Origin of the sequence: Streptomyces sp. Je 1-79 (assembly GCF_025195125.1) — a bacterium.
Lineage (GTDB): Bacteria > Actinomycetota > Actinomycetes > Streptomycetales > Streptomycetaceae > Streptomyces.
Map to the genome: position 1 here is coordinate 1 of NZ_JAMGSL010000006.1, position 45,788 is coordinate 45,788.

At 70.9% G+C, this 45,788-nt stretch carries 34 protein-coding genes; 16 read left to right on the top strand and 18 right to left on the bottom strand.

What is annotated here, in order from left to right; genetic code table 11:
• Nucleotides 1-290 precede the first annotated feature (290 nt).
• The 3 genes from M5362_RS12990 to thyX form a co-directional block, all read right to left on the bottom strand.
• Nucleotides 291-1,976, bottom strand: coding sequence for a ribonuclease J (locus M5362_RS12990; RefSeq protein WP_260227650.1), 1,686 nt, complete (start codon nt 1,974-1,976; stop codon nt 291-293).
• 120 nt (nt 1,977-2,096) lie between these two features.
• Entirely contained in the window at nt 2,097-2,996 is a 900-nt protein-coding gene (gene dapA, locus M5362_RS12995) for a 4-hydroxy-tetrahydrodipicolinate synthase (protein WP_260227651.1), read from the bottom strand.
• 178 nt (nt 2,997-3,174) lie between these two features.
• Nucleotides 3,175-3,924, bottom strand: a complete 750-nt coding sequence (gene thyX / locus M5362_RS13000) for an FAD-dependent thymidylate synthase (RefSeq protein ID WP_260227652.1) — start codon at nt 3,922-3,924, stop codon at nt 3,175-3,177.
• Between the two features lie 190 nt (nt 3,925-4,114).
• Between thyX and M5362_RS13005 the strand changes: the two genes are divergently transcribed.
• Nucleotides 4,115-4,354: a hypothetical protein gene (locus M5362_RS13005; protein WP_260227653.1), complete on the top strand. Its 240-nt coding sequence runs from the start codon at nt 4,115-4,117 to the stop codon at nt 4,352-4,354.
• Nucleotides 4,355-4,448: 94 nt separating this feature from the next.
• On the top strand, nt 4,449-5,009 hold the full coding sequence (locus M5362_RS13010) for a hypothetical protein (RefSeq protein WP_260227654.1): 561 nt from the start codon (nt 4,449-4,451) through the stop codon (nt 5,007-5,009).
• A 31-nt stretch (nt 5,010-5,040) separates the two neighbouring features.
• Here the strand turns inward: M5362_RS13010 and M5362_RS13015 are convergent, their stop codons facing one another.
• The 6 genes from M5362_RS13015 to eccD form a co-directional block, all read right to left on the bottom strand.
• A complete protein-coding gene (locus tag M5362_RS13015) occupies nt 5,041-5,493 on the bottom strand; it encodes a hypothetical protein (RefSeq protein ID WP_260227655.1) in 453 nt (150 codons plus the stop codon).
• Between the two features lie 5 nt (nt 5,494-5,498).
• Nucleotides 5,499-6,251: a 4-hydroxy-tetrahydrodipicolinate reductase gene (gene dapB / locus M5362_RS13020; RefSeq protein WP_260227656.1), complete on the bottom strand. Its 753-nt coding sequence runs from the start codon at nt 6,249-6,251 to the stop codon at nt 5,499-5,501.
• Nucleotides 6,252-6,275: 24 nt separating this feature from the next.
• Nucleotides 6,276-7,655, bottom strand: coding sequence for a pitrilysin family protein (locus M5362_RS13025; RefSeq protein WP_260227657.1), 1,380 nt, complete (start codon nt 7,653-7,655; stop codon nt 6,276-6,278).
• Entirely contained in the window at nt 7,652-9,871 is a 2,220-nt protein-coding gene (locus M5362_RS13030) for a polyribonucleotide nucleotidyltransferase (protein ID WP_260227658.1), read from the bottom strand. The genes M5362_RS13025 and M5362_RS13030 overlap by 4 nt, the downstream gene beginning before the upstream one ends.
• A 279-nt stretch (nt 9,872-10,150) precedes the next feature.
• Entirely contained in the window at nt 10,151-10,441 is a 291-nt protein-coding gene (gene rpsO, locus M5362_RS13035; RefSeq protein WP_147979976.1) for a 30S ribosomal protein S15, read from the bottom strand.
• Nucleotides 10,442-10,623: 182 nt separating this feature from the next.
• The gene (eccD, locus tag M5362_RS13040; RefSeq protein ID WP_260227659.1) at nt 10,624-12,123 is read right to left on the bottom strand and encodes a type VII secretion integral membrane protein EccD; all 1,500 of its coding nucleotides are present in this window, start codon (nt 12,121-12,123) and stop codon (nt 10,624-10,626) included.
• A gap of 267 nt (nt 12,124-12,390) precedes the next feature.
• Between eccD and eccCa the strand changes: the two genes are divergently transcribed.
• The 5 genes from eccCa to M5362_RS13065 all read left to right on the top strand — a co-directional run bounded on the left by eccCa (nt 12,391) and on the right by M5362_RS13065 (nt 20,781).
• On the top strand, nt 12,391-16,356 hold the full coding sequence (gene eccCa, locus M5362_RS13045) for a type VII secretion protein EccCa (protein ID WP_260227660.1): 3,966 nt from the start codon (nt 12,391-12,393) through the stop codon (nt 16,354-16,356).
• Nucleotides 16,357-16,451: 95 nt separating this feature from the next.
• On the top strand, nt 16,452-17,162 hold the full coding sequence (locus tag M5362_RS13050; RefSeq protein ID WP_260227661.1) for a hypothetical protein: 711 nt from the start codon (nt 16,452-16,454) through the stop codon (nt 17,160-17,162).
• A 190-nt stretch (nt 17,163-17,352) separates the two neighbouring features.
• On the top strand, nt 17,353-17,859 hold the full coding sequence (locus tag M5362_RS13055) for a hypothetical protein (protein WP_260227662.1): 507 nt from the start codon (nt 17,353-17,355) through the stop codon (nt 17,857-17,859).
• A gap of 11 nt (nt 17,860-17,870) precedes the next feature.
• On the top strand, nt 17,871-20,129 hold the full coding sequence (locus M5362_RS13060; RefSeq protein ID WP_260227663.1) for a DUF6571 family protein: 2,259 nt from the start codon (nt 17,871-17,873) through the stop codon (nt 20,127-20,129).
• 124 nt (nt 20,130-20,253) lie between these two features.
• Nucleotides 20,254-20,781, top strand: a complete 528-nt coding sequence (locus M5362_RS13065; RefSeq protein ID WP_260227664.1) for a hypothetical protein — start codon at nt 20,254-20,256, stop codon at nt 20,779-20,781.
• 480 nt (nt 20,782-21,261) lie between these two features.
• On the opposite strand, the gene M5362_RS13070 is transcribed toward M5362_RS13065, so the two are convergent.
• From M5362_RS13070 to eccB, 7 genes are all read right to left on the bottom strand, one after another.
• Nucleotides 21,262-21,561 carry a WXG100 family type VII secretion target gene (locus M5362_RS13070; RefSeq protein ID WP_260227665.1) on the bottom strand — a complete coding sequence of 100 codons (300 nt, stop codon included), beginning with the start codon at nt 21,559-21,561 and terminating at the stop codon, nt 21,262-21,264.
• 53 nt (nt 21,562-21,614) lie between these two features.
• The gene (locus tag M5362_RS13075) at nt 21,615-21,977 is read right to left on the bottom strand and encodes a WXG100 family type VII secretion target (RefSeq protein WP_260227666.1); all 363 of its coding nucleotides are present in this window, start codon (nt 21,975-21,977) and stop codon (nt 21,615-21,617) included.
• Nucleotides 21,978-22,086: 109 nt separating this feature from the next.
• Complete coding sequence (locus M5362_RS13080) at nt 22,087-23,355, bottom strand: S8 family serine peptidase (RefSeq protein ID WP_260227667.1); 1,269 nt, start codon at nt 23,353-23,355, stop codon at nt 22,087-22,089.
• A gap of 37 nt (nt 23,356-23,392) precedes the next feature.
• The gene (locus M5362_RS13085; RefSeq protein WP_260227668.1) at nt 23,393-25,159 is read right to left on the bottom strand and encodes a hypothetical protein; all 1,767 of its coding nucleotides are present in this window, start codon (nt 25,157-25,159) and stop codon (nt 23,393-23,395) included.
• A gap of 6 nt (nt 25,160-25,165) precedes the next feature.
• Entirely contained in the window at nt 25,166-25,612 is a 447-nt protein-coding gene (locus M5362_RS13090; protein WP_260227669.1) for a hypothetical protein, read from the bottom strand.
• Between the two features lie 235 nt (nt 25,613-25,847).
• A complete protein-coding gene (gene mycP, locus M5362_RS13095) occupies nt 25,848-27,110 on the bottom strand; it encodes a type VII secretion-associated serine protease mycosin (RefSeq protein ID WP_374214457.1) in 1,263 nt (420 codons plus the stop codon).
• A 13-nt stretch (nt 27,111-27,123) separates the two neighbouring features.
• Nucleotides 27,124-28,647: a type VII secretion protein EccB gene (eccB, locus tag M5362_RS13100; protein WP_260227670.1), complete on the bottom strand. Its 1,524-nt coding sequence runs from the start codon at nt 28,645-28,647 to the stop codon at nt 27,124-27,126.
• 181 nt (nt 28,648-28,828) lie between these two features.
• Here eccB and eccE point away from each other — a divergent pair, with 181 nt between their 5' ends.
• The 9 genes from eccE (at nt 28,829) to M5362_RS13145 (ending at nt 40,795) form a co-directional block, all read left to right on the top strand.
• Nucleotides 28,829-30,175: a type VII secretion protein EccE gene (eccE, locus tag M5362_RS13105; RefSeq protein ID WP_260227671.1), complete on the top strand. Its 1,347-nt coding sequence runs from the start codon at nt 28,829-28,831 to the stop codon at nt 30,173-30,175.
• Nucleotides 30,176-30,240: 65 nt separating this feature from the next.
• Complete coding sequence (locus tag M5362_RS13110) at nt 30,241-30,891, top strand: hypothetical protein (protein WP_260227672.1); 651 nt, start codon at nt 30,241-30,243, stop codon at nt 30,889-30,891.
• Nucleotides 30,892-31,038: 147 nt separating this feature from the next.
• Entirely contained in the window at nt 31,039-31,272 is a 234-nt protein-coding gene (locus M5362_RS13115; protein ID WP_260227673.1) for a DUF397 domain-containing protein, read from the top strand.
• Between the two features lie 357 nt (nt 31,273-31,629).
• The gene (locus M5362_RS13120) at nt 31,630-34,725 is read left to right on the top strand and encodes an SCO5717 family growth-regulating ATPase (protein WP_260227674.1); all 3,096 of its coding nucleotides are present in this window, start codon (nt 31,630-31,632) and stop codon (nt 34,723-34,725) included.
• 178 nt (nt 34,726-34,903) lie between these two features.
• Nucleotides 34,904-36,760, top strand: a complete 1,857-nt coding sequence (locus M5362_RS13125; RefSeq protein WP_260227675.1) for an ABC transporter substrate-binding protein — start codon at nt 34,904-34,906, stop codon at nt 36,758-36,760.
• A 12-nt stretch (nt 36,761-36,772) separates the two neighbouring features.
• Complete coding sequence (locus M5362_RS13130; protein WP_374214458.1) at nt 36,773-37,834, top strand: ABC transporter permease; 1,062 nt, start codon at nt 36,773-36,775, stop codon at nt 37,832-37,834.
• Nucleotides 37,831-38,730: an ABC transporter permease gene (locus tag M5362_RS13135; protein WP_260227676.1), complete on the top strand. Its 900-nt coding sequence runs from the start codon at nt 37,831-37,833 to the stop codon at nt 38,728-38,730. The genes M5362_RS13130 and M5362_RS13135 overlap by 4 nt, the downstream gene beginning before the upstream one ends.
• Nucleotides 38,727-39,692: an ABC transporter ATP-binding protein gene (locus M5362_RS13140; protein ID WP_260227677.1), complete on the top strand. Its 966-nt coding sequence runs from the start codon at nt 38,727-38,729 to the stop codon at nt 39,690-39,692. The genes M5362_RS13135 and M5362_RS13140 overlap by 4 nt, the downstream gene beginning before the upstream one ends.
• The gene (locus M5362_RS13145; RefSeq protein WP_374214459.1) at nt 39,689-40,795 is read left to right on the top strand and encodes an ABC transporter ATP-binding protein; all 1,107 of its coding nucleotides are present in this window, start codon (nt 39,689-39,691) and stop codon (nt 40,793-40,795) included. The genes M5362_RS13140 and M5362_RS13145 overlap by 4 nt, the downstream gene beginning before the upstream one ends.
• A 72-nt stretch (nt 40,796-40,867) precedes the next feature.
• On the opposite strand, the gene M5362_RS13150 is transcribed toward M5362_RS13145, so the two are convergent.
• Both M5362_RS13150 and M5362_RS13155 read right to left on the bottom strand, forming a co-directional pair.
• Complete coding sequence (locus tag M5362_RS13150; protein ID WP_260227678.1) at nt 40,868-41,824, bottom strand: bifunctional riboflavin kinase/FAD synthetase; 957 nt, start codon at nt 41,822-41,824, stop codon at nt 40,868-40,870.
• A gap of 31 nt (nt 41,825-41,855) precedes the next feature.
• Nucleotides 41,856-45,578 (bottom strand): serine protease, encoded by a 3,723-nt coding sequence (locus M5362_RS13155; RefSeq protein WP_260227679.1) that lies wholly within the window; start codon nt 45,576-45,578, stop codon nt 41,856-41,858.
• Nucleotides 45,579-45,788 lie beyond the last annotated feature (210 nt).

Here is a 45,788-nt window from a genome sequence, read left to right on the forward strand (position 1 = left end):
TCCCTTCGGTCTTGCGTTTCCGACTCTATCAGATCTTTCCGATCCGATTTCCTCGGTGCTTTCCGGCTTCTCGGTTTTCCCGATCCGCTTTCCGGCGTTGATCCGACTTTATCAGAAGTTCTGAGTCGGATTTCCCGCCCTGCCGGTCATCCGTCCGGACACACGAAGGTGCCGGGGTTTCCCTTGCTGGCGGAGCCGTAAACGTACTGGAGCGGGGCGCCCCGATGCAAATCGAGGCGCCCCGCTCTCAGTTGGCGCTGGTCAGGCCGGGGCCCGAGTCAGTCCGTCCGTCAGACCTCCACGACCACCGGGAGGATCATCGGGCGCCGGCGGTAGGTGTCCGAGACCCACTTGCCGACCGACCGGCGGATCAGCTGCTGGAGCTGGTGGGGCTCGACGACGCCGTCCTGGGCCGACTTGTTCAGGGCCTGCTCGACCTTCGGGATCACGGCGTCGAACGCCGAGTCCTCGATGCCGGAGCCACGGGCGTGGATGTTCGGCCCGCTGACGATCTTTCCGGTCGAGGCGTCGACGACGACGAAGACCGAGATGATGCCCTCGTCGCCCAGGATCCGGCGGTCCTTCAGGTGGGTCTCGGTGACGTCGCCGACCGAGAGGCCGTCGACGTAGACGTAACCCGCCTGGACCTTGCCCACGATCCTGGCCTTGCCGTCGACCAGGTCGACCACGACGCCGTCCTCGGCGATGACGATGTGGTCCTTGGGGACGCCCGTCATCGCGCCGAGCTCGGCGTTGGCCCGCAGGTGGCGCCATTCGCCGTGGACCGGCATCAGGTTCTTCGGCTTGCAGATGTTGTAGAAGTACAGCAGCTCGCCGGCCGAGGCGTGGCCCGAGACGTGGACCTTGGCGTTGCCCTTGTGGACGACGTTGGCGCCCCAGCGGGTCAGGCCGTTGATCACGCGGTAGACCGCGTTCTCGTTGCCCGGGATGAGCGACGACGCCAGGATCACGGTGTCGCCCTGGACGATCCGGATCTGGTGGTCGCGGTTGGCCATCCGGGACAGCGCGGCCATGGGCTCGCCCTGGGAGCCCGTACAGACCAGCACGACCTCGTCGTCCGGGAGGTCGTCGAGGGTCTTCACGTCCACGACCAGGCCGGCCGGGACGCGGAGGTAGCCCAGGTCGCGCGCGATGCCCATGTTGCGGACCATCGAGCGGCCGACGAAGGCCACGCGGCGGCCGTACTCGTGCGCCGCGTCGAGGATCTGCTGGATGCGGTGCACGTGGCTGGCGAAGCTGGCCACGATGATGCGCTTCGGGGCGTTGGCGAAGACGTTCCGGAGGACATTGGAGATGTCCTTCTCCGGCGGGACGAAGCCCGGGACCTCGGCGTTCGTCGAGTCGGACAGCAGGAGGTCGATGCCCTCCTCGCTGAGCCGCGCGAAGGCGTGGAGGTCGGTGAGCCGGCCGTCCATCGGGAGCTGGTCCATCTTGAAGTCGCCGGTGGCGACGGCCATGCCCGCGGGGGTGCGGATGGCGACCGCGAGCGCGTCCGGGATGGAGTGGTTGACCGCGATGAACTCGCAGTCGAAGGGGCCCAGGTTCTCCCGGTCGCCCTCCGACACCTCAAGGGTGTACGGACGGATCCGGTGCTCCTGCAGCTTCGCCTCGATCAGGGCGAGGGTCAGCTTGGAGCCGATGAGCGGGATGTCCGGCTTGAGCCGGAGCAGGTAGGGGACGGCGCCGATGTGGTCCTCGTGGCCGTGCGTGAGCACGATCCCCTCGACCTCGTCGAGACGGTCCTTGATGATGGTGAAATCGGGCAGGATCAGGTCGATGCCCGGCTGCTCCTCCTCGGGGAAGAGGACGCCGCAGTCGACGATCAGCAGCCGGCCTTCGTACTCGAAGACCGTCATGTTGCGGCCGATCTCACCCAGCCCACCGAGCGGGATGACGCGCAGGCCGCCCTTGGGCAGCTTCGGCGGGGCGCCGAGTTCAGGATGCGGATGACTCAAAAGACTCTCCTCACCACACGCGCCACGTACCGCTTGGGCACGTGGCGCGCATGACATTCGTGCACTTGCTGTTGTCAGTCGATCGTTCGTCGATCGGATATTCAGTTGTGAAGTCTGTAGTTACAGCTCTACCCCGCCGGCGGCGAGATCGACCGTGAGCTGGGCGGTCTCCTCCGGCGAGAGCTCCACGAGGGGCAGGCGCAGGGGGCCGGCCGGCAGGCCCTGGAGGGCCAGCGCGGCCTTGGTGGTCATGACGCCCTGCGTGCGGAACATGCCCGTGTAGATCGGGAGGAGCCGCTGGTGGATCTCGGTGGCCTTCTGCACCTCACCGTTCAGGTGGGCGTCGAGGAGGGCGCGGAGCTCGGGGGTCACGACGTGGCCGACGACGGAGACGAAGCCGCAGGCGCCCACGGAGAGCAGCGGCAGGTTGAGCATGTCGTCGCCGGAGTACCAGGCCAGGCCCGAACGGGCGATGGCCCAGCTGGCGCGGCCGAGGTCGCCCTTGGCGTCCTTGTTGGCGACGATCCGGGGGTGCTCGGCGAGCCGGACGAGCGTCTCGGTGTCGATGGGGACACCGCTGCGGCCCGGGATGTCGTAGAGCATGACCGGAAGGCCGGTCGCGTCGGCGATGGCCGAGAAGTGCCGGTACAGACCCTCTTGCGGGGGCTTGTTGTAGTACGGCGTGACGGCGAGCAGGCCGTGGGCGCCGTCGCGCTCCGCGGTGCGGGCCAGCTCGATGGAGTGGTGGGTGTCGTTGGTGCCGATGCCGGCGACGACGTGGGCGCGGTCGCCGACCGCCTCCAGTACCGCCCGTACCAGCTCCGATTTCTCCGCGTCGCTGGTGGTCGGGGACTCGCCGGTGGTGCCGTTGATGACGAGGCCGTCGTTGCCCGCGTCCACCAGATGGGCGGCGAGTCGCTGGGCACCGTCGAGGTCGAGTGCGCCGTCAGCCGTGAAGGGCGTGACCATGGCGGTGAGGACCCTCCCGAAGGGGGTCTGCGGAGTGGAGATCGGAGCCATGGGTAACACGCTACTCGCTGCTCATCGCCCGGTGTCCCCTCGGGGGACGTGAGAAAGGGAGCCCGGCACTGCCTGCTCGGGGGTTCAAGCAGTGCCGGGTCCGTTTGATCAGCCTAGATGAACTTCGTGAAACGTCGCAATACGGACACTTCGCGTGACGTGGTCGTACATCTGTGCTTTATGGGGCCACACGGCCGTTCTTGTTGAACGCGGCATAGGTCAGCGGCATGAGCCCGGCCCAGTGCTGCTCCATCTTCTCGCCGACCATCTCGATCTCCCGCTGCGGGAAGGACGGCACCTTGGCCAGCTCGTGCTGGGTGCGCAGACCGAGGAAGTGCATCAGCGAGCGTGCGTTGCACGTGGCATACATCGAGGAGAAGAGCCCGACGGGCAGGACCGAGCGGGCGACCTCACGGGCGACACCGGCGGCGAGCATCTCCTGGTACGCCGCGTACGCCTGGAGGTACGAGTCCTCCATGACCCGGCCGGTCAGCTCCTGCTGGGCCTCGGTGCCCTCGACGAAGACGTACTTGCCGGGGCGGCCCTCCTGCACGAGCTTCCGGGAGGCGTCCGGAACGTAGAAGACCGGCTCCAGGTTCCTGTAGCGGCCCGATTCCTCGTTGTACGACCAGCCGACGCGGTGACGCATGAACTCGCGGAACACGAAGATCGGGGCGCTGATGAAGAAGGTCATCGAGTTGTGCTCGAAGGGGCTGCCGTGCCGGTCCCGCATCAGGTAGTTGATGAGCCCCTTGGACCGCTCCGGGTCCTTCTGCAGCTCGTCGAGCGACTGCTCACCCGCGGTGGAGACGCGGGCCGCCCACAGCACGTCCGAGTCGGCGGCGCTGTGCTTCACCAGCTCGACGGTCACATCGCTGCGGAAGCTGGGCTTGAGGTCTGCCGCGTCTGCTGAGGGGGTGTCGGTCACCGGCGGGGTCCTTCCAAAGTGCGTCGCTCGGGCGGCGCCCACTCTACGGGGAGCCACTGACACCGAGCCCCTGCACCCGTCCGTGGGGGTTTCTTTGGTCAATTCGGGGAAATCGGGCACCGAACGATGACTTTGGTCGTCTGTATCCGTGACACCCCGCACCACACGAACCCCAAGGAGAGTGCCCCTGATGCTCCGCCGGCGAGAGGCCGTCCCGTTCGCATTCGTCGCCGAGGCCGACCGCTTCCGCAGTAACGTCACTCCGCCGCCCAGGGAGCGCCTCAGCGTCTCCGAGGTCGCGGGCCGTACCCTGGTCGGGCTGACCGTCGTGGCCGGTCTCGTCGGGTCGTTGCTCTTCGGGATGCCGTCCCTGGAGTCGGGTGCGTCCCAGGGCCACCGGCAGCAGTCCGAAGCCTCCGACGGTCGCTGAGCAGTTCGGCCCCCTGAGGTGGCCTGGTCGAGACCACCTGGGTAGCCTCACCGGGCACAGCCCCTTCGAGCGTGCTTGTGAGTGAGGATCAGTCGTGCCCCTGCCCTTCCTGACGGCCGACCGCGCTTTTGACGCGACCGACGACGTCGCCCTGCCGTTCGACGACCACGACCAGTGGCGTCGCCCCTACCGGCCCGGCCCCTGGCGCGTGGGGGCGGCGGCGCTCGCGCTGCTGCTCGCCTCGTTCGTGCTGTTCGCCGCGGTGATCATCACGGCCGCCGGGGCGATGGGGGGTGCCACCGTCACGTTCGGTCTGGCGGCCCTGATCATCGTCGCGGCGGTGCGGATGCTACGGGTGGGCACCTGGGTGAGCCGTCACGGCCTGCGCCGGGTCGGCTTCCTCTCCACCACCACCGTGGCGTGGAACCGGGTCACTCAGGTGCGTACGGCGCAGCAGCCCGTGCGGTGGCTGGGGCTTCCCCGCACGGTGCAGGGCCAGGCGCTGATCCTCGTACGGCAGGGTGGTGAGCCGGTCACCCTGCTCACCGACCACAATGCCGACTTCCTGTCGCGCATCGAGGCGTTCGACCGCGCGGCCGACACCGTCGAGGCGTGGAACGCCGAGTACGGCGTCGTGGTGACGGCCGCGCGCTGACGCCCGGGCCCCGACTCCTACGCGCCGACTCCTACGCGCTGACCGGGCGCCCCGCGTGCAGGGCGATCGCCCGCTGCATCGCCTTGCGGGCGCGCGGGGTGTCCCGGGCGTCGTGGTAGGCGACCGCGAGCCGGAACCAGCAGCGCCAGTCGTCCGGGGAGTCCTCGGTCTCGGCGCGCCGCTGCGCGAAGACCTCGTCGGCCGACTCCCGGTCGATCCGGCCGCCGGCCGTGCGCTTCAACTCGTCCACCGGCAGGCCGCCTTCAGCCTCCAGCTCGCGGGCGAGCCGCTGCGCGTTCCGCGCGAAGGCGGTGTTCTTCCAGAGGAACCAGCCGCCCACGCCGGGCAGCAGGAAGGCGACCGCTCCCATGCCCATGGCGACCGGTTCACCGGTCAGCAGGAGCAGGACTCCCTCCATCGCCACCACGCCGAAGACGAGGACGAGGACGGTGGCGAGGAAGACGTACGTGATCTTTCCACCCATGGCCGTCAGCCCAGGTCCAGGAAGTGTTCCAGGCCGAAGGTGAGGCCCGGGACAGTGGTCACGCGGCGGGCGGCGAGCAGGATGCCCGGCATGAAGCTGGAGTGGTGCAGCGAGTCGTGACGGACCGTCAGGGTCTCGCCCTCGCCGCCGAGCAGCACCTCCTGGTGGGCCAGCAGTCCCCGGAGCCGTACGGCGTGCACGGGGACGCCGTCGACGTCCGCGCCGCGCGCGCCGTCCAGGGCGGTCGCGGTCGCGTCGGGCTGGGGGCCGAGACCGGCCTCGGCGCGGGCGGCGGCGATCAGCTGGGCGGTGCGGGTGGCGGTACCGCTGGGGGCGTCGACCTTGTTCGGGTGGTGCAGCTCGACGACCTCGACGGACTCGAAGTACGGGGCCGCGATCTGGGCGAACTTCATGGTCAGCACGGCGCCGATGGAGAAGTTCGGGGCGATCAGGACGCCGGTCTCCGGGGAGGCGGCGAGCCAGCTGTTCAGCTGCGCGAGGCGGTCCTCGGTCCAGCCGGTGGTACCGACGACCGCGTGGATGCCGTGGCGTACGCAGTAGTCGAGGTTGCCCATCACGGAGTCCGGGGTGGTCAGCTCGACCGCGACCTGGGCGCCCGCGTCGGCGAGCGTCTCCAGCTTGTCGCCGCGGCCGAGCGCCGCGACCAGTTCCATGTCCTCGGCGGCCTCGACGGCCCGTACGGCCTCGGAACCGATACGGCCCTGGGCTCCGAGAACCGCCACGCGCAGCTTGCTCATGCTCTGAACTCTCTCTGGGAGTGTCTAGGAGACGGATTCGTGCAGGCGTGCCGCCTGCTTGTCCTTCAGCGGCCCTATGACGGACAGCGAAGGGCGCTGTCCGAGCACATCACGGGCGACCTCGCGGACCTCGTCCGGGGTGACGGAGGCGATCCTGGCGAGCATGTCGTCGACGGACATCTGGGTGCCCCAGCACAGCTCGCTCTTGCCGATGCGGTTCATCAGCGCGCCCGTGTCCTCCAGGCCGAGGACGGTCGAGCCGGAGAGCTGGCCGATGGCGCGGGCGATCTCGTCGTCGGTCAGGCCGTCGGCGGCGACCTTGTCGAGCTCGTCGCGGCAGATCTTCAGCACGTCGTGGACCTGGTTGGGGCGGCAGCCCGCGTACACCCCGAAGAGGCCGCAGTCGGCGAAGCCCGAGGTGTACGAGTACACGCTGTAGGCCAGGCCGCGCTTCTCGCGGACCTCCTGGAAGAGGCGGGAGGACATGCCTCCGCCGAGGGCCGTGTTCAGCACCCCGAGGGCCCAGCGGCGGTCGTCGGTACGGGCGAGGCCCGGCATGCCGAGGACCACATGGGCCTGCTCGGTCTTGCGGCCCAGAACCTCGACAGCGCCCGCGGTGCGGATGGTGCGCCGGCCGTCGCGCGGGGCGACGGGGACGGCGTCCGTACGGGAGAGGGCGCCGGCCTTCTCGAAGGCGCGGCGGACCTGGCGTACGACGGTCGCGTGGTCGATGTTGCCCGCGGCGGCGACGACGAGGTGGGTCGGGTCGTAGTGCTTCTTGTAGAAGCGGGCGATCCGGCCCCGGTCGAGGGCGTTGATGGTGTCGACGGTGCCGAGCACCGGGCGGCCCAGCGGGGTGTCGCCGAACATCGTGTGCGCGAACAGGTCGTGCACGACGTCGCCCGGGTCGTCCTCGGTCATCGCGATCTCTTCGAGGATGACGCCTCGCTCGGCGTCGACGTCCTCGGCGAGGATCAGCGAGCCGGTGAGCATGTCGCAGACCACGTCGATCGCGAGCGGCAGGTCGGTGTCGAGGACCCGCGCGTAGTAGCAGGTGAACTCCTTCGCCGTGAAGGCGTTCATCTCGCCGCCGACCGCGTCGAGCGCGGCGGAGATGTCGAGGGCGCTGCGTCGCGCGGTGCCCTTGAAGAGGAGGTGCTCCAGGTAGTGCGTGGCGCCGTTGAGCGTGGGCGTCTCGTCGCGGGAGCCGACGTGGGCCCAGATGCCGAAGGTGGCGGAGCGCACGGACGGCAGGGTCTCGGTGACGATCCGCAGACCGCCGGGGAGGGTGGTGCGGCGGACGGTGCCGATGCCGTCCCTGCCCGGGAGAAGCGTTTGGGTACGGGCGACGGCCCGCCCCTCCGAGGAGGGGCGGGCCGTCGTCACGGAACTACGGGACGTCACTGGTCGGTGTCGTCCTTCTTGTCCTCGGCGGCGTCCTCGTCCGCCATGACGGGCACGAGGGAGAGCTTGCCGCGCTGGTCGATCTCGGCGATCTCGACCTGGACCTTGGAGCCCACCGCGAGCACGTCCTCGACGTTCTCCACGCGCTTGCCACCGGCGAGCTTGCGGATCTGCGAGATGTGCAGCAGGCCGTCCTTGCCGGGCATCAGGGAGACGAACGCACCGAAGGTGGTGGTCTTGACGACCGTACCCAGGTAGCGCTCGCCGACCTCCGGCATGGTCGGGTTGGCGATGCCGTTGATCGTGGCGCGGGCGGCCTCGGCCTGCGAGCCCTGGGCGGCACCGATGTAGATGGTGCCGTCGTCCTCGATCGTGATGTCGGCGCCGGTGTCCTCCTGGATCTGGTTGATCATCTTGCCCTTGGGGCCGATGACCTCACCGATCTTGTCCACCGGGATCTTGACGGTGATGATGCGCGGCGCGTTCGGGGACATCTCGTCCGGAACGTCGATCGCCTCGTTCATCACGTCGAGGATGTGCAGACGCGCGTCACGGGCCTGCTTCAGCGCGGCGGCCAGGACCGAGGCGGGGATGCCGTCGAGCTTGGTGTCGAGCTGGAGCGCGGTGACGAAGGTCTTCGTACCGGCGACCTTGAAGTCCATGTCGCCGAAGGCGTCCTCCGCACCGAGGATGTCGGTGAGGGCGACGTAGTGGGTCTTGCCGTCGATCTCCTCGGAGATCAGACCCATGGCGATACCGGCGACGGGGGCCTTCAGCGGCACACCGGCGTTCAGGAGCGACATGGTGGAGGCGCAGACCGAGCCCATGGACGTCGAGCCGTTGGAGCCGAGGGCCTCGGACACCTGACGGATCGCGTAGGGGAACTCCTCGCGCGTCGGCAGCACCGGCACGATGGCGCGCTCGGCGAGCGCGCCGTGGCCGATCTCGCGGCGCTTGGGCGAGCCCACGCGGCCGGTCTCACCGACGGAGTACGGCGGGAAGTTGTAGTTGTGCATGTAGCGCTTGCGGGTCACCGGGGAGAGGGTGTCCAGCTGCTGCTCCATGCGGAGCATGTTGAGGGTGGTGACGCCCAGGATCTGGGTCTCGCCACGCTCGAAGAGCGCCGAGCCGTGCACGCGCGGGATGGCCTCGACCTCGGCGGCGAGCGTACGGATGTCCGTGATGCCGCGGCCGTCGATGCGGACCTTGTCCTTGATGATCCGCTCGCGGACCAGCTTCTTGGTCAGCGCGCGGTAGGCACCGGAGATCTCCTTCTCGCGGCCCTCGAAGGCCGGGAGGAGCTTCTCGGCGGCGAGCTCCTTGACGCGGTCGAGCTCGGTCTCGCGCTCCTGCTTGCCGGCGATGGTGAGCGCCTGGGCGAGCTCGCTCTTGACCGCGGCGGTGAGCGCCTCCAGGACGTCGTCCTGGTAGTCGAGGAAGACCGGGAACTCGCCGGTGGGCTTGGCGGCCTTGGCGGCGAGGTCCGACTGGGCCTTGCAGAGGACCTTGATGAAGGGCTTCGCGGCCTCGAGACCGGCGGCGACGACCTCCTCGGTCGGCGCCTCGGCGCCGCCCTTGACGAGCTCGATCGTCTTCTCGGTGGCCTCGGCCTCGACCATCATGATCGCGACGTCGCCGTCCTCCAGGACGCGACCGGCGACGACCATGTCGAAGACGGCGTCCTCGAGCTCGGTGTGCGTCGGGAACGCGACCCACTGGCCCTTGATCAGCGCGACACGGGTGCCGCCGATCGGGCCGGAGAAGGGCAGGCCGGCCAGCTGCGTGGAGCAGGAGGCGGCGTTGATGGCGACCACGTCGTACAGGTGGTCGGGGTTGAGCGCCATGATCGTCTCGACGATCTGGATCTCGTTGCGCAGGCCCTTCTTGAAGGAGGGGCGCAGCGGGCGGTCGATCAGGCGACAGGTGAGGATCGCGTCCTCGGAGGGGCGGCCCTCCCGGCGGAAGAAGGAGCCGGGGATCTTGCCGGCCGCGTACATCCGCTCCTCGACGTCCACCGTCAGGGGGAAGAAGTCGAGCTGGTCCTTGGGCTTCTTGGACGCGGTGGTGGCCGAAAGGACCATCGTGTCGTCGTCCAGGTACGCGACGGCGGAGCCGGCGGCCTGCTTGGCCAGGCGGCCCGTCTCGAAGCGGATGGTGCGGGTGCCGAAGGTGCCGTTGTCGATGACGGCCTCGGCGTAGTGGGTCTCGTTCTCCACTAGCGGTTTCTCCTACGTGTTCGTCTTTTCGTCCGTCGGCCCGTGTGGCCGGGGACGGTGGTGGAGGAGAAGCACGCCTTCGGATGCGGGCCGGTCTTCGATCGAAGCCTCCGGGGATATGGGGTCCGGGGGCCACTACCGAGGACCGGCGGCGTGCCGGCGGCCTCTCGCTCTGAATGTGGCGTTGTGTGACCAGACTAAGTGCCGGTCGGTACATCGCGCACGTACAGCAAAGGGAGCGGCCCCCTAAAAGTGGGAACCGCTCCCTTCACGGCGTCCTTACTTGGCACCGCCGGCCGCACCGCGGCGGATGCCGAGGCGGTCGACCAGGGCACGGAAGCGCTGGATGTCCTTCTTGGCCAGGTACTGCAGCAGGCGGCGACGCTGGCCGACCAGGATCAGCAGACCACGACGGGAGTGGTGGTCGTGCTTGTGCTGCTTGAGGTGCTCGGTCAGGTCCGAGATACGGCGGGAGAGCATCGCGACCTGGACCTCGGGGGAGCCGGTGTCGCCCTCCTTCTGGCCGAACTCGGCGAAAATCTGCTTCTTCGTAGCGGCGTCGAGAGACACTCGGTACTCCTCTTGGTGTTCGCGCGCCCACGAGTGCCCCTGGTCTTGTTCTCAGGGGAGCTTCCGTGACTCGGAGGCGAAGGTCCGATGAGCGCAGCTCCCAGAGAATCCGGTGGATCCGAGGATTCCGGTGGTTCCGGGAGCGCGTACACAAACGGCCGTTACACAGGGTACCAGGGGGTTCAGGACGTCATCGCCCGGATGGAGTGGTAGACGTCGAAGACCGCGAGGCAGAGCGGCAGCAGCGTGAGCAGGACGAAGGTCTCGGCGATCTCCAGGAAGCGGCCCCAGAACGGCGTGACGCCCTTGCGCGGCACGATGAGGCCGATCGCGGTGATCAGCGCGGCGACACCGGCGATGGCCGCGGAGAGCCAGATCGTACGGATGTCGAGGCCGGTGCCGTCACCCTTGAGCGCCTCCATGATCAGCTCCACCGGCGGGTTGAGGCAGAGCCCGAGGCCGAGCAGCACCAGGGCGCCGAGACCGGCACCGAGGGCGCAGCCGACCTGCGCGGTGTAGCGGAAGAGGTGGGCGCGCATCAGCATGGCGACGCCGGTGGCGAGGGCGAGCAGCTGTCCCCAGATGTTCTCGGAGAAGCCCAGCACGGCCGCGGCGGAGACGGCGACGAGGGCGCAGCCGCCGACGAGGCCGACCAGCAGCTCGTGGCCGCGGCGGGCCTGGGCGGCGATCCGGACGGCGTCGACCGGCCCCTGGGGCTCGGCCTCGGTGCCGTAACCGCCGACGCTGGTCCTGGGCGGTTCGAAGCCGATGGGGAGCCGGGCGAAGCGGGTGGAGAGCCCGGGCAGGAAGGCGAGGGCGCCGACGGCGAGCGGCGCGCAGACGGCGGCGGTCTCGGCCGGCTCCAGCTCCGTGAGGACGGACACGAAGGCGACCAGCAGGCCCACGGTCGAGGCGAAGACGAACGCGACGAACGGGCCGTCCCCGCTCGGGGAGACGATCGTCAGAATCACGGCACAGACGAGCACGGCGGCGCAGGCGAGCAGGAACTGGAGCTTGCCGATGCCCTGCCCGGCCGCGAGCGGCAGCAGTCCGGACCCGGCGACGGCGGCGTTCGCCATCGCGCCCGTGCCCAGGGCCACGGCGGAGCCGCGGTCGTCGTACACGCGGGCGCGGACGGCGGCGAGGGCGAGCAGCAGCACCGCGGTGACCGCGGCGAGGATGCCGGGCAGACCGTGCATGTCGTGCCGGGGGTCGGCCGTCCACAGGACGAAGCCGAGCAGGAGCAGCAGGATCGAGCCGCCGAAGAGACCGGCGCCGCGCATCAGCGCGTCGGACCAGAGCGTGCGGTCGCGGGCGACGGCGGAGGCCACGGCGTCGGACACGTCGTCGAAGACCGCCGGCGGCAGGGAGTCGGCGAAGGGACGCAGCGAGAGCAGCTCTCCGTCGAGGATGCGCTGCGCCGCGAGCGACCGGCCGCCGTCGAGGACGGTGCCGTCGCGGCGCACCAGGTGGTAGCCGACCGGGGCGCCGGGCGCCGGGGTCTGGCCGGAGAGGCGGAGGACCTCCGGGTAGAGGTCCGCGACCGCGATGTCCTCGGGCAGCGCGACGTCGACGCGACCGTCGGGCGCGACGACCGTGACCCGGCAGAAACCGGTGCCGCCTTGGAACACGGTCGCGGGGGCCGACTGGCCCGCTCCGCTGGCCGTGGCTGGGGCCGTCATACTCACCTGCTGCTTCCCCTCGTGGTGATTCTGGCCGGCAGGCCTGACATTGCGCTCCGAGCACTGCGCTCCGAGCTCCGCCCTCCGGACATTGCGCTCCGAATGACCCGTTTTTTTGCGATAGTTCATGGGCGCGCAAACACGTCGGGCCACCCTACCGCCCACCCGTGACCCCACACCAAAGTAGGATCCCTCCCCGCGGATGGATCCCGTCGCCACGGGGGCGTCTATAGGAACTTTCCGTCCGGCAACGGAAATTGGTGAGCTGTGAGTCAGATCGTCGTCAAGCGCCCACCACGGGCTCTGCCGTCCGAAGTCCCCGGTGAGCAGGTGCAGTTGCAACCTCCGCCGGAGCTGCCGCGCGGGCAGCAGGAGGGCATGCTGATGCAGCTCCTGCCGATGCTCGGCATGGGCGGTTCGGTGGTCTTCTTCTTCATGACGCCGAACCCGATCATGCGGATCATGGGCATGGTGATGATCGCGTCGACGGTCGCCATGGCGATCGCCATGCTGGTCCGCTACCGGCGCGGCACGCAGGGGCAGCTCGCCGACCTGCGGCGTGACTACCTCAAGTACCTGACGCAGACGCGGCGCGCTGTCCTGAGGACGGCGCACCTCCAGCGCGACGCGCAGTTCTATCTGCACCCCTCGCCCGAGCAGCTGTGGGCCCTGGTCGCCGAGGGCAGCCGGGTCTGGGAGCGGCGTATCGGCGACGACGACTTCGCGCAGGTCCGCATCGGTCTGGGCAGCCAGCAGCTCGCCACCCCCCTCATCGCCCCCGAGACCGCTCCCGTGGACGAGCTCGAGCCGCTCACCGCCGGCGCGATGCAGCAGTTCCTCACCGCGCACAGCACCCTGGACGGCCTCCCCATGGCCGTCTCCCTCCGCGCCTTCTACCACCTCACCGTGAGCGGCGACCCGGACGGCGCCCGTTCCACGACGCGCGCCATGGTCGGCTCCCTCGCGGCGCTGCACTCCCCCGAGGACATGGTCATCGCGATCGCCGCGGGTGACGGCGCGGCGCCCGCGTGGGAGTGGGCGAAGTGGCTGCCCCACGTACAGGCGTCGGGCCCCGGCGACGGCGCGGGCAGCCGGCGTCTGATCACCACGGACGCGCGTGAGCTGCAGGAGATGCTCGACGCGCGGCTGGAGGGCCGCCCCCGTTTCCAGGGCGGGAACCACCCGCTGCTCGACCACCCGCACCTCGTCGTGGTGCTCGACGGCCAGTCGATCCCGCAGACGTCGGCCCTGGCCTCGCCCGAGGGCCTCCAGGGCGTGACGATCATCGAGGTCGTCCAGGGCAGGGCCAACGGGCCCCGCGGCGACCTGTCCGTGATCGTGGACGGCGAATCGCTGCGGCTGGAGTCGGGCCACGGGCTCGTCTACGACGGCAGCGCCGACCGGCTGAGCCCCGACGCCGCGGAGGCGCTGGCCCGCCAGCTCGCTCCCCTGCGGGTCGCCTCGGGCGCCGACGACGACGAGCCGCTGCTCGCCAACCTCGACTTCACCGATCTGCTGAACCTCGGCGACGCGGCCTCGGTCGACGTCAGCCGCACCTGGCGCCCCCGGTCCCGGTCCGAGCGACTGCGCGTCCCGATCGGCGTGGGCGAGGACGGCACCCCCGTCATGCTGGACCTCAAGGAGGCGGCGCAGGAGGGCATGGGCCCGCACGGTCTGTGCGTCGGCGCGACCGGTTCCGGAAAGTCGGAGCTGCTGCGCACGCTGGTCCTCGGTCTGGCGGTGACGCACTCGTCGGAGACGCTGAACTTCGTCCTCGCGGACTTCAAGGGCGGTGCCACCTTCGCCGGCATGTCCCAGATGCCGCACGTCGCCGCGGTGATCACCAACCTCGCGGACGACCTCACGCTGGTGGACCGCATGGGCGACTCCATCCGCGGTGAGCTGAACCGCCGCCAGGAGATGCTGCGCGACGCGGGCAACTACGCGAACATCCACGACTACGAGAAGGCGCGGGCCGCGGGCGCCCCGCTCCAGCCCATTCCCTCGCTCGTCCTCGTCATCGACGAGTTCAGCGAGCTGCTGACGGCCATGCCGGACTTCATCGAGATGTTCGTGCAGATCGGCCGTATCGGCCGTTCGCTCGGTGTGCACCTGCTGCTTGCGTCGCAGCGTCTGGAGGAGGGCCGGCTCCGCGGCCTGGAGACGTACCTCTCGTACCGCGTCGGTCTGCGGACCTTCTCCGCCGCCGAGTCCCGCGCGGCCATCGGTGTGCCCGACGCCTACACGCTGCCGAACGTCCCCGGCTCGGGCTACCTCAAGTACGGCACCGACGAGATGGTGCGGTTCAAGGCGGCGTACGTCTCCGGTGTGTACCGCACCAACCAGCACGCCGTCGTGCCGGGCGGCCCGCTGCCCGTGGACCGCCGGCCCGTGCCGTTCACCGCGGCGCACGTCCCGGTGCGCTACCTCGAACCGACCGCCCAGGCGCAGGTTCCCGAGGCCCGGGCCGCCGAGGACGACGCGCTCGCCGACTCGGTGCTCGACGTGATCGTGCGGCGGCTCGAAGGACGCGGCGTCGAGGCGCACCAGGTGTGGCTCCCGCCGCTCGACAACCCGCCGCCGCTCGACGCGATCCTGCCCGGCCTCGCCGGTGTGGAGGGCCGCGGTCTGACGCAGCCCGGGTACGAGGGGGCCGGCAGGCTCGTCGTCCCGGTGGGCGTGGTGGACAAGCCGTTCGAGCAGCGACGCGACACGCTGTACCGGGACTTCTCCGGCGCCGCGGGCCACATGCAGATCGTCGGCGGTCCGCAGTCCGGCAAGTCGACGCTGCTGCGGACGATCATCTCCGCGTTCGCGCTGACGCACACCCCGCACGAGGTGCAGTTCTACGGACTCGACTTCGGCGGTGGCGGTATGGCCTCGGTCGCGGGACTGCCGCACGTCGGCGGCGTGGCGTCCCGTCTCGACCCCGAGCGGGTGCGCCGTACGGTGGCCGAGGTCTACGGCATCCTGTCCCGGCGCGAGGAGTACTTCCGCAGCTCGGGCGTCGACTCCATCCAGACGTACCGCAGGCTCCGGGCGCGTGGCGACATCTCGGTGACGGACCAGCCGTTCGGCGACGTGTTCCTCATGATCGACGGCTGGGGCAACTTCCGTACCGAGTACGAGGGTCTCGAGGCCGCGGTCGTGGACATCGCCGCGCGCGGACTCGGCTACGGCATCCACGTGATCCTCACGGCGTCGCGCTCCATGGAGGTCCGCGCCAACCTCAAGGACCACCTGATGAACAGGCTGGAACTGCGGCTGGGCGACACGATGGACTCCGAGCTGGACCGCAAGATCGCCGCCAACGTGCCCACGGGCGTCCCCGGCCGTGGTCTCACGCCGGAGAAGCTGCACTTCATGGCGGCCGTGCCGCGCATCGACGGCATCAACTCCGACACCGACCTGTCCGAGGCGACGGCGGCGATGACGCAGGAGGTCACGCGTCACTGGACGGCGCCCGGCGCGCCGGCGGTCCGGCTGCTGCCGCGCGAGCTCGACGCGCACCAGCTGCCCGCGGGCTACGCGGAACCGCAGCGCGGTGTCGCGTTCGCCATCGACGAGAACAACCTGGAGCCGGTCTTCGTCAACTTCGACCGCGATCCGTTCTTCCTGGTGTTCGGTGAGAGCGAGTCGGGCAAGTCGAACCTGCTGCGGCTGCTCATCAAGCAGATCACGGAGCGGTACGACGGGAACTCCGCGAAGTTCTTCGTGATCGACAACCGGCGCGCGCTGCTCGACGTGACGCCGGCGAGCCACCTGGCCGAGTACGTGCCCATGTCGAACAACATGGAGCACCACGTGGACGCGCTGGCGGACCTGATGCAGCGCCGCTCGCCGTCGGCCGACGTCACGGCACAGCAGCTGCGGGACCGCAGCTGGTGGCAGGGCCCGTCCGTCTTCGTCGTCGTCGACGACTACGACCTGGTGTCCACCTCCAGCGGCAACCCGCTGGCGAAGCTGGCGGAGCTGCTGCCGTTCGCCCGGGACGTGGGCGTCCGCTTCATCATCGCCCGCAGCGCGGCCGGTGCGAGCCGGGCGGCGTACGAGTCCTTCATGCAGCGGATGATGGAGCTCGGCGCGCAGGGGGTGCTCCTCTCCGGCGACCCGCAGGAGGGCGACGTCCTCGGCGGCGTCCGCATGCGGCCGATGCCGGCGGGCCGGGGTATCTACGTGTCGCGGCAGCGCGGCAACCCGCTGATTCAGACGGGAATGCTGCCGGAGGTGTAGGGGCGGCGGGGTGGGGGCCGGGGCTGATCGCGGCCCCGGCCTCTGTCCTTGGCCTGCGGCGCCTGTGTGCCGCGTAGAGAGATGGAGCAGGACAGGTGATCGGAGCAGCGGTATTCGCCGGGGCGTTCGCGGTGGCGTTCGTCGCCTTCGGCCTGTTCGTCGACGCGCGCGGGCTGTGGTGGCGCTTCCGGGCGCCGCGCCTGGCCGACCCCGAGGCGCACGAGCCGTCGGCGGCGTCGTTCACGGCCCGACGGGCCGTCATGGTCGTGCTGGGCCTCTTCCTGGCGTACGAGAGCTTCAGCATGCTGAAGCTGGCGGGGGTCTTCGACTCGGGCCCCGACCACGCGGAGATCCTCGAACGGGTGCAGGACGTCGCGCGGGACCTCGAGACGGAGGACGGCGCGGGCCGGTACAGGCTGACGGGGCTCGAGGGCTCGTGGGGCGACTTCATCAACCCGGCGCTGAAGGGTCCGGAGGCCTGGGACCCGGTGGCGACGTTGGTGGAGGACGAGGAGGAGACGTCGGGCGGCGGGACGTCGGGGGCGGAGACCTCTGGATCCGGGACGTCGGGCGCCGGGACGTCGGGCGCAGGGACGTCTGGGTCCGGGAGCTCAGGCGCCGACAAGGGCTCCACCTCGGACATCAAGGGCCCGTTCGTCGAGCGCTACGAGATCGACGGCAGCGTCTGCCTGACGGTGACGGCCACGCCGCTGCCGGGGCAGTCCGCGAGGGACCACGCCCTGGATCTCGTGATGTACGGGATCCGTACCGAAGTCGTGGACGAGGCCTGCCCCGAGGCCGCGTGATTCCCGGTTGTCGCCGGCTGATGAATTGCAAGGGACGGACGAATAATGAGGGAACCGCGCCGGCCCTATTCTCTGTCCGTCGAAGTGAGGACCGCCGCAGGATCGGCACGGACCAGAATCCCGGACGCTCCCTGATGAAAAGCCCGAATCGGTTCCAACCAGTCGAAATCCATAAGGAGATGTGACGTCCATGGCATGGGACGAGTGGGAACAGCTGAAAGCCTCGGCGGCCGAGAAGGATTCGGCACGGATGCAGCTGAACGGGCTGCCGCCCGAGGACCGACCGAACGCAGGCAGCGCGACCGGCGGCTTTCTCGCCGTTGACCAGCAGGATCTCGCGGCGATCGGCGACGAGGCCTTCAAGCTGTACAACCGGCTGTGGAAGGAAGGCCGGGTCACCTCCACGGACTCGGCGGCGACCGACCTCTCGACCCAGGGCTTCGCTCTCGGCGGCGCGCTGTCACACGTATCACTGCGCTGGGACAAGCAGCTGGGTTCGGTGATGGACGCCTGCGCTCTCATCTCCAACCACATGGACTTCACGAAGAACGCACACGCCGGCGACGAGATCTTCATCGAGCGGCACGTGAGCAGTATTCAGACGCTGGACGCCGGATTCGACGAGCAATGGGGCGAACCGGGCAGGAAGAACCCGGTGTACGACATCAAGGACAAGCCCAAGAAGGACGAGGACTAGGGGGATTACTGATGGATTTCGAAGCCCTTCACTCGGCCAACTTCAAGCTGCTCGACGATACGGTCACGGACTGGACGAGCATGCTCACCAAACTCGAATCGCTGAAGAAGGACGCTCACGACGGACTCCGCGGGAAGGCCCTCAAGGCCAACTGGGCGGGTGACAACGCGGTGATCACCCGCGAGTTCGTGGGCAAGACCTCCGGCGAGTTCGGTGACGCGGTCACCCAGGCGACGTCGATTCGCAACATCATGCAGGACACCCGGGACGAGCTGAAGAACCAGCAGCGCCTCCTCAAGGACGCCATCGAACGCGGCCGGGGGAAGAACCTCACCGTCACCGCGAACGGCGGCGGATTCACCGTCCGGGAGAACCCCGACAAGAAGGCCCCCAACGGCCAGAGCGACGTCGACGGCCTACGGAACGAACTCCAGGGCATCCTCAACACGGCCACCGAGATCGACAGCACCGCCGCCACCTCCCTGAAGGCCCTCGTCGACCTCACCGACCACGGCTTCTCCGACGCGGTGTACAAGGACCGCGACCAGGCGGCGGCAGCCGTCAAGGAGGCCGAGAAGCTCGCGGCGATCGCGAAGAAGAAGCCCGAGGACCTCACCACGGCGGACTTCGACGCGCTCAACTCCGGCCTCGGGAAGTACTCCGGTGACCCGATCTTCGCCGAGCACTTCGCCTCGACGGTCGGCGCCAAGGGGACCCTCGACCTCTGGGCGGGTCTCAACGACATGCAGAAGAACCGGGACGTCTTCCCGGACCGTCGCGAGCAGTACGACGACCTCCAGAAGAACCTGAGCCTCACGCTCGCCACGGCGACCCAGGCGGACTCCCCCGAGATGTCGCGCTGGAAGTACGACATGGTCAACATGGCCGACCAGCCCCTCCACAAGAACAGCCTCACCCAGGGCGCGCAGGTGATGAGCAACCTCATGCGCTGGGGCAACTTCGACGACCAGTTCCTCAAGGACTACGGCGGCAAGCTGATGGAGGTCGAGAAGGGCTCGTCCAGCAACGGCCGTCACACGCCCATGAACTGGGTGCGCATGGGAATGGATCCGTACCTCAACCGCACGGGCACGGACAGCGGCTCCGACCCGATGATCGGCTTCCTGGCCGCCCTCGGCAACAGCCCCGACGCGGCGACGGACTTCTTCAACGACGACTTCCTCACGAAGGACGAGGACCACGACTTCAAGGAGGGGGACAAGAAGAAGGACGTCAGCAACTTCGACTACCTCTTCGAAGAGCGTGACTGGCCGCCGGAGATGGACAGCAAGCAGAACAACAGCACCGAGGGCCGCAACAACCTCGCGCTGGCGTTGGAGGCGGCGACGACCGGGCACCCGGCCGGCGAACTGCCCACCGCGGACACGCCGCCGCACAACAAGGACCAGGCGGCGCTCATGCAGAACATCGTCGCCTCGATCTCGGACGATCCGGAGCGGCTGACCAAGCACAGCTACATGTCGGACAGCATCGGCCAGATCGCCTCGGAGTATCTGCCCGACATCAACCGGTCCGTCTCCGACGACCAGCGCGGCAACACCGACAAGCTCTTCCCGATCGCCGGCACGCCCGCGGCGCTCGAGCACTCGGACGTCACCCGCTTCCTCGTCACCGTGGGGCAGGACCCGAAGGGCTACGCGGCTGTCGAGATCGGCCAGGGCGCGTACATGGCCAACCTCATGGACTACCACCTGAACCCCGACACCCCCGCCGACATGAAGTACCCGCAGTCTCCGCAGGAGACGATCGAGGAGATCTCGCGCCGTTCGGCCGAGGTCGGCGGAACGCTTGCGGTCGGCCGCCAGGAGGCCATCGTCGGTCCGGCCGGCAAGGAGGCCAAGGACTTCGCGGACTCGGTGGCACAGCAGAAGAACACCTGGTCGGGCGCGATCGGCACGGGCATCGGCGTCGGCGTCAGCTTCATCGCGACCCCCGTCGGCGGGGCGGTCGCGAGCGGCGTCGCCGGTACGGTGAGCAGCGTGGTGCTGGAGCACATCTTCCAGCAGTCCGAGACGGACGTGCTCAAGGACGCGGGCAAGGACGCCGGAAGGCTCTGGGACGAGAGCAAGGACAAGAACGTCGACATGAGCCAGATCGCGGCCCAGGAGGCGGCGAAGGCGCACAAGCTCCCGTACGGCGATCAGGTCGCGGACTGGGCCAGGACCGGCACGTCCAACGGCTTCTCCGACGCCTCGGACAATGCCCGTCACATGGCCGACGACCTGGAGACGGAGATCCAGCCCGGCTGACGGCCATCAGAAGTTCCGGTCGCAGACGTCACGACAACCAGGCTGCGCCCCTCGCTCGGGGCGCAGCCTGCCCCCGGAGGGCACAGTGAATCGCTTCAACAGTCCGACGTACGGCGCCCGGACCTTGGGCCTGACCGCCGCCACTATCGCCGTCGTCCTCACCGGGGCCGGATGCGGCGCCGGCGAGGAAACCCGAGGCTTCGAGGTCCCGAAGGCCCTGTGCGGTACCCCCATCGATGCCAAGCTCCTCGAACCGGTACTCCCGAAGAGCGGGCAGAAGATCTCGGAGGAGCTGTCCGACAAGATCCAGGGCATCCGACGTTGCCGGGTCTCGGTCGACGGCGAACTGGTGCTGTCCGCCAGCACCGAGTGGTGGGGCAAGGGCACGACAACGGTGAAGGTCGCGTCGTCGCAGATGGGCGTGAGGCTGGACGAGCACGTCAGCGAGGACCGCAGCTACACGTACGCCGACATGGGCGGAACGGGCCACGTCACGTGCCCCGACCCCAAAAACGCCAACATGCGTGAGAACGGCGAGCTGTTTACCACCGTCTTCATCACCAAAGAGGGAATCCCGGACGAGTCGGCGATGAAGGACCTGGTCCTCGCCTACACCAAGGCGATCGGGGCGTCCGAGGAATGCACTCGTTGAGCATGAGCAGCTCGATGATCGTCACACGACGCCGGTACGGCATACGTACTGGACCTCCCTCCGTTCTCCGGACGGAGAGTGATCAGCGCGGAGGCTGCCTGCGCTTCGCCCGGGGAGGAGTTTGAGGCGGGCTCGCTCGGTGTCGTCGACTCCCCTGGTCTCAGAGCGGCGGTCCTGGTGCAACAGCCTCAGTGTCGTGGTGGACCTGAGACGGCACGGCGAGGCAGACGACCCCAAGGTCAAGCAACAGCTGGGAGACCTGGCCGGCTCCCGTCCAAGATCCCCGCGGAAGCGCCGCGGGAAGGTACCGCTTCGTCCGAATGACGTACGACCGATTCCTGCCGTGCCGGCCGGCATCGTCGCTGTGCGAACCCGCACGCGTGAGGGTGCGCCGCCCGGGCCGGCTTCACCCTGGGAAACGCGACAGGGTGGGCGCCTCCCGTGCGCGCCCACCCTGTTGATTCCGCGGTCTGTCGGCCGTCAGAAGTTCGCGGCCGACTTCCGGTCGCCCGCCTGGTACGCGGGGCCCGCCATGCGGATCTTGCTCGCGATGTCCTTCAGGGCGGTGTGGATCAGCCGCGACTCCTTGTCCCAGTTCTTGTGGGCGGCGTCGGCCGCGGTCTTGGCCTCACCCTCGAAGGTCTCGGAAATGGAGCGGATGCGCGTCTGGATCTCCTCCAGAGACCTGTCCAGCTCGGCGGCCTGCTTCTCGATCACCCCAGCCGCGTCGTCGAGAGACGCGTAGGTGACGACCATCACGCCGTCGTTGTTCTGTGCCATGAGTTCTCCAAGTGCCTTTGTGTCGACGTTTTACGGTTACGCGTTCAGCCTGCTCAGAGCTTGGCGATGCCCGAGGTCGAAGCCCTCTCCGCGGCGGCGTCGCCCGAGAAGCCGGCCGTGACGTCGACGCCCTTGAGCGCCTGCTCGATCTCGGAGTCCACGTTCGCCGCGTTCGTACGGGTCACCTGGATGGCTTCCTGGAAGTTGAGCAGTAGCTTGGCGATGCGCACCATGCCCTGGTTGATCTCGTTCTGCTTGATGTCGAACGCGCCGGCGCCGACACCCTTCCAGCGGCCCTCGAGGCCGTCGATGACGCCCTGGAGCGTCCTCAGCTGACCCTTGACGCCCTCGAAGCGGACGGTGAGGTCATCCTGGAAATCCTTGAGACTCTGATCGCCGACCTTCTGGATCGTCATGTGACGCTCTCTCTCTTCTGGATTCTCATTTGTGGCTGCGCCCGCCGTCTCGCGCGGGACGCAGGGTGGTCTTCGATGGTTCTGACCGGACGCCGTCGGACGGACGTCGTCAGGCGGTGCGCCGCCGCCGCACGAGCACGAACGCGACTCCCGCGACGACGACCACGGCCGCGGCGCCGCCGATGATGAGCCCCAACGGGCTGCCGTCATCAGTGCTCTTGCTGGAGCCTGCCACAACCGCGTCGGCCGACGGATCGGTCTCCGGGGCTTGTGGCGAACCTGATGCAGACGCGGACACGGACGGGGCCGCAGAGGCGTCGCCGGAGGGGGACGAACCGGACGAGCCCGGCTCGCCGCCGACTTTCTCGTTGGTCAGGGGACTGATGCCGGGGTCGCCCGGCTTGCCGACGCCACGGGTGAGGTGGGCGTTGGGCCGGACGACGCCGTGACCGAGATACCGGCTCAGGGTGCCGGGCTCCCAGTCGTCGCCCCGTGCTGCGGAGTCGAGCATGACCCGCAGGACCTGGTTGCCGGTCCAGTCGGGGTGGGCGGACCAGATGAGGGCGGCGGAGGCGGAGGCGATGGCGGTGGCGTTACTGGTGCCCTCTGTCGCGCAGTAGCTCTTGAACTTCTCGTCGCACCAACCGGGGATCTCGCTGCCCGGTGCGGCAAGGTCCACATAGTCGCCGTGTTGCGAGTACTTCGCCCACTCGCCGTCCTTTGTGGTCGCCGCCACCGCGATCGCCTCGGGGTAGCTCGCCGGATACTGCGGCTTGTTGTCCTTGTCACCGCTGTTTCCGGCGCCCGCGAACAGCAGTTTCCCCTTCTGCTGGGCGTACTTGACCGCCTTCCGGACGTCTGAGCTGTAGTACTCACTGGCGAACGAAATGTTGATGATCTGTGCATCACTGTCCGCCGCAGCTCTGATCGCCTCCTCCATGTCGAAGGCGTTGACACGCTGATTGTTCTGAAGCTCGGTGTCGCTCACCCGGTAGGGGATCACCTTGGCGTCGGGCGCCAGCCCCTTGAGGCCGCCACCGGCTCCCGAGCCGACGATGAGCTCGGCCATCGTCGTCCCGTGGCCTCGGTAGTCGTCGGTTTCGTCCCCCTTGGCCTCGGCAACGTCCAGGCCCTTCAGGACCTTGCCCTTGAGGGATGCCGTGGACGGATTCACGCCACTGTCGATGACGGCAACCTTGATCCCCGCGCCCGTCGACGTCTTCCAGGCCTCCTCGGCCTTCATGGCGTCCAGATACCACTGCTTCGAACGGGCGTCGGCAGCAACTGCCGTCGGGGCGACCCCGACGAGACCTGCCGTCAACACCGCAGCCGTCACGGTGCTGAGCAGCCCTCGCCGGAGCGTGCGGCCCTGGATCATTCCTGCCGTCATCCTGACTTCCGAACCTTCCCCGTGGTTAGTCGATCACCGGCGGAACAGCTCCGCGCCGACGGTTCGTCCATGTCTCTTCGTCTTCGGTCAGGTAGTCCGGGCGCGTAGAGCCCTCGCGGTCCTGATCGTCACGTGCCGGGCGCTGGTTGCCACGCCCGCCCCCGACGGGTGCGCCGGCGCCACGAGGGCTTCCGACGACGCCGTTCGTGCTGGGAGTGCCACGTCCGACGGGGCGTGCGCCGGTGTTACCGGAGTTGGCACCCACCACGCCGGCCTGGCTGGGTCGCGCCGCGGACGTACGACCCGCGGCCGGGCCATCGCTGCCGACGACCGTCCCCTTGGGAAGTCGTGATCCGGGGTTTCCGCCCGAGGTGCGCTGCGGTGAACCACCGACGATCGGGTTGGACCGGCCGGTGGTCGGCCCGCCGCTCGTGCGTCCGGTGACAGGCTGGCCCGTCCCTGTGGGCCTGCCCACAATCGGAGACTGGCGCGTCGCGCCGCCTCCCTGACGCTGCGCCGTGCCGCCGGGCATGCCCGGTCCGCCCGGACGGCCCACCTGAGGCGTGGTGCGTCCGGCCTGCGTCGACTGAGCAGTGGCCGGCGGCCCTCCTGCCTTGGCCATGGGGCCACCCGGCCGGCCGACGGCGGGCGAGCTGGTCGGGCCACCAGGCCTACCCACGGCAGGGGAACTCGTCGGCCCACCCGGTCGGCCCACGGCGGTCGGGCCGGTCGTGGTGCGCGGAACACCGGGCGTGCCCGTGGCCCGAGGGCCGCCGGTGCGCGGAGGAGTGCCGAGCGAGACCGTCGGAGGCAGCAGGGGGCCGGTCGGATTCTGGGTCACCGGGGGCGCGGTCGGCGGTGTCGTCGGCAGCGTGGTCGGCGGCGCCGGAGTCGTCTTCACGGTGTCGATCTGGACCTTCGTGTCCGGCTCCCGGATCGCCTCCTCCCTGACGTTCGTGTCGGTCCCAGGCCGAGTGTCGCCCGTCCTCGCCTCACTGGGGCTTGAGGGGTCGCTGGACGCGCGCGACAGGTCCTCACGCGTCACCGAGGTCTCAGAGCCCGTCCCTCTACCGACGAAGCCCCCCGACGGCAGCGGAACCGCCGCCTTGTACGACTCCGGCGGCTTCGGGATCTCCTGGCCCTGCAGCGTCGACTGCGAGACCGCGTAGAAGGACGCCAGGCGGTTCATCTGGTTGATGGCCTCCTGCCGGTCCTTCTCGACCTGCAGCGCCTGCTTGTACTTCGGGTTGTCCTCCGTCTGCTCCGGCAGCGGGAAGTCCTTCGGCTGACGCTGGTCGATGCGCGTGTCCCGTGGGGGCTTCGCGTTCCGGACCGACGTCAGGCCCGTGCTCGCCACCGTCATCTGCGTGCCGACCGCGTTCGCGAGCTTGCCGATGCCCCACGCGTAGCTCACGACCTCGGAGCCGTAGCGCTGGAACTCCGTGGCGGCCTCGCCCTTCCATTCCGTCCTGCTGACGAAGTCGCCCAGGTCCTTGGCCGCGTCGTTGAGGGCGGTCGTCGCCTTCTTCAGCGCCTTGCCGGCTTCCTCCAGGTCCGCCGGGTTGGCGCTGTCCAGGAAGTCGAGCATCTCGTTGAGCTTGCGGCCGTCGAACGCCGTCTTGCCGAAGACGCTGCCCGATCCGCCGCCCCCGAAGACGGGGAAGATGTCGTCCAGCCGCTCCACCATGTCGGTGACCGCGTGCTTGGTCTGGATCTGCTCCTGGTCCTCCTGCTGCGCCTTCTCCTGAGGCGTCAGCTCCGGCTTCGGAGCCGGCTGCTTCTCTTCACTCATCCGTCATCACCCGATGCCCTTGAAGGTCTTGCCGCCACCGACCGGCTTCGCGGGCTGGGCCGGGTCGTTGCTCTTCGCCCGCTTCTCGGCCTCGATCGCCTCGTCGCGCTCCTTGTCCAGGCGCGCCTGGATCTCGTGGAAGCTCCGGCGCTGCTCCTCTTCGACGTTGTCGTAGCCGACGTCGGCCGCGTGCACGCCGATCGAGAGCAGTTCGATCTGGTCGCTCAGAGACTTCGACAGGCCGACGAGGGCCCTGTGGACGCGGTCGAACTCCGAGTAGAAGCCTTCTGCCTCCCCGAAGGGGATACCGACACCGAAGGATCCGCGCGTCACCCGCTCCATGCCCACCGTGGCGGCTCCGGCGTCTCCGCCCTCCAGCTCCGCGAGAAGGGTGTTGACCCTGTTGCGGAACTTCTTCAGCTCGCCGACTCCGCGCTCGAGGTTACTTGTCATCGCAGCCCCCGGCACCCACTACCTCGAGCACAAGCCATTCCTCCCCGTTTGCTACAGCTGTCCTACATTGCGATCGCGGTGAATGATCCCCCGCCGATTGCATCGCACACCACTCTAATATCTGGGTCCGACAGCCCCAAGTGTCTTGTCCGTCACGAGACTTCAACAGTTCGGTGAGCGGAAGCCATGTGCGGCTGCAACCACCACCGTACCCTTTCGATCTTGCAACGCGCTGTCAGCCCTGGGCTCCCCGCGCGATCCGCCTGCTCCTGCGGCGGTGGTCCCGCATCGCCACCGCGCCGCCGACGATCGCGGCCACCAGCACTCCTCCGCCGACCATCACGTACGTCGCCAGGCGGGTCGAGCGCTGCTCCGGGGTCTCTCCCAGGTGGAGGGCGGCCGGAGTCGGGGCCTCGGCGTCGGTCATGCCCTCGTGGGCGACCGGCTTCTCGATGGGCTTGTCGTCCTCCGTGAGCGCCCGGACCGGGTCGACCACGCCCCAGCCCACCAGGCGGTCGTGACCGGCGATCGAGCGTTCGGCGGTCTGCTGGATCTGGGCGACGATCTGCTCCTGCGTCCACGCGCCGTGCTTGGCCTTGATCAGGGCGGCCAGGCCGGCGACGTACGGGGCGGAGAAGCTGGTGCCGTTGTCGGCGCAGTGTCCGCCGCCCGGCACGGTCGAGACCATGTCCACTCCGGGGGCCGCCACGCCCACGAAGTCGCCCGACTGGGAGAACTGCGCGCGTTCGTTGTTGCGGTCCGACGAGGCGACGGCGAGGACGCCGGGGTACGAGGCGGGGTACGTGGGCTTCACGTTGCCGCCCAGGCCGTCGTTGCCCGCCGAGGCGACTATCACGATCTCCTTGGCCAGCGCGTCGTCGACGGCCTGCTTGAGCAGGGGCGTCGGCTCAACGGCGTTGGCGGTGTCCTGCGAGATGTTGATCACGTCCGCCTTCTTGGCGATCGCGTGCCGGATCGCCGTGGCGAGCGTCGAGGCCGTGCCGTGGCCCTCGGCGTCGTTCTGCTGGATGGGGATGACCGTGGCGTCCGGCGCCAGTCCGACGAATCCGGTGCCCTTGGCGGGGCGGGCGGCGATGATGCCCGCGACCTTGCTGCCGTGGCCCACGGTGTCGGTGGTGCCGTTCTCCTTGCCGCGCTCGATCTTGTTCCCGTTGGCGTCCTTGATCCCCTTGGGGATCAGGTTCACCCCGCTCTTGGCGTCCACGGCCTTGGCCAGCTGCGGGTTGCGGACATCGACCCCCGTGTCGATGACGGCGACCCGGACGCCCTTGCCGGTGGACTGCGTCCACAGTTCGTCCAGCAGGACGCGCTGGAGCGACCAGGGCCTGCCCTCGTACATCTTCCCGGGGAAGGTGCACTGCGAGCCGTCGTCCGCCACCGCGGTGGACAGCGGCAGCCCGCCCATGGCCAGGACCGTGCCGGCCGCCACGGCCAGGAGGCGTCGGCCGTTCCTCGTCGTCGTCATCGCCGTCGTCATCGTCGTGCCGTCCTCACGAACCCTGCGGCTGGCGCGCCGCGCCGGTCGACAGACGCGGGCCCGTGGGCAGGAAGGTCGACCACTCGGCCGGGATCGGCAGCGGTTCGACGTTCTTGTACCCCAGCCGGTTCTGCGCCTGCTGCTGCTCCGCCAGGCGTTCCTGCTTCTCCTTCTCCGAGCCCGACGAGCCGATGCCGGCGTCGTCGGTCGCGCTGTCCCCGTTCGACTGCATCGCATAGCGCAGACCGGTGTCGGTGACGAGGAAGAGGAAGCCGTTGCCGGTCGTCGATCCCTTGAACTGCCGGAAGAGCTGGCCCGATCCGGGGGTGACGTACGCGCTGCTCGACCCGGTCGGCAGCGTCGCGGGGAAGTCGGTGCCCGCCCACGTGCTCAGTGTGGTCGCCCCGTTGTCGCCGTCCACTTCGCGCAGGACGTTGCACACGGTGTTCCGGCTGCCCTCGGTCGTGCTCGCCTCGTTGACGGGCACCGGGGCCGCCTGGGGCCACTTCTTGTCGTTGCCGAACGCCCGGCCCGGCTGGAACGCGCCACCGCTGACCGACGTCGCCTGGCCCGCCTGCCCGGTCGCCACGAGCTGCTTGCTGTTGAGCAGGAGCTTGGCCATGAAGTCCGAGACGGGAGCGACCGTGCCCTGGAGCACGACGTACATCTGCTTCCTGGTGCCGTCGGTCGCGGAGAGGACCATGCCGATCTTGTTGACCTCGGGGGCGAGGCCGTCCACGCCCGCCGGGTCTCCCGCACGGCCGGGGACGGTCGGGAAGGCGATGGGGTCGCCCTTGTGGAGGGTGCGCATCCAGGCGTCGGAGACCCGCTGGGCGGTACGGCCCTGGCCGACGAGCTGGCGCAGGAGCAGCTCGTCCTTCTCCACCTGGTACGCGGTGCCCTTGGCGTCGATCACGTACCGCGTGCCGTTGGGGCCTTCGACGTACAGCAGTTCGCCGCCGCTCAGCCGGTCGGCGCCGTCGGTCTTCTTCTCCTCGCGCTCGGCGAGGACGAACGCCGCCTTCTGGATCGCCCGGCCGCCTTCGCCCGGCCGCTCGCACACGGCCCAGCGCTTGGGCGCGCCCGCCTCCTTGTCGGTGGGCAGGCGGTCGGGGGCGTAGGGGATGCCGAGCGTGGCGCCGTGCGGGATCTTGCCGCTGTCGAGAACGGATTCGTCGACGTTGATGACCTTGCCCTTGTTGGGGTCGAGGAGCAGCTTGGCCGACGACATGTTCAGGACCGGGTGGAGCTGCGTCTTGTCGCCGGTCTTGAGGACGACGTAGCGCGTCGTCGACTTGCTGGCGATGATGACGTTCTCGCCCGGCTTGTCCCAGTCCTTGGGGGCGACGGGCTTGAACATGCCCCAGGCGCCGAAGACGGCGAGGATCACCACGCCGACGATGGCTCCCGGTGCCACCGCGCGCAGTGGGCGCGGTGCGCCTTCCTCCGAGCCTGTCGCGTTCGGCTGTACGAACTGCGCAATCAGCCTCCGCTTCGCGAAGGTGTAGGCGTTCAGTTCATCCCGTCGTGATGCCATCTGTTCGCTTGTCCCTCTCCCCGATGGGCGACCAGGGTCCCACACTCATCGGGCCGGTCAGCCGTCCCGCAGCCCCCTACTATGCCTGTCGGCGCTTGCGTCTCACTGCTCAGGTAGGGTGATCGCCCAGTCAACGCCCATGGGAATTCGGCTATTACGGACACGAGGGGGCAACGCGGCGATGGGTACGGCGACGCGTGCGCGGAACGGGCGGACTACCGGCCGGACGACCGGAACTTCCCGACGGCAACGCAGCAATGGCGGCGCCGAGACTCGAACAGCGCCTGCACCGGGCGGTGTCCCCGCGACCACGACGCTGCGCCCGCTGTCGCGCACCGGCCGGGTGGGGCCCTTCCAGCTGCGGCAGCTGGTCCTCGTCGAGTCGGCCCTGGCGCTCGTCGCGGTCGGGCTGGCGATGGGCGGCCTCTGGCTCGTTCCCACCTGTGTGGCGGCCGGCCTGCTGGTGGTGCTCGCGGCGATCCGCCGCCGCGGTCAGGCGATGCAGGACTGGCTGGGGACCGCGCTCGCTCTGCGCGCCCGCCGGAGCAACACCGCCCCGGCCGCACCCGAGTCGGACCCGGCGCTGGCTCCCGTGACCGAGAGCGTGCCGGGCTTCCGCGCCTCGCCGTACGTCGACCGCAACCACCGCACCATCGGCATGCTCGGCGACGGCACCTTCCTGACCGCCGTGCTGCGCGTCGAGGCGAGCGGCTCGGCGCTGCGTCCGGTCTTCGGAGCCCGGGCCTTTCCGCTCTCGCTCCTGGGCGGCGCCCTGGAGGTCGACGACATCGTGGTGGAGTCGGTGCAGCTGGTGCAGCAGGTACGCGCGGCTCCCGCGCCGCACCTCCCCCAGCAGTCCGTGGCCCGCCTCTCCTACGCCCCGCTGCAGGAACGGACCGGCGCCCCCGCGCTCCGGCTGACCTGGGTGGCCGTGAAGCTGGACCCCGAACTCTGCCGGGAGGCCGTGGAGGCCCGCGGCGGCGGAGTCGAGGGCGCTCAGCGCTGTCTGGTCCGGATCGCGGACCATCTGGCGAGCCGCATCACCGGTGCGGGCTTCCAGGCCTCCGTACTGGACCAGGAGGAGCTCAACTCCACCATGGCGACGGCGGCCTGCACGAGCCCGCGCGCCGCGGCCCGCGCCGGGCGTCCCGACGCGGCGCCCCAGCGGCGTACGGCCGAGACGTCCCGGGTGTGGCGCTGCGACGACCGCTGGCACACCACGTACGCGGTCGGCCGCTGGCCCGAACTCGGCCGGGGCGCGGCGCCGCTGCCCAGGCTGGTCTCGCTGCTGACCTCCGTACCGGCGTACGCCACGACGATCAGCCTCACCGTGCGGCGCGGAACGCGCCAGGGAGCCATGGACGTCGGTGGCCACGTGCGGGTCACCGGCGGCTCCGACAACGAACTGGTCCGGGTGCGGCGGACCTTGGAGGAGGCGGCGCGGACCGCCAAGGTCGGCCTGCTCCGGCTCGACCGCGAACAGCTGCCGGGTGTGCTGGCGACGATGCCTCTGGGAGGTGCCCGGTGAGGGGACGTGGCGGAACGTCGAAGGGGCTGCGCGGCCTGCTCGGCCCACGGCATGCGGGGCACACCATGCCCGCCGACCATCTCGGTGCCCTGTCGCTGCCCGTGGGCGACGACGGCGTGGTCATCGGCGAGGACGCCGAGGGACGCTCGCAGTTGGTGGGGTTCCACCGCTCGACGCCGTACGACGTCCTTCTCATCGGCGGTCTGTGGACGGCGCAGGTGCTGGCGCTCCGCGCGGCCGGCACGGGAGCCCGGGTGGTCGTGGAGACCGGACGGCCCCAGGAGTGGGTCGGGCTGGCGCAGGCGGCCGGAGCGGGCCTGGAGTGCATCACCCTCGCCGACGTGGGGCGGGTGCCTCCGCTGGGCGCGACCGTGGGCAGTCCCGTGGTCGTGGTGCGCGACTGCGGCATGCGGCCGCCGCGCGGGCGGGTCGTCTCGTCGCCGTGGCAGTCCGTACTGACTCTTCTGCCCTATCTCAGCCCGGTGGCGCCGCGGCTCATGCGCGCCGCGACGCTCGTCGGCGTCCAGCGGGTGTCGCCCCAGGAGGCGCAGCAGATCGGACGGATCCTGGGGCTGGCCCAGGGCGAGGTCGAGGCGCTGCCGACGCTGGCGGACGGCGTCACGCTCTGGTGCGCGGGCGGCGACCGGCAGTGGGTGATGACGAGCGCGACGGACGCGGAGTCCGGTCTGCTGGGCATGGCCCGCCGGATGGACTGAACCACCCCCGGGTGAGCGGGCGGCCGAACCGCCCCCACCAGGGCGGTGAGCTGCCTAGTATCCGTGGATGACGCCGAGCGGCGCCGAACGGATCGGCGCCACCTGACACTTGGGCCGTCCACGCGGCCGTGAGCGAGAGGAACCCCCATGGGGAGCGCGCAGGAAAAGGACGAGCTGTACGCCCTCGACATCTCCGACGTCGAATGGCAGGGCGCCCCGGGTACGAGCCCGGACGAGGAGCGGGTCGAGATCGCCCATTTGCCGGGCGGGGCGGTCGCCATGCGCTCCTCGCTGGATCCCGACACCGTGCTGCGCTACACCGAGGCCGAGTGGCGGGCGTTCGTGCTCGGTGCGCGGGACGGGGAGTTCGACCTCCGCTGAGGTGACGGCGGCGGGTGTGAGGACGGCCGCGCTACGAGACCGGATTGTTGGGCCGCACACGGCGGGTGAACCGACCGCACTCTGACTCGTACGCAGTTGTACTGTTTTGACCCACCCGATTCTTCACGCTCCGCCGCACCCGTGTCACCTGAGGGCAACGCGTGACGCAGGGGACGGCCGCCGGGAGCGGACGGGCCTGCCGGAGCGGTGATGCGGGCGATTAGGGTGGGTCAGGGCGCGGCAGAAGACCCTCGGGCTTGTTCGCCGTGTCCCAGGGGGAGAGCCGGGCCGATCGGAAGTGAACGGTGGCCCCCACCCACGACGGCACAAGGGTGCTCGACCACACCAGGAGGCACAGTGAACAGCGATCGGGACGACATCCACGGGGGCTGGAACCTTCCCGTCGACGAGTCCGACGCGGATCCCGCAGAGCTGACGGGTGAGTTCACCATCGACTACACGCCGCCCGCCTGGTACACGCAGAGCGCGTCCGGCGACTCCTCCGGCGGTTCCGCGGGGCAGCAGTCGCCGCCTCCGCCGTCGGGTGCACCGGTCGCCGTACCCGGCCTGCCCGCGGGGAGCGGCTTCCAGCCGAACGTTCCGCCGACGCCACCCGCCCCGCCCGCGGCGCCCGTTGCCGGGCCGGGCACCACACCGACCGCTCCCCCTGCCGTCGGCGCGCCGATGCCCGCCGAGGCGTCCTCGCAGCCGTTCGACAACGGGGATCTGGACAGTGGTGCGACGATGCGTTTCTCCCCCGCCGCCATGAAGCGTGAGATGGCGGAGATCGCGGAGCGCGCGGCGGCGCAGTCCGCCGCGGAGGGCCAGACCCCGTCGGGGTCCGCCGAGCCGGCCGTGAGCGGCGACGTGACGCCCGAGCCGGTGACGGCGGCGACCGCCGCCGAGCCGACCGACGAGGCCACCCCGGAGTCGCGGTCGCAGACGGCCACCACGTCGGACCCGTCCGACGACGCGCCCGCCGCCGACGTGTCCGACACACCGGGGCAGGCCGCCCCGGAGGACGACGGCGCACAGGCCTCGACGGACCAGGACGGCGAGGACGCGCCGGGCACCGGCACGGACTCCCCGGACGAGGCCGCCGACGGTGCGGCGCCCGGTGCGGAGCCGGCCCCGCACGCCGAGAGCGACGCGGCCGCCGACGGTCCCGCCCCGGAGGACGCCCCCACGCCCGCGCAGTACCCCTCCCAGCCCGAGCCCCAGGACGCTCCCCCGGCCACGCTGCCGCCGGCCGCCCTGCCGCCCGCGCTGCCTTCGCCCGCACCCCAGGACGGGGCCGGGCTGCCCCCGCTGCCGCCGTCGTTCCAGCCCGCCGCTCCCGGCGCGGCCCCGCAGTGGCCCGCCCCGGCCCCGACGGGCGACCAGTCGGCGCCGCCGGCAGCGCCGTTGCCCGCGGCCTCCTGGCCCGCCCCGGCGACTCCCGTACCGCCGCAGGGCGGCTACGGGTTCCCGCACCCGGGTCAGGCTCAGCCCACGCCCCAGGCGCCGGTCGCCCCCGCGCCGCAGGGCGGGTACGGCTTCCCGCACCCGGGTCAGGCTCAGCCGGAGGCGCCGGGCAACCCGGCGCCGCAGGGTGGTTACGGCTTCCCCCATCCCGGCCAGGCACAGCCGCACACGCCGCAGGGTGGTTACGGGTTCCCGCACCCCGGCCAGGCACAGCCTCAGCCCGGCCAGCCGCTGCCCGGTCAGGTCCCGCCCGGCCAGCCTCAGCCCGGCCAGCCTCAGCCCGGCCAGCCTCAGCCCCAGCCCGGACAGCCTCAGCAGGCCCCCGTGCCCCCGCAGGCTCAGGGCGGTTACGGCTTCCCCCAGCAGGGCGCTCCCGCGCCGCAGGGTGGGTACGGCTTCCCGCACCCTGGTCAGCCCCAGCCCGCACCGCAGGCCCCTCAGCCCCCCACGGCCGGGCAGGCGCATCCCGACGCGCAGGTGCCGCCGCAGGCGCCCGTCGATCCGCGGACCGGTGCCGCCTGGCCCACGCCCGTGACGCACGACCAGCGTGAGCGGTCCGTGCCGGGTGCTCCGCTCGGGTACACCGCGGCCGTCGAGCTCTCCTCCGACCGGCTGCTGCGCAACAACAAGCAGAAGGCCAAGTCCAGCCGGAACCCCGGCGCCTCCAACCGCTTCAAGATCGGCGGCAAGAAGGAGGAGGCCGAGCGTCAGCGCAAGCTGGAACTGATCCGTACGCCCGTCCTGTCCTGCTACCGGATCGCGGTCATCTCCCTCAAGGGCGGTGTCGGCAAGACCACGACCACCACCGCGCTCGGCGCGACGCTGGCCACCGAGCGGCAGGACAAGATCCTCGCCATCGACGCCAACCCCGACGCCGGCACGCTCGGCCGCCGGGTGCGGCGCGAGACCGGGGCCACCATCCGTGACCTCGTCCAGGCGATCCCGTACCTCAACTCGTACATGGACATCCGCCGCTTCACCTCGCAGGCGCCCTCCGGTCTGGAGATCATCGCCAACGACGTGGACCCGGCCGTCTCGACGACGTTCAACGACGAGGACTACCGGCGGGCGATCGACGTCCTGGGCAAGCAGTACCCGGTCATCCTCACCGACTCCGGTACGGGTCTGCTCTACAGCGCGATGCGCGGTGTGCTGGACCTCGCCGACCAGCTGATCATCATCTCCACCCCGTCCGTCGACGGCGCCTCCAGTGCGTCGACGACGCTCGACTGGCTCTCGGCGCACGGTTACGCGGAGCTGGTGCAGCGTTCGATCACGGTCATCTCCGGGGTCCGCGAGACCGGCAAGATGATCAAGGTCGACGACATCGTGCAGCACTTCCAGACCCGCTGCCGCGGGGTGATCGTGGTGCCGTTCGACGAGCACCTGTCGGCCGGCGCGGAGGTCGACCTCGACATGATGCGACCGAAGACACGCGAGGCGTACTTCAACCTGTCGGCGATGGTGGCCGAGGACTTCGTCCGGGCGCAGCAGGCGCAGGGGCTGTGGACCGGCGACGGCCAGGGCGGTCTGCCGCCGCACATGGCGCCGCCGATGCCGGGGCATCAGATGCCGGGTCAGCCCGTCCCCGGTCAGCCGATGCCGCACCAGCCCATGCCCGGTCAGCCGATGCCCGGTCAGCCAATGCCCGGTCAGGCCGCCTCCGGTCAGCCGTATCCGCCGCAGCCGGGACAGCCGTACGCGCCCCAGCCGTACCCGCAGGGCCAGCCGCAGCCGTACCCGCAGCAGCCCTACGCGCCGCAGCACGGTCAGCCGGGTCAGGCCGGCCAGCCGCCGGAGTACGGCCGACCGGGTCAATCCGGCGCGCCCGGTCAGCCCGGCGTGCCCCAGGGCTGGCAGCAGCCTCCGGCGCAGCAGCCCGCAGCCCCGCCGGCGCAAGCGGATCCGAACGCTCCCGTACCTCCCGCCGGGTGGCCCCAGCAGCCCCCGCAGGCGCCCCCGCAGGCACCGCCAGCCCCTCAGCAGTAAGGCGTCACAGGAGTAGACCAATGAGGCCCCGCACCGGCTCCCCGGTGCGGGGCCTCCTCGCATTCCCGCAGCCCACAAGGGGTTTGAGTCATCGTTGACGACGCTTGTCCACCGCTGATAAACCTTCGCTTCACCAGTTGGCGCCCAAGATCCACGACGCGAGGTACGTCCTATGGTCATGGTCACGAAGGTCCCGCCCCGCCCCGCCGCCTCCCGAAGACTCCCCCGGCTGCTCCTCGCCGCAGGCGTCACCGCCTCCGCCCTCATGGCCGTCCCCCAGGTCACCGCCCAGGCGGCACAGGCCGCCGACGGCGACGCGAAGAGCGGGGGCACCACCCTCACCGTCGCCGTCTCGCAGAGCGTCGACTCCCTGAGCCCCTTCCTCGCCCAGAAGCTCGTCTCGACCAGCATCCACCGTCTGGCCTACGAGTACCTGACGAACTACGACGCGAAGGACGCCAGGGTGATCCCCGGTCTGGCGACCGAGTGGAAGTCCTCGCCGGACAAGCTGACGTGGACGTACACGATCCGCGAGGACTCGAAGTGGTCCGACGGGCAGCAGGCCACCGCCGAGGACGCCGCCTGGACCTTCACCAAGATGCTGACGGACCCGAACGCCGCCACCGCGAACGGCAGCTTCACGTCCAACTTCAAGAAGGTCACCGCGCCCGACCCGCGGACGCTCGTCATCGAGCTGAAGAAGCCGCAGGCCACGATGACGGCGCTGGACGTGCCGATCGTGCCCAAACACGTCTGGGAGAAGGTCGGCGACTTCTCGAAGTTCAACAACGACCAGCAGTTCCCGATCGTCGGCAACGGCCCGTTCGTCATCACGGACTTCAAGGTCGACCAGTACATCAAGATGAAGCCGAACAAGGGCTTCTGGCGTGGCGCACCCAAGTTCGACGAGCTGGTGTTCAAGTACTACAAGGACGGTGACGCCGCCGTCGCCGCGCTGCAGAAGGGCGAGGTGTCCTTCGTACCGAACCTGACGCCGGCGCAGGCCGACGCCCTGAAGTCCGCCGAGAACATCGAGGTCAACGACGCTCCCGGCCGGCGCTTCTTCGCCCTGGCCACCAACCCGGGCGCCCGCTCCAAGGACGGCAGGACCTTCGGCAACGGCCACCCGGCCCTGCTCGACCCGGCCGTCCGCAAGGCGCTCTTCCTCGCCGTCGACCGGACCACGATCGTCGACAAGGTCTTCCAGGGCCACGCCGTCGAGGGCGAGGGGTACATCCCGCCGCGCTTCGGCACGTACTTCTGGAAGCCGGGCGCGGAGCAGAGACTGGGCTACGACCCGGCCAAGGCCGCCCAGCTCCTCGACCGGGCGGGGTACAAGAAGAACGGCGAGGGCAAGCGGGTCGGCAAGGACGGCAGGGCGCTGGACTTCCGGATCCTCTGCCACGCCACCGACCCGAACGACAAGGCGGTCGGCAAGTACCTCCAGGAGTGGTGGGGCGAGCTCGGCATCGGCCTCAAGGTCGAGTGCCTCGACAACGTCGGCGACCCGTGGACCAAGGGCGACTACGACCTGGCCTTCGACGGCTGGTCGGTCAACCCCGACCCCGACTACGTCCTGTCGATCCACACCTGCGGCACACTGCCCGCGACCCCGAAGGACACCGGCGCCACCGACAACTTCATCTGCGACAAGCAGTTCGACGCGCTCTACGCGCAGCAGTCGGTGGAGTACGACGCCGCCAAGCGGGCGGATCTGGTCAAGCAGATGCAGTCGAGACTGTACGACACCGGGTACATGAACATCATGGCCTACCCGAACGCCCTCGAGGCGTACCGCACGGACCAGATCAAGTCCATCACGACCATGCCCGCGGCCGCTGGCAACCTCTGGGGCCAGGACGGCTACTGGAGCTGGTGGTCGGCCGTGCCGACGCCCGCGGCCGCCGCCTCCGGATCCGACGCCGGTTCCTCCGACGGTGTCGTCGTCGGCATCGGGGCGGCCGTGGTGGTCGTGGTCGGCCTCGGCGTCTTCCTCGGCATGCGGCGCCGCTCGACCGCCGACGACCGCGAGTAGACGAGCAGCGACGTGACGACAGCAAGCACCCCGGCCGACGTGGTGCGGACCGAGAAGGTCCGCACCACGGACGGCGCCTCCCGCTCCGGGACGACCCTCCAGTACCTCCGCTACGTGGCCGGGAAGCTGGGCGGCGCCGCCGTCTCGCTCTTCGCCGTGCTGGTCACGAGCTTCTTCCTCTTCCGGATCATCCCCGGTGACCCGGTCAAGGCGATGACGCACGGGGTGCCGACCTCGGCCGAGCAGCTGGCGACCCTGCGCCGGCAGTTCGGGCTCGACCTGCCGATGTGGCAGCAGTTCACCGACTACTGCGCCAAGGCGCTGAGCGGCGATCTCGGCATCTCGTACCAGTTCCACGCCCCGGTCGGGGATCTCATCGCGACGAAGCTGCCGGCGACGCTGCTGCTGACCGGTGTCGCCGTGGTGATCTACTCGGCGCTCGGCCTCTGGCTCGGCACCCGCTCCGCCTGGCGCCACGGCGGCCTCGGCGACCGGGTGAACACGGGCGTCGCGCTGACCCTGTGGTCCGTGCCCTCGTTCTGGCTCGGGCTGCTCCTGATCATCGTCTTCTCGGTCGGCATCGGACCGGTCCCCGGGCTCTTCCCGACCGGCGGCATGGAGTCGGGCACGGGCGAGACCGGCTTCGCGTACATCCTCGACGTCGCCCACCACATGGTCCTGCCGGTCGTCACCCTGGTGGCGGTCGGCTACGCGCAGACCCTGCTCGTGATGCGCTCCTCGCTGCTCGACGAGATGGGCAGCGACTATCTGACGACGGCGCGGGCGAAGGGGCTGCGCGACGACGTCGTACGGCGCAGGCACGCGGTGCCGAACGCGCTGCTTCCGACGGTGACCATGGTCTTCATCAACCTCGGTCATGTGGCGGCCGGTTCGATCCTGGTGGAGACGGTGTTCTCCTGGCCGGGGCTCGGCGGGCTGTTCTACCAGGCGCTCAGCGTGCCCGATCTCCCGCTGGTCCAGGGGCTGTTCGTGGTCTTCGCCGGCGCGATGATCGTGATGAACCTGATCGCCGACCTGCTCTATCCGCTGCTCGATCCCCGGGTGGGCCGATGACCTCCTCGTCACTCTCGTCTCTCGCATGGGAACGCCGGCGCGGTACGGTGTCCCGCTTCTGGAGGCAGTACCGGACCCACCGCGCCGGACTCTACGGCCTGGCCGGACTCGCCCTGATCGCCCTGCTCGCGCTCACCGCCCCGCTGACCGTCGGCGCGGACGTGCAGTCGGTGACGAACGCCCCGGGTACGGCTCTGGAACCGCCGAGCGCCGCGTTCCCCCTCGGGACCGACCAGTTCGGGCGTTCGCTGCTCGGCCTGCTGATCTGGGGCGCGCGGATCTCGCTGCTCGTCGGGCTGCTCGCGGCGGTGCTCTCGGTCGCCATCGGCACCCTCGTCGGGATCATCGCGGGGCACTACGGCGGCTGGTTCTCGACGGTCGTCATGCGGATCACCGACTGGTTCCTCGTGATGCCGACCCTCGTCCTCGCGATCGTGCTGGCGACGGTCATGTCCCGCTCGATGTGGACGGTGATCCTCGCGATCGGCGTCACCACCTGGCCGACCACGGCCCGGCTGGTGCGGGCCCAGACGATCGCGGTGGAGTCCCGCCCGTACATCGAACGGGCCACGGCGCTGGGCGGCGGTCACGGGCACATCATGAGCCGGCACGTGCTGCCCAACGTGATGCCGCTGGTCCTCGCCCAGACCACGCTCGGCATCTCGACCGCGATCCTGACGGAGGCGACGCTGGCCTTCCTCGGCCTCGGCGATCCGACGGTGGTCTCCTGGGGCGGCATGCTCCAGGACGCCCGGGAGGCGGGCGCCGTGTCGTCGGGCCACTGGTGGTACCTGGCTCCGCCCGGGATCGCGATCGCGCTGGTCGCGCTGGCCTTCACGCTGTGCGGGCGGGCGGTCGAGTCCGTACTGAACCCGAAGCTGGGGGTGGGGCGATGAGCCTGCTCGACGTACGGAATCTGAGCGTCACGTACGGGTCGGGGGCGTCGGCCGTTCCCGCCGTGCGGGGCGTCGACCTCACCCTGGCCACCGGACAGAAGCTCGGGATCGCGGGCGAGTCCGGCTGCGGGAAGTCGACGATGGCGCTGGCGCTGCTGCGTCTGCTGCCCCCGTCGGCGCGGCTGACGGGGCAGATCCTGCTGGACGGCGAGGACGTCCTCGCCATGAAGTGGGGGCGGCTGCGGGCCGTGCGCTGGGCGGGGGCGTCGATCGTCTTCCAGGGCGCGATGCACTCGCTGAACGCGGTGCAGCGGATCGGCGACCAGATCGCGGAGCCGCTGCTCGTGCACGGGCACCCGACCCCGGCTCAGGCGCGCAAGCGGGTCGGGGATCTCCTGGAGCACGTCGGTCTGCCGGCGGCGCGGGCGGCGGCGTACCCGCACGAGCTGTCCGGCGGTCAGCGGCAGCGGGTGATGATCGCGATGGCGCTCGCCTGCGATCCGCGGCTGATCGTGGCGGACGAGCCGACGACGGCGCTCGACGTGATGATCCAGGCGCAGATCCTGCGGCTGATCGAGCGTCTGGTGGCCGACGACGGCATCAGTCTGCTGATGATCAGCCACGATCTGGCGGTCCTCGCCGACACCTGCGACCGGCTCGCGGTGATGTACGCGGGGCGGATGGTGGAGGAGGGCCCCGCGCGGGCGGTGTACGACGCGGCGGAGCACCCGTACGGGCGCGCCCTGTCGTCGGCCTTCCCGCGGATCGGCGACCCGGCGTCGCGGTTGGCACCGCGTGGCCTTCCGGGTGATCCGCCGGACCCCGCCGATCTGCCGGGCGGGTGCGCGTTCCATCCGCGCTGTCCGGCGGCGGTGGAGGTCTGCGGGGCGCAGGACCAGGAGTTGCGGGAGGCGGGCGCCGGGCGCCGGGCGGCCTGCGTACACGTAGGGAGTGGCTCATGAACCCGCTGACACCGGGCGGCTCGCCGTCGGGCGCGGGCGCGGGGACGACGGGGACGGGCGGCGGCAGCGGTTCGGGCACGCCGGAGTCCGGGGCGGCCACGGCCGTCGCGACGGAACCCAGGGCCACCGGGCCCCTGCTGTCGGCGAGGGGGCTGCGGGTCGCCTTCCCCGGCCGGCGGGGTGCTCCCGCGGCGCGGGCCGTGGACGGGGTGAACCTGGAGATCGGCGCCGGGGAGATCGTGGCGCTGGTCGGGGAGTCGGGGTGCGGCAAGACCACGCTGGCCCGGTCGCTGCTCGGCCTTGTGCCGCCCACGTCCGGCTCCGTCGCCTTCGCCGGTGCACCGCTCTCGTACACCTCCCGCGCCCTCAAGGCGTACCGCAGACGTGCCCAGCTGGTCCTCCAGGACCCCAGCGGCTCGCTCAACCCCCGGCACACGGTGTACGACGCGGTGGCCGAGGGACTGCGGATCCACGGGTACGACGGGGACGAGCGGGCGGCCGTCGGGGAGGCCCTGTCACGGGCCGGCCTGCGGCCGCCGGAGCGATTCTTCCTGCGCTACCCGCACGAGCTCTCCGGCGGTCAGCGCCAGCGCGTCGTCATCGCGGGCGCCCTCGTCCTCCAGCCCGAGCTGATCGTCGCGGACGAGCCGGTGGCCTCGCTGGACGCGTCGGTACGGGGCGAGATCCTGGCGCTCCTGCTGCGGCTCCGCGACGAACTGGGGCTCTCGGCGCTGGTCGTGACGCACGACCTGGGTCTCGCGTGGAACATCGCCGACCGGGTGGCGGTGATGTACCTGGGGCGGATCGTGGAGACCGGCACCGTGGAGTCGGTACTGACCGCCCCTCAGCACCCCTACACCCGGGCGCTGTTGTCCGTGCTGCCGGAGTCCGAGGGTACGCCGGTGGTGCTGACCGGCGAGCCGCCGGACCCCGCCCGGATCCCGTCCGGGTGCCGCTTCCACGCCCGCTGCCAGGTCCTCGCCTCCGGCGAGGCCGCGGCCGTCGCGGACCGCTGCCGGGGCGAGGACCTGCCGGTGCTCGGCGGCGGCGGGACGCGGGACGTGGCATGTCACTGGGTGACCGACGGCGCGACAGCGCTCTGATCCGTCGCCGGGGGCGCGCCGGCGTCTGATCCCTCGCCCGCGGCGCCCCTCGTCACCCGGTGGCGAGGGGCGTCAGCTCCGGTTGTCGTAGGCCGCGGTGAGTTCGCGGCACTGCTTCACGTCCCCGGCCATCGCTTCGAGCAGATCGTCCAGGGTGTCGAACTTGAGCATCCCGCGGACGTATGCGAGGAAGTCGACGGCCACGTGCAGGCCGTAGAGGTCGAGGCCCACGCGGTCGATGGCGTACGCCTCCACCGTCCGCTCCGTGCCGTCGAACTGGGGGTTCGTACCGACCGAGATCGCGGCCGGCATGCGCTCCCCGGCAGCGGTCAGCCAGCCGGCGTACACGCCGTCGGCCGGGATCGCGGTGTGCGGCAGGGTCTCCACGTTGGCCGTGGGGAAACCGAGCTCACGGCCGCGCTGGGCGCCGCGGACGACGATGCCCTCGACGCGGTGGGGACGTCCGAGGATCTCGGCGGCGCCCTCCACGTCGCCCTCGGCGACCAGCCGGCGGGTGAGCGTGGAGGAGAACGGATCCCCGCCGCCCGCCGTGCCGCTCACGAAGAGGTCGATGACCTCGACCTCGTAGTCGTACGTGGCGCCGAGCTCCGCCAGGTAGGCGACGTTGCCCGCGGCACGGTGGCCGAAGCGGAAGTTCGGGCCCTCGATGACGGCCTTCGCGTGCAACTTGTCGACCAGGACCTTCACGATGAAGTCCGCCGGGGACAGCTGCGAGAAGTCGGCCGTGAAGGGCAGGACGAGGACCGCGTCCACGCCCAGCTCCGCCATCAGCTCGGCGCGGCGGGGGTGCGGGGCGAGCAGCGGGGGGTGGCTGCCGGGCCGCACGACCTCGGAGGGGTGCGGCTCGAAGGTGACGACGACCGAGGGGACGCCCAGCTCGCGGGCGCGCTCCACCGCCCGCCCGATGATCAGCTGGTGCCCGCGGTGCACCCCGTCGTAGGAGCCGATGGTGACGACGCTGCGCCCCCAGTCCTGGGGGATGTCCTCCAAGCCACGCCAGCGCTGCACTGTGACCGCTCCTCGTCCGCCTGTTCGCCGATTACGCCGGTCTAAGACTGCCATGCCCACGGCCGTCTCCTCGCATCGGCATGGACCTGTCGATCCCCTGGACCGTGCGGCGGGTGCCGGGACCGGCCACCACCGCCCAGTCGTCGGGGGCGTCGGCGAGCCAGCCGGCCAGCTGGGCGGCGAACGCGGGCACTTCGCGGGCGAGCCCCACGAGCCGTCGGTCGCAGCAGGTCGCGCCCTCGGGCGTACGGACGAGGAGGAGCCCGGCGCGGAGCACGAGGTCGCGGGTACGGACCTCGGGCCGCCGCTCACAGCCGAGGGCCGCGGCCCGCAGCAGGGCGTCGAGCACGGCGAGGTCCCGTGCCGCGTACCGCTCGTGGTCGAGGAGTACGTCGAGGAGTTCGGTGCGCAGGAGGCGGGAGGCTCCGGTGCCGGGCGCGGCGAGCACGGCGGCGAGCGCGCTGCGGACCTGGACGGGCCTGCCCCGGATCATGGCGTTGACCAGGGGGAAGAGGACGGCCCTGGCGGCGGGGCCGTCTTCGAGCCGGCGGTCGACGAAGGCGGCGGCGTGGCCGGCGCCTTCGGGGTGGCGGTCGACGTACTCGCGGACGAGCGCGGCGGCGCGGCGGGCCAGGGCGGGGGTGGAGACCTCGGCGAGCGCCCGCAGTGTCTCTCCGGCGGCCTCTCCCGGCCCGTGCAGACGGTCCTGGAGGGCGGCGAGGACGGGCTCGGGGTGGGTGGCGAGCGCGGTGGCGAGGGCGCTCGCGGGGACGCGGGGGTGGGTCAGGGCGCGGGGCAGGTGCCGGGAGCGGGTGTGCGGGTCGCGGACGAGGAGGCCGAGGGCGGGGCCGTGCAGGGCGGCGTCGCCGGGGCGGGCGAGCAGGGCGAGGGCGGCGTAGCGGAGGAGTTCGCGGTCGGGGCCGGTCGTGGCGTGGGGGGCGACCAGGCCGCCGTACGTGGCGGCGGCGGCGCGCCGCGCGGGCCGGCCGTCGTCGTGGGCCCAGCGGTCGACGGCCCGGCAGACGGCGGACGGCTCGTCCTCGGTGAGCGCGGCCAGCAGCCCCTCGGCGAGCGGGTGGGCGGTGGCGACGAGCGCCTCGCACAGGTCGTCGACGGCCAGGTGCCGATGGGTGTGCAGCAGGGCCTGAGCGGCGGTGCCGACGGTGGCGTACGGGGCGGCGGCGAGGGCGCGCCCGTCGCCGAACCACCGACAGAGCAGCGGCTGTACGCCCCGGGGCTCGGCGACGAGCCGTTCGGCGACGACGTCGAGGAACCGGGGCGTCGTGGTGGACCCGGCCGGCGGATCGGCCGGAACGAGCCGCCGCAGCAGATCGATCCGCTCGTCGTCCCCGATCCGCAACGCCTCCCAGAAGGCCGGCCCGAAAGCCGGGGCCGCCGGTCCGTTGGCCGGTCCGCCGGCAGGAGCGAAGGCCGGTCCGAAGGCATGGGCGGCCTGGGCGGGGACGGCGGGCGCGGGGCCGGCCGGCTCCGGGACGGCCGGCTCCGGGACGGCCGGCTCCGGGACGGCCGGCTCCGGGACGGCCGGGGAAGCGCCGGGGGTTCGCTGGGCGGGTACGGCGGTCCCGGGCGGGGCAGCGGCGGGCGTCGGCGGCGGGCCGCCGGGGAACGGGACGGGGGCCGTCGGAGGTGGCGAAGGCGTGGGGCGGGCGCCCAGGTGGTCGGCCAGGTGGCGGAGGACGGGGACGTAGGGCCTGGGGTCCGGGAGGCGCAGCAGGGTCTGGGCGAGGAGCCGGGAGGCCCACCAGGCGGCATCGGTGGTCGCCAGGCCTTCGGCGCGCAGCCGGTCCAGGGCCTCGGCCAGTCCGGTCAGGCGGAGCCCGAGCGCGTCGGAGCCGTGCTCGCGGTCCATCAGGAGCAGGGCCTGGACGACCGGGCCGATCCGGTGACGCGGCACGGGGAGCGGGTGCGCCGCGGCGGCCGTGTGCGGGGCGCCCGGGCGGGCGGGGAGGCGGCCCTGGGCGGCCGCCTCGTCCCGGTGGTGGACCAGCGCGGACAGGGCCCCGTCCACGTCCAGGTGGGCGCCCTGGATCCAGTCGGCGAGCTCCTCGTGGCCGAAGCGGTACCCGGCGCCGGCCGGGACGACGAGCCCCTCGGTCAGGACGGCGGAGGCCCAGCCCGTCCGCCACGGGAAGATCTCCTCGAAGGAGCCCCGGTCCAGCTCTCCGTGCCCCGGACCGAGGCATCGGCGGGCGGCCTCGTGGACCTGGCCCGCGACGCGCGCGGCGAGCCTGCGGACGGCGGCGCCGCCCGGCACGGGCCGGGTCCCGGCGGCGATCCGTACGGCGACCCGCAGACACATCAGGTCCAGGTGCGCCCCGAAGACCTCGTCCCGCCCGGGCTTCCCCGGCGCGCCGCCGGGCATGGCCTCCCTCACCTCGGCGAGCAGCCGCAGCACGAGCGGGTGCCGGGCGTCCTCGGAGGCGAGAGCGGCGTCGTCGAGTCCGTACCGCCCACGGGCGACCCGCGCCTCCTCGTCGGTGAGGTCGCCGAGCCACACGGCACCGGGCACCCCTCCGGCCCACCGCCCGCCGCCGTCCCGGTGGAGGGACCCGGGGGTGTAGTGCCGGTGGGCATGTTCCCAGTGCTCCGGACGGCAGCCGAGCATCAGCCGGGCGCCGTGGGCGCGGAGCCAGGTCTCCGTGCCCGTCGTCCAGGCGGGGAGGCGGTGGGCGAGGGCCGGCGGCATCTCCTCCGGGCCGTCGAGGACGATCAGCAGGGGGCGGCCCGCGGCGCGGGCGAGCGCCGCGGCCCGCTCGGGGGTGGCGGTCGTGGTGTCGCCGCGGGCGCCCGAGGCGGTGACGACGCGGCCGGCCTGGCGCAGGACGCGGCCCACGGCCTCGGCGACCGAGGCGTCGTCCGCGCGCAGGTCCGCACCGCGCAGCCACACCGTGGGGGCGGGCTCGGCCCCCGTGGCCCGCTCGGCGCGGTGTGCGGCGAGCGCGGTGGTGCGGCCGCTGCCGGGCACGCCGACGAGGGCGAGGACCAGCGCGTCCGAGGCGGCGAAGGACGTGAACTCCCGGGCGCAGCAGGCCCGTTCGATGGGCGCGGGCCAGGTCCCGGCCGTACCGGTCGCTCCGGTGGAGGTGGCGGTGAGTTCCAGGACGGCCGCCAGGTTCAGCTCGCGCCCGTAGCAGGGCGCGGTCGTCGCGTTGCGTGTCAGAAGCTCGGCCAGGGGGCCCACGGGCGGGAGCGGCAGGGCGTATCCGGCGGCCCGGTGGTCGCCGTGCAGCGCGGTGGCGAGGACGGCGAGAACGGCCCCGGTCTCCGGGTCCACGACGGGTCCGCCCGTCGCCTGCCCGCCCAGCCGCAGGGCCTCGGTGCCCTCGGTGCCGATGGCGAGCTCCCAGGCGTGGCCGGGGACCCGCCGGTGGCGCCCGCCGGCGTACGAGACGGTCGCCGCGCCCAGGACCCGTGCCTCGCGCCAGCCGTGCGCCGCGATCCGTACGTACGTCCCGGGCTCGATCTCGGTCCGGGCCGACACCGGCAGGGGCCGGACGTCGAGCCCCTCGCTCCGTACGAGCGCGAGCCCCGTCTCGGGCAGCGCGACGACGGCGTCGGCCTCGGCGACACAGCCGCGGTCGCCGGGGGCGTGCAGGGCGATCCGTACGAGTCCGTCGACCGCCTCGTGACTGGTGACGACCGTTCCCCGGTCGTCGGCCACGAAGCCCGTTCCACGCGGCCGGCCCGCCGGATCGCAGATCCGTACCAGCGTGCCGAGGTCCCCGCGTCCCATAGTGACGACGGTAGGTCGGCGGTGATCACGCCGAGAACCACAACGGCCGAACGCGCCCCCCAGCGCTCCCCCGTTTCACTCCGAGCGCCCGCCCGAAGGGGTGAATACGCGGAGCGAAGTGGATAGATACTCGCCCGGGGGGATCTGGGGGATCACCCGGGGGGATCGTGGAGCGGGCACGCGCGTGCCCGCTCCACGACGAATCGCCCC

Coding starts and splice junctions, on each gene's coding strand:
- dapA (WP_260227651.1), bottom strand. CDS start 2,996: ATGGCTCCGATCTCCACTCCGCAGACCCCCTTCGGGAGGGTCCTCACC.
- M5362_RS13005 (WP_260227653.1), top strand. CDS start 4,115: ATGCTCCGCCGGCGAGAGGCCGTCCCGTTCGCATTCGTCGCCGAGGCC.
- M5362_RS13015 (WP_260227655.1), bottom strand. CDS start 5,493: ATGGGTGGAAAGATCACGTACGTCTTCCTCGCCACCGTCCTCGTCCTC.
- dapB (WP_260227656.1), bottom strand. CDS start 6,251: ATGAGCAAGCTGCGCGTGGCGGTTCTCGGAGCCCAGGGCCGTATCGGT.
- eccD (WP_260227659.1), bottom strand. CDS start 12,123: ATGACGGCCCCAGCCACGGCCAGCGGAGCGGGCCAGTCGGCCCCCGCG.
- M5362_RS13055 (WP_260227662.1), top strand. CDS start 17,353: ATGGCATGGGACGAGTGGGAACAGCTGAAAGCCTCGGCGGCCGAGAAG.
- M5362_RS13060 (WP_260227663.1), top strand. CDS start 17,871: ATGGATTTCGAAGCCCTTCACTCGGCCAACTTCAAGCTGCTCGACGAT.
- M5362_RS13070 (WP_260227665.1), bottom strand. CDS start 21,561: ATGGCACAGAACAACGACGGCGTGATGGTCGTCACCTACGCGTCTCTC.
- M5362_RS13075 (WP_260227666.1), bottom strand. CDS start 21,977: ATGACGATCCAGAAGGTCGGCGATCAGAGTCTCAAGGATTTCCAGGAT.
- M5362_RS13080 (WP_260227667.1), bottom strand. CDS start 23,355: ATGATCCAGGGCCGCACGCTCCGGCGAGGGCTGCTCAGCACCGTGACG.
- M5362_RS13085 (WP_260227668.1), bottom strand. CDS start 25,159: ATGAGTGAAGAGAAGCAGCCGGCTCCGAAGCCGGAGCTGACGCCTCAG.
- M5362_RS13090 (WP_260227669.1), bottom strand. CDS start 25,612: ATGACAAGTAACCTCGAGCGCGGAGTCGGCGAGCTGAAGAAGTTCCGC.
- mycP (WP_374214457.1), bottom strand. CDS start 27,110: ATGACGACGGCGATGACGACGACGAGGAACGGCCGACGCCTCCTGGCC.
- eccB (WP_260227670.1), bottom strand. CDS start 28,647: ATGGCATCACGACGGGATGAACTGAACGCCTACACCTTCGCGAAGCGG.
- eccE (WP_260227671.1), top strand. CDS start 28,829: ATGGGTACGGCGACGCGTGCGCGGAACGGGCGGACTACCGGCCGGACG.
- M5362_RS13110 (WP_260227672.1), top strand. CDS start 30,241: ATGCCCGCCGACCATCTCGGTGCCCTGTCGCTGCCCGTGGGCGACGAC.
- M5362_RS13115 (WP_260227673.1), top strand. CDS start 31,039: ATGGGGAGCGCGCAGGAAAAGGACGAGCTGTACGCCCTCGACATCTCC.
- M5362_RS13125 (WP_260227675.1), top strand. CDS start 34,904: ATGGTCACGAAGGTCCCGCCCCGCCCCGCCGCCTCCCGAAGACTCCCC.
- M5362_RS13135 (WP_260227676.1), top strand. CDS start 37,831: ATGACCTCCTCGTCACTCTCGTCTCTCGCATGGGAACGCCGGCGCGGT.
- M5362_RS13140 (WP_260227677.1), top strand. CDS start 38,727: ATGAGCCTGCTCGACGTACGGAATCTGAGCGTCACGTACGGGTCGGGG.
- M5362_RS13145 (WP_374214459.1), top strand. CDS start 39,689: ATGAACCCGCTGACACCGGGCGGCTCGCCGTCGGGCGCGGGCGCGGGG.
- M5362_RS13155 (WP_260227679.1), bottom strand. CDS start 45,578: ATGGGACGCGGGGACCTCGGCACGCTGGTACGGATCTGCGATCCGGCG.